General features: G+C 45.6%; 56 protein-coding genes, 1 tRNA gene and 1 pseudogene (2 of these 58 only partly in view). 38 read left to right on the forward strand and 20 right to left on the reverse strand.

Annotation, left to right across the window (positions count from 1 at the left end):
- Positions 1-401, forward strand: partial view of an FAD-binding oxidoreductase gene (locus H7T88_RS00925; RefSeq protein ID WP_221786492.1) — the final stretch only. The gene continues 955 nt to the left of window position 1, outside the view; 401 of the gene's 1356 nt are visible here — the last part of the coding sequence; the start codon falls outside the window, past its left edge; it ends in the stop codon at positions 399-401.
- A gap of 66 nt (positions 402-467) precedes the next feature.
- Here H7T88_RS00925 and H7T88_RS00930 read toward each other — a convergent pair whose 3' ends face one another.
- From H7T88_RS00930 to H7T88_RS00945, 4 genes are all read right to left on the reverse strand, one after another.
- Positions 468-1868, reverse strand: a complete 1401-nt coding sequence (locus H7T88_RS00930) for a prolyl oligopeptidase family serine peptidase (protein ID WP_221786493.1) — start codon at positions 1866-1868, stop codon at positions 468-470.
- Between the two features lie 159 nt (positions 1869-2027).
- Positions 2028-2324, reverse strand: a complete 297-nt coding sequence (locus H7T88_RS00935; protein WP_090920375.1) for a putative quinol monooxygenase — start codon at positions 2322-2324, stop codon at positions 2028-2030.
- Between the two features lie 122 nt (positions 2325-2446).
- Positions 2447-3097 (reverse strand): nitroreductase family protein, encoded by a 651-nt coding sequence (locus tag H7T88_RS00940; RefSeq protein WP_090920378.1) that lies wholly within the window; start codon positions 3095-3097, stop codon positions 2447-2449.
- Positions 3098-3121: 24 nt separating this feature from the next.
- Entirely contained in the window at positions 3122-3541 is a 420-nt protein-coding gene (locus H7T88_RS00945) for a MarR family winged helix-turn-helix transcriptional regulator (RefSeq protein WP_090920382.1), read from the reverse strand.
- 428 nt (positions 3542-3969) lie between these two features.
- Between H7T88_RS00945 and H7T88_RS00950 the strand changes: the two genes are divergently transcribed.
- The 5 genes from H7T88_RS00950 (at position 3970) to H7T88_RS00970 (ending at position 9951) form a co-directional block, all read left to right on the forward strand.
- The gene (locus H7T88_RS00950) at positions 3970-5571 is read left to right on the forward strand and encodes an AraC family transcriptional regulator (protein ID WP_221786494.1); all 1602 of its coding nucleotides are present in this window, start codon (positions 3970-3972) and stop codon (positions 5569-5571) included.
- Positions 5572-5680: 109 nt separating this feature from the next.
- A complete protein-coding gene (locus H7T88_RS00955) occupies positions 5681-6664 on the forward strand; it encodes an ABC transporter substrate-binding protein (RefSeq protein ID WP_221786495.1) in 984 nt (327 codons plus the stop codon).
- Positions 6665-7516: a (2Fe-2S)-binding protein gene (locus tag H7T88_RS00960; RefSeq protein ID WP_221786496.1), complete on the forward strand. Its 852-nt coding sequence runs from the start codon at positions 6665-6667 to the stop codon at positions 7514-7516.
- Between the two features lie 367 nt (positions 7517-7883).
- Positions 7884-9311: an NAD(P)-binding domain-containing protein gene (locus H7T88_RS00965; protein ID WP_221786497.1), complete on the forward strand. Its 1428-nt coding sequence runs from the start codon at positions 7884-7886 to the stop codon at positions 9309-9311.
- A 133-nt stretch (positions 9312-9444) separates the two neighbouring features.
- Positions 9445-9951 carry a hypothetical protein gene (locus H7T88_RS00970; RefSeq protein ID WP_154983076.1) on the forward strand — a complete coding sequence of 169 codons (507 nt, stop codon included), beginning with the start codon at positions 9445-9447 and terminating at the stop codon, positions 9949-9951.
- A gap of 86 nt (positions 9952-10037) precedes the next feature.
- On the opposite strand, the gene H7T88_RS00975 is transcribed toward H7T88_RS00970, so the two are convergent.
- The gene (locus H7T88_RS00975) at positions 10038-10721 is read right to left on the reverse strand and encodes a G1 family glutamic endopeptidase (RefSeq protein ID WP_221786498.1); all 684 of its coding nucleotides are present in this window, start codon (positions 10719-10721) and stop codon (positions 10038-10040) included.
- 189 nt (positions 10722-10910) lie between these two features.
- Between H7T88_RS00975 and H7T88_RS00980 the strand changes: the two genes are divergently transcribed.
- The 4 genes from H7T88_RS00980 (at position 10911) to H7T88_RS00995 (ending at position 15654) form a co-directional block, all read left to right on the forward strand.
- Positions 10911-11657 (forward strand): DeoR/GlpR family DNA-binding transcription regulator, encoded by a 747-nt coding sequence (locus H7T88_RS00980; protein ID WP_090920406.1) that lies wholly within the window; start codon positions 10911-10913, stop codon positions 11655-11657.
- Positions 11658-11659: 2 nt separating this feature from the next.
- A complete protein-coding gene (pfkB, locus tag H7T88_RS00985; RefSeq protein ID WP_154886658.1) occupies positions 11660-12571 on the forward strand; it encodes a 1-phosphofructokinase in 912 nt (303 codons plus the stop codon).
- Positions 12572-12638: 67 nt separating this feature from the next.
- On the forward strand, positions 12639-14609 hold the full coding sequence (locus H7T88_RS00990) for a PTS fructose transporter subunit IIABC (protein WP_221786499.1): 1971 nt from the start codon (positions 12639-12641) through the stop codon (positions 14607-14609).
- 256 nt (positions 14610-14865) lie between these two features.
- Complete coding sequence (locus H7T88_RS00995) at positions 14866-15654, forward strand: class I SAM-dependent methyltransferase (protein WP_221786500.1); 789 nt, start codon at positions 14866-14868, stop codon at positions 15652-15654.
- Positions 15655-15834: 180 nt separating this feature from the next.
- Here the strand turns inward: H7T88_RS00995 and H7T88_RS01000 are convergent, their stop codons facing one another.
- The 3 genes from H7T88_RS01000 to H7T88_RS01010 form a co-directional block, all read right to left on the reverse strand.
- Positions 15835-16974, reverse strand: coding sequence for a zinc-dependent alcohol dehydrogenase (locus H7T88_RS01000; protein ID WP_221786501.1), 1140 nt, complete (start codon positions 16972-16974; stop codon positions 15835-15837).
- Positions 16975-17054: 80 nt separating this feature from the next.
- Positions 17055-18218, reverse strand: a complete 1164-nt coding sequence (locus H7T88_RS01005) for an oxalate decarboxylase family bicupin (RefSeq protein ID WP_221786502.1) — start codon at positions 18216-18218, stop codon at positions 17055-17057.
- Between the two features lie 178 nt (positions 18219-18396).
- Positions 18397-19245, reverse strand: coding sequence for an SDR family NAD(P)-dependent oxidoreductase (locus H7T88_RS01010; RefSeq protein WP_154958110.1), 849 nt, complete (start codon positions 19243-19245; stop codon positions 18397-18399).
- Positions 19246-19381: 136 nt separating this feature from the next.
- Here H7T88_RS01010 and H7T88_RS01015 point away from each other — a divergent pair, with 136 nt between their 5' ends.
- From H7T88_RS01015 to H7T88_RS01030, 4 genes are all read left to right on the forward strand, one after another.
- Positions 19382-19816 (forward strand): MerR family transcriptional regulator, encoded by a 435-nt coding sequence (locus H7T88_RS01015; protein WP_244159310.1) that lies wholly within the window; start codon positions 19382-19384, stop codon positions 19814-19816.
- Between the two features lie 45 nt (positions 19817-19861).
- Positions 19862-20770 (forward strand): LysR family transcriptional regulator, encoded by a 909-nt coding sequence (locus tag H7T88_RS01020; RefSeq protein WP_090920428.1) that lies wholly within the window; start codon positions 19862-19864, stop codon positions 20768-20770.
- A 64-nt stretch (positions 20771-20834) separates the two neighbouring features.
- The gene (locus H7T88_RS01025) at positions 20835-21569 is read left to right on the forward strand and encodes a spermidine synthase (protein ID WP_154958109.1); all 735 of its coding nucleotides are present in this window, start codon (positions 20835-20837) and stop codon (positions 21567-21569) included.
- 164 nt (positions 21570-21733) lie between these two features.
- A complete protein-coding gene (locus tag H7T88_RS01030; protein WP_154886642.1) occupies positions 21734-23356 on the forward strand; it encodes a sensor domain-containing diguanylate cyclase in 1623 nt (540 codons plus the stop codon).
- A gap of 72 nt (positions 23357-23428) precedes the next feature.
- Here H7T88_RS01030 and H7T88_RS01035 read toward each other — a convergent pair whose 3' ends face one another.
- On the reverse strand, positions 23429-24421 hold the full coding sequence (locus tag H7T88_RS01035; protein WP_154886640.1) for a Gfo/Idh/MocA family protein: 993 nt from the start codon (positions 24419-24421) through the stop codon (positions 23429-23431).
- A 222-nt stretch (positions 24422-24643) separates the two neighbouring features.
- Here H7T88_RS01035 and H7T88_RS01040 point away from each other — a divergent pair.
- A tRNA-Leu gene (locus H7T88_RS01040) sits at positions 24644-24728 on the forward strand.
- Positions 24729-24793: 65 nt separating this feature from the next.
- On the opposite strand, the gene H7T88_RS01045 is transcribed toward H7T88_RS01040, so the two are convergent.
- Positions 24794-24985, reverse strand: coding sequence for a hypothetical protein (locus H7T88_RS01045; protein ID WP_154886637.1), 192 nt, complete (start codon positions 24983-24985; stop codon positions 24794-24796).
- A gap of 189 nt (positions 24986-25174) precedes the next feature.
- Complete coding sequence (locus H7T88_RS01050; RefSeq protein ID WP_090920440.1) at positions 25175-25771, reverse strand: helix-turn-helix domain-containing protein; 597 nt, start codon at positions 25769-25771, stop codon at positions 25175-25177.
- Positions 25772-26218: 447 nt separating this feature from the next.
- On the opposite strand from H7T88_RS01050, the pseudogene H7T88_RS01055 reads away from it, so the two are divergent.
- The 9 genes and pseudogenes from H7T88_RS01055 to H7T88_RS01095 form a co-directional block, all read left to right on the forward strand.
- Positions 26219-26611, forward strand: a pseudogene (locus H7T88_RS01055) (phage holin family protein); the annotation flags it as partial.
- Positions 26612-26927: 316 nt separating this feature from the next.
- Entirely contained in the window at positions 26928-27215 is a 288-nt protein-coding gene (locus H7T88_RS01060) for a Dabb family protein (RefSeq protein ID WP_090920446.1), read from the forward strand.
- 174 nt (positions 27216-27389) lie between these two features.
- Complete coding sequence (locus tag H7T88_RS01065; protein ID WP_221786504.1) at positions 27390-27845, forward strand: DUF86 domain-containing protein; 456 nt, start codon at positions 27390-27392, stop codon at positions 27843-27845.
- Between the two features lie 17 nt (positions 27846-27862).
- Positions 27863-28765, forward strand: a complete 903-nt coding sequence (locus H7T88_RS01070) for a DUF4261 domain-containing protein (protein ID WP_221786505.1) — start codon at positions 27863-27865, stop codon at positions 28763-28765.
- Between the two features lie 185 nt (positions 28766-28950).
- Entirely contained in the window at positions 28951-29409 is a 459-nt protein-coding gene (locus tag H7T88_RS28995) for a YtxH domain-containing protein (RefSeq protein WP_221786506.1), read from the forward strand.
- Between the two features lie 223 nt (positions 29410-29632).
- Complete coding sequence (gene racE / locus H7T88_RS01080; RefSeq protein ID WP_312027569.1) at positions 29633-30442, forward strand: glutamate racemase; 810 nt, start codon at positions 29633-29635, stop codon at positions 30440-30442.
- 285 nt (positions 30443-30727) lie between these two features.
- Positions 30728-31960: a M14 family metallopeptidase gene (locus H7T88_RS01085; RefSeq protein WP_423246113.1), complete on the forward strand. Its 1233-nt coding sequence runs from the start codon at positions 30728-30730 to the stop codon at positions 31958-31960.
- Positions 31961-32274: 314 nt separating this feature from the next.
- Positions 32275-32577 carry a heme biosynthesis protein HemY gene (locus H7T88_RS01090; RefSeq protein WP_090920458.1) on the forward strand — a complete coding sequence of 101 codons (303 nt, stop codon included), beginning with the start codon at positions 32275-32277 and terminating at the stop codon, positions 32575-32577.
- 21 nt (positions 32578-32598) lie between these two features.
- Positions 32599-32820 (forward strand): YuzB family protein, encoded by a 222-nt coding sequence (locus tag H7T88_RS01095; protein ID WP_090920463.1) that lies wholly within the window; start codon positions 32599-32601, stop codon positions 32818-32820.
- 58 nt (positions 32821-32878) lie between these two features.
- Here H7T88_RS01095 and H7T88_RS01100 read toward each other — a convergent pair whose 3' ends face one another.
- Positions 32879-33325, reverse strand: coding sequence for a hypothetical protein (locus tag H7T88_RS01100; protein ID WP_221786507.1), 447 nt, complete (start codon positions 33323-33325; stop codon positions 32879-32881).
- Between the two features lie 158 nt (positions 33326-33483).
- Between H7T88_RS01100 and H7T88_RS01105 the strand changes: the two genes are divergently transcribed.
- The gene (locus tag H7T88_RS01105; protein WP_221786508.1) at positions 33484-33765 is read left to right on the forward strand and encodes a hypothetical protein; all 282 of its coding nucleotides are present in this window, start codon (positions 33484-33486) and stop codon (positions 33763-33765) included.
- A 129-nt stretch (positions 33766-33894) separates the two neighbouring features.
- Complete coding sequence (locus tag H7T88_RS01110) at positions 33895-34725, forward strand: aldo/keto reductase (protein WP_154958103.1); 831 nt, start codon at positions 33895-33897, stop codon at positions 34723-34725.
- 395 nt (positions 34726-35120) lie between these two features.
- On the opposite strand, the gene H7T88_RS01115 is transcribed toward H7T88_RS01110, so the two are convergent.
- The 4 genes from H7T88_RS01115 to H7T88_RS01130 all read right to left on the reverse strand — a co-directional run bounded on the left by H7T88_RS01115 (position 35121) and on the right by H7T88_RS01130 (position 39905).
- Entirely contained in the window at positions 35121-35855 is a 735-nt protein-coding gene (locus H7T88_RS01115; RefSeq protein ID WP_154958102.1) for a DsbA family oxidoreductase, read from the reverse strand.
- Positions 35856-35943: 88 nt separating this feature from the next.
- Positions 35944-36369 (reverse strand): cytidine deaminase, encoded by a 426-nt coding sequence (locus H7T88_RS01120; protein ID WP_221786509.1) that lies wholly within the window; start codon positions 36367-36369, stop codon positions 35944-35946.
- A 60-nt stretch (positions 36370-36429) separates the two neighbouring features.
- Positions 36430-38481, reverse strand: coding sequence for an LTA synthase family protein (locus H7T88_RS01125; RefSeq protein WP_221786510.1), 2052 nt, complete (start codon positions 38479-38481; stop codon positions 36430-36432).
- 272 nt (positions 38482-38753) lie between these two features.
- Positions 38754-39905, reverse strand: a complete 1152-nt coding sequence (locus H7T88_RS01130; protein WP_090920483.1) for a THUMP domain-containing class I SAM-dependent RNA methyltransferase — start codon at positions 39903-39905, stop codon at positions 38754-38756.
- A 291-nt stretch (positions 39906-40196) separates the two neighbouring features.
- Between H7T88_RS01130 and H7T88_RS01135 the strand changes: the two genes are divergently transcribed.
- Entirely contained in the window at positions 40197-40829 is a 633-nt protein-coding gene (locus H7T88_RS01135) for an O-methyltransferase (protein WP_221786551.1), read from the forward strand.
- A 52-nt stretch (positions 40830-40881) separates the two neighbouring features.
- Here the strand turns inward: H7T88_RS01135 and H7T88_RS01140 are convergent, their stop codons facing one another.
- Positions 40882-41454 carry an imm11 family protein gene (locus H7T88_RS01140; RefSeq protein ID WP_221786511.1) on the reverse strand — a complete coding sequence of 191 codons (573 nt, stop codon included), beginning with the start codon at positions 41452-41454 and terminating at the stop codon, positions 40882-40884.
- 132 nt (positions 41455-41586) lie between these two features.
- Positions 41587-42798: an asparaginase gene (locus tag H7T88_RS01145; RefSeq protein ID WP_221786512.1), complete on the reverse strand. Its 1212-nt coding sequence runs from the start codon at positions 42796-42798 to the stop codon at positions 41587-41589.
- 409 nt (positions 42799-43207) lie between these two features.
- On the opposite strand from H7T88_RS01145, the gene H7T88_RS01150 reads away from it, so the two are divergent.
- Positions 43208-44410 carry a cytochrome P450 gene (locus H7T88_RS01150; RefSeq protein WP_221786513.1) on the forward strand — a complete coding sequence of 401 codons (1203 nt, stop codon included), beginning with the start codon at positions 43208-43210 and terminating at the stop codon, positions 44408-44410.
- Positions 44411-44478: 68 nt separating this feature from the next.
- Here the strand turns inward: H7T88_RS01150 and H7T88_RS01155 are convergent, their stop codons facing one another.
- Entirely contained in the window at positions 44479-45699 is a 1221-nt protein-coding gene (locus H7T88_RS01155; RefSeq protein ID WP_154886605.1) for an MFS transporter, read from the reverse strand.
- 203 nt (positions 45700-45902) lie between these two features.
- Here H7T88_RS01155 and hemE point away from each other — a divergent pair, with 203 nt between their 5' ends.
- The 6 genes from hemE to H7T88_RS01185 all read left to right on the forward strand — a co-directional run bounded on the left by hemE (position 45903) and on the right by H7T88_RS01185 (position 52369).
- Positions 45903-46967 carry a uroporphyrinogen decarboxylase gene (gene hemE, locus H7T88_RS01160; RefSeq protein ID WP_090924707.1) on the forward strand — a complete coding sequence of 355 codons (1065 nt, stop codon included), beginning with the start codon at positions 45903-45905 and terminating at the stop codon, positions 46965-46967.
- On the forward strand, positions 46960-47910 hold the full coding sequence (gene hemH / locus H7T88_RS01165; RefSeq protein WP_221786514.1) for a ferrochelatase: 951 nt from the start codon (positions 46960-46962) through the stop codon (positions 47908-47910). The genes hemE and hemH overlap by 8 nt, the downstream gene beginning before the upstream one ends.
- Positions 47910-49337, forward strand: coding sequence for a protoporphyrinogen oxidase (gene hemY / locus H7T88_RS01170; protein WP_221786515.1), 1428 nt, complete (start codon positions 47910-47912; stop codon positions 49335-49337). Before hemH ends, hemY begins: the two co-directional genes overlap by 1 nt.
- Before the next feature lie 140 nt (positions 49338-49477).
- Positions 49478-50881: a CapA family protein gene (locus H7T88_RS01175; RefSeq protein WP_221786516.1), complete on the forward strand. Its 1404-nt coding sequence runs from the start codon at positions 49478-49480 to the stop codon at positions 50879-50881.
- Between the two features lie 27 nt (positions 50882-50908).
- Positions 50909-51661 carry a glycerophosphodiester phosphodiesterase gene (locus H7T88_RS01180; RefSeq protein WP_221786552.1) on the forward strand — a complete coding sequence of 251 codons (753 nt, stop codon included), beginning with the start codon at positions 50909-50911 and terminating at the stop codon, positions 51659-51661.
- Positions 51662-51736: 75 nt separating this feature from the next.
- Complete coding sequence (locus H7T88_RS01185; RefSeq protein ID WP_221786517.1) at positions 51737-52369, forward strand: fumarylacetoacetate hydrolase family protein; 633 nt, start codon at positions 51737-51739, stop codon at positions 52367-52369.
- A 148-nt stretch (positions 52370-52517) separates the two neighbouring features.
- On the opposite strand, the gene H7T88_RS01190 is transcribed toward H7T88_RS01185, so the two are convergent.
- On the reverse strand, positions 52518-52922 hold the full coding sequence (locus H7T88_RS01190) for a hypothetical protein (protein ID WP_221786518.1): 405 nt from the start codon (positions 52920-52922) through the stop codon (positions 52518-52520).
- A 241-nt stretch (positions 52923-53163) separates the two neighbouring features.
- On the opposite strand from H7T88_RS01190, the gene H7T88_RS01195 reads away from it, so the two are divergent.
- The 4 genes from H7T88_RS01195 to H7T88_RS01210 form a co-directional block, all read left to right on the forward strand.
- Positions 53164-53973, forward strand: a complete 810-nt coding sequence (locus H7T88_RS01195) for a DUF92 domain-containing protein (RefSeq protein WP_154984010.1) — start codon at positions 53164-53166, stop codon at positions 53971-53973.
- A gap of 14 nt (positions 53974-53987) precedes the next feature.
- Complete coding sequence (locus H7T88_RS01200; protein ID WP_221786519.1) at positions 53988-54566, forward strand: TetR/AcrR family transcriptional regulator; 579 nt, start codon at positions 53988-53990, stop codon at positions 54564-54566.
- A 69-nt stretch (positions 54567-54635) separates the two neighbouring features.
- Positions 54636-56573 carry an ABC-F family ATP-binding cassette domain-containing protein gene (locus H7T88_RS01205; protein ID WP_221786520.1) on the forward strand — a complete coding sequence of 646 codons (1938 nt, stop codon included), beginning with the start codon at positions 54636-54638 and terminating at the stop codon, positions 56571-56573.
- 196 nt (positions 56574-56769) lie between these two features.
- Positions 56770-57671 carry the 5' portion of a hypothetical protein gene (locus H7T88_RS01210; protein WP_221786521.1) on the forward strand. The gene runs 43 nt beyond the window's last position, so 902 of the gene's 945 nt are visible here — the first part of the coding sequence; it begins with the start codon at positions 56770-56772; its stop codon lies off the right edge, out of view.

Raw genomic sequence — 57671 nt, forward strand, 5'->3', positions numbered from 1 at the left:
TCCCGGATCGGGCAATCAAATCGATGCGAGCGTTTCTGGAAAATGTGGAAGGCGAATTCGCCGGTTTCTTTTTCCTCAACTGGGGCGGAGCTGTCAGTCGTAAATCACCTACATCTACAGCATTCTACTGGCGTAAAGCCAAGTTCTATGTGGAATGGAACAGCTCCTGGACGAAACCGTCCCAGGCGGCCAAAAATATTGCCATTGTGCGTAACACACGCCAAAAATTACAGCCCTACATCGTCGGTTCCTACATTAATGTACCGGATCAAGGCATCAAACGCTCAGGTCCGGTGTACTACGGGGCGAACTACGCGAGATTACGCAGAGTCAAAGCCAAATACGATCCCCAAAATGTGTTCAACAACCCGCAAAGCATTACTCCGGCACGTGGCCTGTAGTTAGATCAAAGGAATAGAAAAGGAGCCGCTTGGTGCGGCTCCTGCGATCTAGATATGCCTGGCCTGTTACTTTTTCTGGTTAGCCAGCCACTCCATAAGTGTTACGCTTTTACCTTTGATTTTCACAGGCTTACCATCGAAGTCTTTGGAAATGTCATTGTTTAAAACAGGAATCCAGGACCAGTGTCCATTATACTCGTATGGCGTGTTATCGCCATTTCCTTTGGTGTATACTCCACTCAAATCCAGCACCTTATCAAAATAGGAGTAATGAGCATTTTTGGCTCCCGCAGCAATCAGGCGTTTGTAGGTAGCTGTTGACGTTTTGGACGTATCCACCGTCTGATCCGCTCCTGCCGCCGTGAACCAGATCGGAATATTTTTAAGTTTGGCGATATCCTGTTTGCTCAACAAACGATCCTCGTACGCTTCTGCGGAAGGATAAGCAGCTGCAAAGTAATCCGGGTTCGCAAGTAGCATGTTCAAAGTCATAAATCCGCCATTGGAGCACCCGCCAATGTAGATTCGGTTTGTATCAATATCCGTAGCATGCTGTTTCACATATTGTTTGATCAACGCAGTTAACGATTTCGTATACATACTCTTTCCGTCTTTGGTATATTGCCCGGTTCCGTCATTCATCCAGAAGGTTGGAGTCTGGGGCACCAACACAGCGGCATCTCCAAAATACTTTTGGATCGATTCATCGGCTAAAGAGGTCACCTTATTACCCAGCAGGGCAATTCGCGGATCCGTACCTCCTTCACCGGCACCATGAAGCCAGATGATCAGTGGTTTTTTCTTGTTGGTTTCCGGCATATAGGAAGCGTAGGTTAGATTAATCTGACCGAACTTGGAGTCCTTGTAACTGAATTTGCCGGATGTATCAAACACGTCAACACCTTGTTCGATCATGGTATGCGGGGTGTCTGGTCTTGTGGTCAAATGCTCAACGGCATTGCCCATGGTATCTTGAAGGGATTTTTGCTGAACAATGGTATATTGAAGCTCAACATACTTATTGGTAAACGATTGCAGATCAAACATAAACGGACTTGCGGTCATTAGATCGGGATGGACTTTCATCTCAATCGTAATATATTGTCCTGCGGAGAGGGAGGTTTTATTGCCGTCTTTGTCCGAAAGATAAGCTCTCTCGATCGTTCTGCTACTGCTGTCTGAGCCATCATACTTTTGCTGCGTTTGAAAATTAATCATTGGATAATTACGTTCCGCAAGAACCTTGAACGTGTCTTTGGTCAGTGTATTTCCTTGAATGGCTACGCCTGTATCAAGAATAATCTTGTAAACACCGGGACCCCAGTTATAACCTTTGGTTACGAGGGAGTAGGAGAAAGGAGAGCGTGACTCGGTAGAATTGTTTGCGCTTACATTTGTGGATGCGAGGAGAGTGGAAGTTAAAGCCAGAGCCAGGAAACCTGAAAGCAGTCCTTTTTTCATCTTCATCAGCATATACCTCCGAATATATTATGTATGTCGACTTTATCATTGTACCATTTCAAGAGGAACATGGGAAATATTGCAACATTTCCTGCTGTTTAACTTGCAAAAGAACCGCTTGAAAATCACCTCTAGGTGAGATCCAAACGGTTCCTTTTAGTTGTATTATTGTTTAACAGCTTCGCCGGCAAACACTTCAACGTTCATTGGTGCAGCCATGAATGCCGCAGCTTGTTGAACAAAGGCCAGGAAGTGAGCACTAGAGTTGTGAGCAGCGGTTGCTGGCTCATCTTTCCACAGCTCGATCATCGTGTAGCTTTGCTCACGTTCTGTGCTTTTCACCAGATCATAGCTGATGTTGCCTTCCTCTTGACGTGTCGCAGCGATCAGTTCTTTGGCAGCAGCCAAGAAAGCTTGCTCTTGAGCGGCTTGTACTTGCAAATGTGCATGAATGATAATCATAGTTGTGACCTCCAGATAGTTGTATGTTTACAAATAGATTTAATCAATACAAGACAATAACGTTATGTGTTTCATCTTAAGAAGCAGATTGAGCAATTTATAATAAAAGCGGTTGTACTCGCTTAAGCCCAAGTTGTGATCGTATCTACAGGCAGACGATAAGATGGGTGACCTTCTTTGGCAGATTTACCAATCGAGATCAGCATAACCGGTTGATAACGGTCTTTATCCATGCCAAATGTCTCAGCGATTTGAGCTTTTTCGTATCCGCCAATTGGGTTTGTATCGTAACCGTGGGCACGTGCAGCCAGCATCAATTGCATGGAAGCCAGACCAGCATCGATCAGGTTAACGTCACGCAGATCGGAAGCAGGCATATTGTCGTAATAAGGTTTAACCACTTTAACTTGTTGTTCAGCGATTTCTTTTGGCATAAATCCATGCTCCACAGCTTTACCAAAAATCTCTTCCAAGTACTCACCGTTTTTCATATCAATAAACACACCGATAACAGCAGCAGAAGTCAGCACTTGATTTTGGTTGAATTTTGCAAGTGGTGCGAGCTTTTCTTTGCCTTCAGGTGTATCAACAACAAGGAAACGCCAAGGTTGCATGTTTACGGAAGATGGAGCGCGAGAAGCTTCTGCCAAAATTTCAGTCATTTCTTCACGGCTGATTTTCACTTCTGGATCATACAATTTGACGGAACGACGACCGTACGTAATTTCGTTAAAATCATTTGTTTTTTGGAATTTGCTTTGTGTTGTAGACATGGAAATCTCTCCTCTATATATGGTTTAAAAATTGTTTTGCATACGTTCCAAGAAATCGGCCAGTGCCTGAATCTCATCTTCACTGAAACCATCCAGAATCTGATGAATATAGTTGGTTTTCTCTGCTTTATATCCTTCAATCTGTTTGCGCCCATGATCCGTGAGACGAACAAAAGTCACCCGATTATCCTCAGGATTTTTGCGTCTTGTAACCATGAGGTCAGCTTCAAGTTGTTTCAAGTGACGAGTAATGGCAGCACTATCGATGTTAATGATTTTCTGGAGCATAGATTGGTTGATCTCATCTACCTGATCCAGCTCGTGCAGAATTTCAAAGCGAGAGGAACTGATCCCGGTACAGCGTTCGAACTTGGGACTGATTTTGTTCCCCAGTACATTCAGCAGATTAATGATCTGCTCTTCTTTGGAAACCATACGTGTCATGACTAGACCTCCCGGGTGAATCCAATCAACAACGGCGTATGTTAACAAATAATTAAAGTTGCCAGTATACAATGCCATTGCTTCATGATTCTGTAGCTCTCTCAATCGTTGACGGATCAATAGTTGATACGTCAATCATTGATGGCTCAATTAATATAACATGTCATAGATGAGAATGCAACAGGTTGAAAAAAAGAAAAAATAGATTTTTTCAGAACCTATCTTAACGTAGATATTCATAAAAAGGAGAGGTTAATAATATAGGTTGTCCCTAAAAGAATAATTTAACTCGGTATGAGTTTTATTGAGAATTATTATCATTCAAACTATAATGAAAATAAAAAAGTGTCGGATTTTGTTGATGAAGAGTAAATTAGATAATTAATTTGGTGAGAAGTAGCGGCTTACCATATGGAAAGGGAGTTATCATGGAGAGGAATGACTGGATTAAACGACTGGAGCAATTATATCTTTCATCTGTTCATATCTGCCAATATGTCGGTATTTCAGGAGAAGCCCAGCACAGGGTATGGAAAAGATTCGCCGTATGCAGAGTAATGGATGGCAAAGGGACTTTGACAATTGATAACGTAATGCATACGTTGTCCCGTGACGATTGGTTTGTGCTTAGTCCAGGCATGCACGTGGAGTTACAGACAGATATTGAAGCCCCTGTCCGAGTGCAACTAATCTTATTTTCCGGTGTTGAACTTGTCCGAACAAACAATGTTTGGCACACGAAGCCGCTTGATTTTCCTGTTACGGGTAAGCTTCAACTTCCAACCAATAGACGAGATATTCAAGAAATGATGGATCAATTCATCTATACAAACTTTGCTGCAGCCGAATCGGATAACATAGGCAAGAAATATCTTTTGCACCAGCTACTAATTCAGTTGATGACTAATGTTAAATCGTTTGTTCAACCTCATGTTGCAATGGACCTGGCCATAGATTATATGACACATCACTATACGAAGGACATTCGAATGCATGACATGGCCCGCCTTGCAGGGCTTAGTGTGAATCATTTTATAAGAACATTCAAACGTCAGTTTGGGATAACACCGATGGATTATATTCAGAAACAACGGATGACTCGGGCCAAACAGCTATTGTTTTCTACAGATAAAATCAAGATGATCGCGGAGCAGGTCGGATACAAGGACGAGCACTATTTCAGCCGGGTGTTTAAAAAAAATGAAGGTGTTGCTCCAACATTTTATATGAAAAATAAAGTTAACCGTATTGCAACATTATACTATGGACTGGATGATGTTGTTCTAACACTCGGGTTGAAACCTGTGTCTGCTTTATCTTATGTTCAGAGAGTGACTCATCCTACCCTTATGCCTGCACATCAAGCCGATTCTCCTCAAGGACTTATTCTGGACAGTTCCGGTCAGAATTATGATAAGTTGAAGGGATTGCGGCCAGATTTAATCATTACGAGTGACCGTATGGAACCGAATGAATCTCTGCATCATATTGCTCCTACGGCTATCCTTAAACACACGAATCAAGTAGGCAAAAGTTTGCTTTATATGGCAAATATCATGGGACGGAATGAATATGCTATTCGCTGGATTGAACAGCATGCGGATTTAAGCCATGTTCTTCAAAATCGTATTCACTCCGAATGGGGAAAGCAGTCGGCGATGTTTATTCGCGTTTCCTCCGAATTCTATCGGATGTATGGATTGCATAATCAGACCGGTTCCTTGCTGTATGATGATATGGGATTACATATGCCAGAGAATTACCCAAGCGAACAGTGGGCTGTGGAGATGAACATCAATGATGTACAGCTATACAACGCGGATCATCTATTTGTTATGGTGGATCCTACAGCAGAAGCGAGAACTCAATTTCAACGTTTGATGAAATCTGATGGATGGATAACATCCAAGGCTGTACAGGAAGGTCATGTTTATGATGCAGGGGATATGTTCTTCCAAACGCTGGGTCCAACCGGGCGTGTAAGAACTATGAAGTATGTGGCCAAGCAGCTTGGTGTTACCGTAGGGTGATATTTTACACGTAAAGAGAGTGGAATAATCCATGGAAAGCTTGTTTGCTTTTTTCTACCATAATGATAATGATTATTATTATTAAGTAGTGAAGGGGAATTAAAACAAAATGCTAAGACAGAGAACAGCCTATATGATCTTGTTGTCCCTGCTCATGCTCGTTCTAGTAGCATGTGGTAAGTCGACAACGGAAGCTACAGATGCAACATCTTCAAAACAGGCAACCACGCTGGAAGAGAAGAGCACACAAACAATTAAACACCTAAAGGGTACTTCGGTTGTACCCAAAAAAATAGAGCGTATGGTTGTGTTATCTGCTGCTTATATTGATCACATGCTTACCATTGGTGAGAAACCTGCTGGTGTTAATGTAGAAATACGCTACGGTGGAGATTACTTGCCTTATCTGGCAGATCAGCTTCAAGGGGTTCCAACGGTAGGTTCGGCAGATAGTCCCAACCTTGAGGCCATTGTTCAGATTGATCCGGATGTGATTGTAATTGAGAGTCGAACAGCTGAAAATTCATATGATCAGTTGGAGAAAATTGCTCCTACGATTGTATTAGGTGACGATTGGATGGATTACAACGGCGATACAGAGTATTGGACTCAAGATTTACTGACTATTGCTGGAATGTACAATAAGGTTGATTTGGCTAAAGAAAAAATCGCGGAAGTAGAGCAACAAGCCGATCAACTTAAAGCTAAAATAGAGCAATTGGATCAGAAAAAACTGGCTTACCTAAGAGTAAGGGAGAAGAACCTGCAGATTTATGCGGCAACAGGTCACCCAACCAACACGCTCTTGTATCATGATCTTGGGTTTGAACCTTCTGCAGTGACACCTGCAGAACAACGTGAGGATCTGTCTATGGAGAAGATAGCAGATATCGATGCCAATTATGTTGTGCTTGAAGCAGATCCCAATGCCCAGGATTATTTAAGTAAGATGAAAGAAAGCTCACTTTGGAAAAACGTCCCGGCTGTTGTAACTGGTCAGGTCTATCAAACCGATTCCTTCTGGTTGTTTAAAGGATGGGGAGCTATAGGACGAATCGAAATATTAAATGAAATTAAAGATATGATTCAATAGATGGTACTTTATTCAGGGAATGACCGTGAAGAGATGGTGGCTCTTTTGGAATCGTCTTTTGTGACGAGTATCCGTGGGGCCGATGATTCTTCCACCTATGCTTTTGCTGCCGGTGACTTGCTGCATGATGAGAAGAGAGACTTGATATTACACCAACAAGCCATACAACAAGGACTCGATCAAGGCGGCACAGGAAGTGTAGCGGTGGGTACCCTTTTTGCCAAACGATATTCGGTATGGGTTATGGCTGTAATCTCAGCTTGCAGTTTATACGATACTGTTCTAAATATCGAGGATGATGTTGTACGAATCGAATTGAATGGCACGGGCGGCATGCGCTATGAGACCCGGATGGAAAGAAGTCTAGATAATGGTTCAGGGCTGGGGATTGGGGAAAATGTAGCTCCAACTAATGAGGTTTTGGCTCAGCGCAGGACAGAAATTAGTATGCTACGGGATCGTTTACAGCTACACTTGGGACGTATTTTCCAATCAGTTGCTGCGGCAACAGGAGCAAGCACAAGGATTATGAATGAACTGGTGGCGCATAATGTACAACAATTATTTACACGAGCGATCGAAGATCACGCGATATGGAAGACGGATAAGCGTCTTGAGCTCATTAAGCATGATGCACATGTATGGCTAGAGGAGTCAACCGATAATACATTTTTCACTCGGTTACAACGTTTTGAACATCCGGAATGGCAGGGCCCTCAGCTTCTGATCCGCAGGTATTGCTGTCTGGCGTATCAAGTGGGTAGCGGCAGTTCTGCCCATGGCTATTGTAACACTTGTCCAAAACTAGATTCAGAATCGCGATGGCGCATGCTTTTGAAATCGGATGATTAAAGAACTTGGTTTATAAAAATACAGTTACAGTCGGTGTATTTTACTCTCCGAAGGTAGCTGTTTTTTTACGTTAGAGAGAGTTGTTTTTATGAGTGGTATACCCTGACAAGAAAGCAAGTGATCTTCATTAAATAAAGAGTATCTCAGCGCAAATTTTAAACATAGTAATTTTCTTTAGTATAGGGAAACAAGTATCCCCAGCTTTTTTAGGTTGAATGACAATTACGTTTCTGTTAGCTTCCCCTACTGGATTTCAACTCATATAATAACGCTAATTCTATTCGGATATTGCAATGTAACCTAGAGATAAGTATGTATGAATGCAACGGAGCCTGTTCCAGATAGATCATGAAAGGGTTGGTGAAGTATGGGCCTCGAAGTTTTGAATGAACGTGTGAAGCATGATTTAGCGTATTTATGTTTTGGAGGTACCAGCTGGGTTCGTACAAGAGAGCATGCAGAGGGGCATGTCTATGATGTTGTTATTGTAGGCGGTGGACAGAGTGGCCTTGGGGCTGCATTTGGACTTTTGCGCGAACGGATCTCGAATATTCTGATTATCGACGAAAATGTGGAAGGGCAAGAAGGGCCATGGGAAACTTATGCACGGATGGTAACGTTGCGGACGCCGAAACATCTAACTTCCATTGACCTGGGTATTCCCTCTCTGACGTTTCGTGCATGGTGGGAGGCTCAGGAGGGTGTTGAGGGATGGCAGAAGATCGATAAAATTCCTCGCAGTGACTGGATGAATTATTTGCGTTGGTATCGGGAAATCCTGGACCTTCCAGTACAGAACGAATTTAAGTTGAACCTCATTGAACCTGGGCAGGATGGAATTCATCGTCTACATGTAACCGAACAAGGAATTCGTGAAAAGCACATTTTGGCTCGGAAAGTTGTGCTTGCAACGGGTATTCAAGGAGGCGGCGAGTGGCATGTACCCTCACTGATCTCAGATCATCTGCCGCGAGAGTTGTATGCCCATACTTCAGAAATGATTGATTTTGAACGGTTAAAAGGAAAAAAGGTTGCAGTGCTCGGCGGTGGAGCCTCAGCTTTTGATAATGCAAACCACGCGCTATCCTCAGGTGTGGCTGAAGCTCATGTTTTTGTCAGACGTGAACAATTACCACGAGTCAATCCGATTCGCCAAATGGAACAATCCGGCATGATCGAGCGGTTTCACGCTTTACCTATAGCTGATAAGTATCAGGTGATATCTCACTTTTTCAAATATAATCAGCCACCTACCAATGATACGTTCAACCGGGCCGCATCTTGGCCTGGATTCGAGTTGCATCTGGACTCACCATGGTTAAGCGTGCAAGCTACGGATCAAGGAGCAAAGGTTGAAACGGCACATGGAATTTATACGTTTGATTTTCTTATTGTAAGCACAGGTCTGCTCAGCGATCCCGCTCTTCGTCCCGAACTGCAACTCGTGGAACAGCACATTGCTCGCTGGCAAGATTGTTACGAAGCCCCGCTGGAAGTTCGAAATGTGCTACTTGATGCACACCCCTTTTTAAGCCCTGGATTTGCAATGACCAGTAAAAGTGAACAGGGAAAAACGCTACTGCATGGCTTGTTTATATTCAATTATTCTGCACTGGCCAGTTGTGGATTGTCTGCTTCAGCGATATCGGGCACCAGAAGTGCCATCCCCAAACTGGTTGCAGGTATAGCTGATCAATTGTTCCTCGATGACCGGGAGGAGACACTTCGTGGGTTTTATGATTACAATGAGCTGGAATTTACGGAGACATGGGTGAAACGCCGGGTTCTTGGCTGAGGCGATCATATGATATATTTCGTGCAGCGATGGGATGCTGTACGTTTTTTTTGTTTTTTTACATTGTGACTTACACTCGGTGTCGATTTATTGTAAAATGTCGTTTGGATCATGTTAAAGGCAGGGATAAAAAATGGAACAAAAGAAACAAATAAAACAAATGAATTATGAGCAATTCAGGGCTCATGTGAAAAAGGCATCACGTATACGCAATGTACCTCTAATTAAAATTGTGGCATTTCAAGAGAAATTTATGAAAATTGAGGAAATACAGTTCTATGATGTGGAGCAAAATTATATGAGTGTACAAGCCTGTAATACGTTGTGGATGAACCTTGAGAACAAATCATTCCGTAATATGGTGTCCCAACCATTACAGGTCTATCGGCAGATGCCCAATCTTGGGCGGCTTTCTTTCGAAAATCTGATCCGTGAATTATATGATACTGCTGTCCCCATCTTGATGGATTATGACCCTGATGAATATTACACCCTAGAACAGTTAATTGAGATCCTGGCAACGGATGAGGAGAAGCTAATCGAGCAACTGGAGATGGGAAGATTCAAGGGTGCTTTTATTAATGAAGAAGGAAAATGGCTCAAACCCAAACCGGAAGTGGAAAGCGCGGAGTTATTGTAGAAATAAGCCGTATTATACAAAAACGTCAAAATCCTGCAGCACTGCCACCAGAAGGGCGATTGTTGCAGGATTTTTAATGACAAGTCTTAATGAGCACGACGAACTACAAATCCATCTCTGCAACAATTGGGAGATCCAGGTATCGATAAGATACGCTGGCCCTGAATCAGGATTCCTTTATCTCTAGTATAGAAGGCAGGAGGGCGGCAGTTCAGACGACAGTTTCTGAAAGCAACTGGACTAAGACGAGACATGGAGGCAATGGAACCACCTACGGAGGGAGCCTCAACGATCCATTCGGCAGAGCTTTGAGGGCCTGTATATCGTTGAATGGTTCGGAAAGTCCAGCCTTTAGTGAGGTTGATCAAGCTAATGCACCAGGAATGGCGAGTTAACTTCGTAATGATACCGCGCATGCAGTCACCTGGGCTTACTGGGTTGGGAATCATGGTTTCGGTTGCCGGAAGAATCTCCCACCAGGCATAATAGACGGGTTTGCCTTGTATCCAATCGTGGGCTGTTCCCGTCTGAATCAGATCTGTGTTTGCGAAGCCGTCAATGCCAATCCATGCAGAGGAATACGAATTGCGGGAGGAAGGAAGAACATATGGTACAGTCCAATCAGCAGAAATCCGCCGATAGGGATGAGTTGTTTTTCTTTTTGCGTAACCGCTCCAATTGAAGGAAATCCAGCCCGAACGCGGGCGTGAAGATTCTTTGGTTGGATGTAACACACAGGGTTTCCGTCGTTTGATTGTACGGTCTGACATTGAAGTCATCACCTCTCCGTTGTAGGGACTAGGTTATCAGATGCGTACTATGGACTATTGGATAGGGACACTTGGACAAGAAAATAAGTCGAACGGTGAAAGTTTTTGAAGGTTTTCGAATTATTTTGAATGAAAATGATTGTTTTTTACGGGATTTATGATACTATAGAAGCAGTTGGAGGAATGCATATGCTGACTGAAGAACGATATGCTGCAATTGTAGAGCGCTTACATTTACAGGGAATTGTGAAGTTGCAAGAGCTTGTTGATGTGTTGGGTGTTTCTGAATCCACGATTAGAAGAGATTTGATTGATCTGGAAAGCCGTCAGATGCTCAAACGTATTCATGGTGGTGCTTCACTGGTGAATGAAAAGTCATTAGAACCAGGCATGGAGGAGAAAACGTTCAAAAACATTCAACAGAAGACAGTGATTGCCCGCCTGGCAGCGCAGGAAATCCAGAACGGGGAGTGCATTTATCTAGATGCCGGCACAACAACACTCGCTATGATCCCTTTTATAGAAGCCAGGGATGTAACCGTGGTCACCAATGGACTATCCCATGTGGAGGCGCTGGTAAGCAAACGAATTCGCAGTTACTTGCTGGGTGGCATGATGAAAATTCATACCAAAGCGGTGATCGGCAGTATCGCGCTACAGAACATGGACAATTTCCGATTTGACAAGTGTTTTCTAGGAAGTAACGGAGTAGATCCGGAAATGGGGTATACAACTCCTGATCCAGAGGAAGCCTTGATTAAGAGGCGTGCACATCAATTGTCAGGGAAATCTTATGTGCTGGCTGATTCCAGCAAAATCGGGGATATTACTTTTGCCAAATTGTTTGATTTGGAGGAGGCAGATTTGATTACGGAGCGAATGCCTGAACATTGGCGTGCAGTAATCACCCAGAAAACTAAAATAATTGAGGGATAGCGATGATATATACGATAACACTCAACCCGTCCATTGATTACATCGTCGAAGTGCACGATTTGAAGCTCGGCGGACTTAACCGCATGAATCGGGATTTGAAATTACCTGGCGGGAAAGGCATTAACGTTTCCAGAATTCTGAATCAACTCGGTGCTGCGAACACAGCTATTGGATTTTTGGGTGGGTTCACGGGACGTTTCATCAATGACAAGTTGCAGGAGGATGCGATTCAAACGGATTTTGTCACCATTGCAGATGATACTCGCATCAACATTAAGCTGAAGCACGGGGATGAGACAGAAATTAACGGTCTTGGACCAGCGATTCGTACAGAAGAGGCAGAGCAATTACTGAATAAACTATCTTCCTTGCAAAAAGGAGATATCGTCATTCTCTCTGGTAGCGTTCCGCCATCACTTGGTTCAGATTTCTATGATCGGCTTATTCATGTATGCAAACAGACAGAAGCCGAGTTTGTTATTGATACAACAGGGCCTGCTCTGATGGAAGCACTCGTTCACCAGCCGCTGCTGGTGAAGCCGAACCATCATGAACTAGCTGAATTGTTTGGCGTAACCATCGAAACACGTGAGGAATTGGTTTCTTACGGACGTAAATTGCTCGAAGCAGGTGCCAAACATGTGTTGATCTCCATGGCTGGAGAAGGAGCATTGTTCATCACCGAGAAGAATGTCTATCACGCAACTGTACCTAAAGGGACTGTGAAAAATTCGGTTGGTGCTGGTGATTCGATGATTGGCGGATTTGTTGGTACCTATGTGTTGCAAGGAGACTTGCTTGAAGCATTCCGTACAGGGGTAGCTTCCGGCAGTGCGACAGCTTTCTCAGATGACCTCGCTACACGTGAGTTTATTGACGAATTGCGTAATCAGGTGACGATTACAACGCTTTAATTACCTTGAATAACTGATATAAGGCCTGCCATGTGCAGGCCGACCGAACTTAAGGGAGTGTTCCAAGATGAAAATCACTGACTTAATGATCCAGGAAACGATGATTATGGATCTGCAAGCAACAACCAAAGACGAGGCGATCGACGAACTGATTGCAAGTCTTAACCAGAGTGGACGTATTAATGATCCAGAATTGTTTAAAGAAATGATCTACAAAAGAGAAGCCGAGTCCAGCACTGGCATCGGCGGCGGTATTGCTATGCCACACGCAAAAACCAAAGCGGTCAATGAACCAACGGTCGTTTTTGCAAAAAGTAAACAGGGTTTGGACTTTGAAGCATTGGATGACGAGCCTGCTCATATCTTCTTCATGATTGCAGCACCAGAAGGCGCAGGCAATACACATCTCCGCACACTAGCGGCTCTTTCAAGGCTGTTGGTTGATAGCGATTTCATCGCTGAGCTGATGAACACGAATACGCCGCAAGAAGTTAGCGCTTTGTTTGATGCGAAACAAGCTGAAGCTGCGGAGAAGGAAGCTGCGAAAGAGAAGGCTAAAGCAGAGAGAGTAGCTCAAGCATCTTCGACTGAAAGTGGTGCTAACAACGTGAAAAAAAACTCCGGTGTCATTGTTGGAAACGCCAATACAGAAGAATTTGTTGTTGCTGTTACAGCATGTCCAACGGGGATTGCCCATACATTTATGGCTGAGGATGCTTTGAAGAAAAAAGCCCAAGAGATGGGCATCAACATTCGTGTTGAGACCAATGGTTCCGAAGGCGCACAAAACGTATTGACAGCTGATGAGATCGCTCGTGCCAAAGGGGTTATCATTGCAGCTGACAAAAACGTCGAGATGGCTCGTTTTGACGGTAAACCTGTGTTGCAAAGACCGGTAAGTGACGGTATTCGTAAATCCGAAGAACTGATCCGCAAGGCGGTTAACGGCGATGCACCAATCTATCGTAGCCAAGGTGGAAAAGCGAGCGATGAAGGTGCAGGCGATAGCAAGACAAGCGTGGGAAGCAAAATTTACAAAGATTTGATGAACGGGATTTCACACATGCTGCCATTCGTTGTCGGCGGTGGTATCCTGCTTGCGATCTCCTTCTTGTTTGAACAACTTGCAAGTCCTGACAATCCGATCGTGCAATTGCTGCAAACGATTGGTGGAGGAACAGGCGCGTTCCATTTCCTGATTCCTATACTTGCCGGATTTATTGCGATGAGTATTGGTGATCGTCCAGCCCTGATGCCTGGTATGGTCGGTGGTTTGATGGCTGTAAACTCCAATGCAGGTTTCCTTGGTGGTCTAGCTGCCGGTTTCCTTGCGGGTTATGTTGTTATTGGATTGCGTAAAGCGCTGAAAGGTCTTCCAAAAGCGATTGATGGCTTGAAACCGATCCTGCTCTATCCGGTACTTGGTCTGCTGATCGTTGGTACGATTGCTTATTACATCTTTGATCCGGTTTTCGGAGCTCTAAACACCTGGCTTGTAGATGCACTGGGTAACCTGGGAACAGGTAACAAAGTATTGCTTGGTTTGTTGCTCGGCGGTATGATGGCGATTGATATGGGTGGTCCGTTTAACAAAGCGGCTTATACCTTTGCGATTGGTGTATTTACATCCAGTGGAAACACAGACGGGGCATGGATGGCAGCGGTTATGGCAGGCGGTATGGCTCCTCCACTGGCGATTGCCCTTGCAACAACGTTCTTCAAATCCAAATTCACGGAGCAAGAGCGCAAATCCGGTCTAACAAACTATGTACTCGGTCTTTCCTTTATTACAGAAGGTGCAATTCCATTTGCAGCGGCTGACCCGCTTCGTGTACTGACCTCCTGTATTATTGGTTCTGCGGTAGCAGGTGGACTTACTCAGCTGTGGAGCATTAATGTTCCCGCTCCGCACGGTGGTGTCTTTGTAGCTCTCTTGGCTAACCACACCATTTTGTTCCTGCTCGCGGTTGTTATTGGTTCTGTCATCTCGGGTCTCATTCTGGGATTGTGGAAAAAATCACCTACACTTGTTAAATAATAAAATAGGTTAATGTAAGTTCAGGTGAACTTGCTGTACCAATGGTGAAACGATTATCAACTCTAGGCATCTCTCCAGTGAAATTTTCATTGAAGGGATGCTTTTTTGTGTTTTTTGTTTCGTTTGGAGAGGGGGTATGATATGATGATTCTAGATTAAATGAAACTTGGTTTCACTAGATGGAACAATAGAAGTGGCGAAAAGTAAAATCAATATTTATCTGAAGGAGATATGCAAAAGAAGAGGAGGAATCAAAATGGAGAAGGATCAGATCAAAAATCAGATGCGGAAGCAATTTTCTCAGAATGCCGAGTATTATGTCACAAGTGCAATTCATGCACAAGGTGAGGACCTCGCGCTACTCGTTGCATCATCTCAGGCGGCAGAACATATGAGTGTGCTGGATATTGCAACGGGAGGAGGACATGTGGCGAATGCGCTTGCTCCGCTGGTGAGTCGCGTGACAGCCCTCGATCTGACTGAAGGAATGTTAGAGGTGGCTGCACGTTTTATCCAGGGCAATGGTCATGAAAATGTGGATTTTGTAACGGGAGATGCTGAGCATATTCCTTTTCCAGACAATAGCTTTGATCTGGTGACCTGCCGAATTGCAGCACATCATTTTCCAGATGTATCCTCGTTTGTTTCCGAGGCTTATCGGGTGACCAAACCTGGTGGCCGATTATTGTTTATTGACAATGTGGCTCCCGAGCAGGATGAACTAGATCGTTTCTACAACGACATAGAGAAAAGGCGTGACCCAAGTCATGTTCGGGCATGGCGGAAAACAGAATGGATTGGACTTTTGGAACGTATAGGGTATCGGGTCGAAACGATGGTTTCTTTTGCAAAAAAATTTCATTTTGATGATTGGTGCACACGTGCATCCCTCTTTGGAGAAGAACGCCTGGAGCTTGAAGCGAGATTGCTGCATGCGACAGAGGAGATCCGACATTATTTTAATATCGTGGAGAAAGAGCAGGGTGAAATTCTCAGCTTTGAAGGAGAAAGTGTGTATATCCAGGCAATTAAGCGTGGAGTGTGAGAGGGGAAGAGGCACGGTTCATATCCTAAAGAATAAAGAAACTCCAAGAGCAAAAAGCAGACCTCTCTTGTAAGAGGAGCCTGCTTTATTTTTTATTTCTGGTCTTGACGCCTTCATTGTATTGCCAAAAGAATGAGCCTGTAATGTAGTATCCATTACCCCAAGCTTTCTTTCGTTCATTCAGGGTTTTAAAATGACCTTGGTGCATTCATCTTCGTGGTCATTAAATATCCGGTAAGCCTCGCTCGCGTTATCCAGTGATATACGGTGTGAGATAATCTCAGTTGGATCAAATTCACCGGCTGTAATTTTACGGAATAGTTCAGGCATATAATGAATAACAGGAGCTTGTCCCATTTTAATGTTGATGTTACGCTCAAACAGGTTTCCCAAAGGGAACATATTATAGGAGGAGCCATACACGCCTGTAAGCTGTAGTGTTCCAAACTTGCGCACGGCTTTCATGCCGATTTCGATGGCACTCAGCGCCCCGCCATGGAGTTTTAGCTTCTGACCGATCTCTTCCAGCATGGTCTTTTTGCCATCCATGCCAACACAGTCAATAACAACATCTGTTCCACCCTGAGTGATCTCGCGGATATGCTCACCCATATCATCATGCTCTTCAAAATTAAAAGCCTCTACGTCATTCATACGTTTAGCCTTATCTAGTCGATAAGGCAGACGGTCGACGGCAATAACCCGCTTGGCTCCTTTCATCCAGGCAAACTTTTGCGTCATTAGCCCAATAGGGCCACTGCCGAGTACGGTGACGGTATCCCCAGGCTTGACGCCAGCATTTTCAACACTCCAGTATGCTGTCGGCAACACGTCGGAAAGGAACAATAATGCCTCGTCTTCCAGCTCACAGGATTCGGGAATGACAAATGGAGTGAAGTTGCCGTAAGGCACTCGTAGCAGTTCAGCCTGACCGCCCGGATGACCACCATATCGCTCGGTGAACCCGAAATAACCCCCGGTATGAATATCAGGATTTCCATTCGATTTGTCACATTGACTCTCCATATCGTGGTTACAGTAGAAGCATTGACCGCAAGCGATGTTAAAAGGCAGGACGACTCGATCCCCTTTTTTGACTCGCGTAACCTCAGGTCCGACCTCTTCCACAATGCCCATCGGTTCATGACCGATCACATAGTCTTTTGCAGCAGGTAGCGCGCCTTGATAGATATGCAAATCCGATCCACAGATCGCCGTTGAAGTAATACGAACGATAATGTCATCCTGCAGTTGCAGTGCCGGATCTTCGACCTGTTTCACCTGAATGTCCTTGATGCCCTGAAACGTAACAGCTTTCATCTTCATATTCCTCCTTGGTCTATGTGGGGTTCTCTTCCTTTTACCCCATTTTCGTGCATATGATATAGGTTTATACTATTTTATACGACAGGCCACTTTGCTTTCCGTAATGCATCCAGCAGTTCTGGAGGAGCATTCAGATTGTCTCGAACCAGATCACGCGGTGTTAGAGCCATCCATTGATTGAGAGAAACATCTTCAAACCGGTCACTTCGGAATATTTCCAAAAACCATAATGTGTCTTTTCCGGTATTTTGTATATAGTGCCCCATGGCAACGGGAACATACCCTACATCTCCGGCCCGGTAATCAAAGGTGCGTGCGATCCCATTGCCACCAAAGACGGTCATTCTGCCTTCACCCGTCAAATAGTACTGCCATTCATCGGCATTGGGGTGCCAGTGTAGCTCACGCATCGCCCCAGGTTTGATCTCGACTAGCGCTGCAGCAACTGTAGTGGAGATAGGAAAGTTGGTGGAATCAACGATGCGCACACTTCCTCCAGGTGTGATCAAAGGTTCCTGTGCAAGCAAACGATAGGTAAACGGAAGAGGAACGGTTCCGTAGGGGGATTGAACGCGCTGGCTTTCGAGTGAACCAGGTACATCATCTTGAAAAATATAAACCTGTTCCTTGGGCATCGATTGGAAGGCTGATTCAGGAACGCCAAAATTCAAGGATAGTACCTCTGGTGGCGTATGGGCAAACCAGTCTGAGATGGACAATGTATTCAGATCAGAGAAGCTCCCATCATCGAATACCAATAAAAATTCACACCCGTTCTCCAACCCTTGAATTGAATGAGGCAGTCCTTTTGGGAAAAACCAAAGATCACCCGGACCGACATCAGCAATAAAGTTTCGCCCGTTCTGATCCACAGAAGTGACCCGGGCTGTACCCCAGATCATATACGCCCATTCCGATTGCTGATGCCAGTGCAGTTCGCGGACGCCGCCTGGAGTCAGGCTCATATTCACGCCGGCGAGCGTAGTGGCAACGGGCAGGTCACGTACCGTAATTTCACGTGACCAGCCGCCGTGATTGAGCTGCATATGGGTCTCGGAGAAGGACATCCTGAGGTTAGGTAACAAGCCATTATCTGTCTTAGGGGGGACAAGCATATCGGGATTTTGCTTGTCTCTCAACACATCTCTTGGTCCATAATCCGGGCCGCCTGCACCGTCGCTTCGAATAGGTTGGGGGATAATATACGGCTGAGCACTGGGTTGTTTTTCTTTACTCATTCTGATGTCTCCTTCCGATATCCGCTGCAATCCGCGTCATGTGGTTTACTCACCATGCTTACACCTATGAACGAAGGCTTGGAAAATATGAAGGACAAAGATAAAAAGACCTGACCTTATTCGGTCAAGTCTGGAATCAGACTTCTTCAGGGTCAGATCGGTAAATTTCAAGCATGAATTAGGTATTCAGATAATTTTGCTCATAGATCTCATGCACGCGTTGAAGTACAGCAGAGCCTTGCTCATGAAAACGAAGGCGTGTTGCCTTATTTTTAACCAGAAACGCACCAGAATCATGCTTCATGCTTCCGAGTACAGCGTCATGAAGCAGGGATGCCCCTCGACTTGGATGAGAGAAGAATAACTTCATAAGAGGTTTGATATAGAAGGGCAAACCGGATGTTTTGTTGCTTCTTAGCGTGTTGTTTCCACCCGGATCAACACTAAGAAGTCGAATATTATCCACCATAGCACGGGATGCAGCCTCGGCTGTCCATAATGAGAGGGCAAGCTTGGACGCAGCGTAAGGACCAAACAGCTTTTTGAACGAGGCTGGCCGCTCCAGTGTATCAAGGTCGAACGCCTTCATCATGCGAAAAGCAGTTGAGGAGGTGTTTACTACGGTTTTCATCCTCCCTTGGCGTAGCAACTCATACAGCTCCCGATAAATGATATAAGGAACCACCGTCTGAAGCTCAAAATGCAACTCACGCCCCTGGTCGGAGTATTGGAGGGTAGAGGTGCTTCCGCCTGCATTGTTGAACAGGACGTCAATGGAATCCGTCTGTGATCGAATCTGGTCCAGCGCTGAGCGAAGGCTGGCATAATTCGTGAACTTGGCTTGAATGGATCGTAATTGACCTGAGCTTAATGCGGACTGAATTACACGATCATCTGCCGGGAACGCGGAGCGGTTAAGAGCGATAATCTTCCACTGATCCTTTAGAAGCTGTCTTGTTAGTTCCAGGCCAATTCCTGAAGATGAGCCGGTTATTACGGCTGTGCGAAGCGGATTTACTGGGTTCATTAAAATGACCTCCTCATGTATTCGAGTCATTCTACAATTTGGAGCTGACTCCAAGTCAAGAGTAGATTTGAGGCTTGACTTGGAGCTAGCTCCAAGTTATATGATAGAGAGAAGTATGGGTATGGGAGGGCTAATGATGAGTGAGCAAAGTACGTTCTCCATTCATGAAACATCAGAGCGGTCGGGGTTATCCAAAGATACCATTCGTTATTATGAGAAGATTGGTCTACTCCCCCGTGCGGAGCGTAAAGCAAGTAGCCACAGGGTCTATTCGGAACAGGACATCCAGACGATGAGTCTAATTACTTGTCTGAAGAAAACAGGCATGTCGCTTGAGGATATGAAGCCATTTCTGCAGATGTCGCTGGAGTCGGATTTGAACGATTTTCCGGAGGAACGGGAGATGCTGGTCAATTATCAGAAAAAAGTAGAAGATCAGATCGCCTCGCTGCAACAGGTCGTTGATTTTATTCAGGATAAGCTGGAGCAACGTAGTATGTTTCCTGAACGTTGTTCGCTGGAAGCAGAGAATCTAGTGACAGGGATCGCCAAAAAGAAAACTTTCTCTTGATGGAATATAAGATATACGAGGGATATCGGAAAAAGGAGTCAAGTCATGACATTACAACAACTTAAATATGTAATCGAGGTTGCCACACACGGATCGATGAACGAAGCAGCCAAACGGTTGTTTATCTCCCAGCCGAGCTTATCAAACGCGATTCGCGATCTGGAACAGGAGCTTCGTATTACCATTTTCGAACGAACCAATAAAGGCATTACTCTCTCCAAAGAAGGAGTGGAGTTTCTAAGTTATGCTCGTCAGGTCGTCGAACAGGCCGAACTGCTGGAGAATCGTTATCTGAATGCGAAGCCGTCTCCGCAACACTTTTCGGTATCCACCCAGCACTATGCTTTTGCGGTGAATGCATTTGTAAAGCTTGTTCAGCAGCACGGTCATGATGAGTATGAACTTGCACTGCGCGAGACTAAAACATATGAGATCATTCAGGATGTAAAAAGTCTTCGGAGTGAGATTGGCATCCTCTACTTGAACGAATTCAACGCCAAAGTTATCAATAAATTGTTGAAAGATGCCGGACTTGTGTTTACAAGCCTGTTTACAGCAAAACCGCATATTTTCATCAGTGTGAACAATCCACTTGCGAAACAGGAGTCTGTGGCCATTGAACAGCTTCAGGATTATCCTTACCTGTCCTTTGACCAGGGGGAGTATAATTCTTTTCATTTTTCCGAAGAAATTCTGAGTACGTTATCTCATCCCAAAAGCATTCAGGTCAACGACCGGGCGACTTTATTTAATCTGCTTATCGGTCTGAACGGGTATACCATCTCGACTGGAGTGCTTAGCGCCGATCTGAACGGCAATGAAATCATTCCGGTTCCGCTTGAATGCGAAGAGTCCATTAATGTCGGGTGGATTTCTCATAAAAGCACGTCACTTTCCAATCTCGGCGTGGCTTATGTGCAGGCATTACACGAAGCGATTGGTTTGCAAGATTGAGTTCACGGTTTCTTTGTAATATGGATTTCATAGGTTCAAAGGTTCATCTGAAGGGAGCAGGAAGTTGAGAGTACTATACCGGAATAAAAGTGAGCAGCATGAATTGACGGTGTACGAGACGAAAAGGCTTTACGGGGAAAAAGGACATTTTCGTGTATTGCAGTTCTCTAATGATGCCGTGCAGGGTGCGATCGATGTAGAGCAACCTTCCAGAATTGTTCTGGAGTACCCGAGGGCTATGCTACATCTGATGGAGCGAAATAACCCGCATTACAATCGCGTATTCGTCGTGGGGCAGGGTATTGGCACAATCCCTTCTTATTTGTCCGATCGACAAGTTAAGGTAGCGGAGTTGGATGCGGAGGTTGTGGAAATCAGTCAGCACTTTTTTGGATACAAAGGGTCCCCTGTCCTGGTGGGGGATGGTCGGGAACTGCTGGAACGGGAACAGGCTGGGACGTACGATTATATCGTTATAGATGCATTTACGGCAACGGGCACACCAGAGCAGTTTACGAACCGTTCTTTTTTTTACATGGCAAAAGACAAACTGTATGCAGGTGGTGCTGTGCTGCTTAATGTGTTTGGACGTTGTGGTAACGATCAGCTTGTCAACGCAATCTACACAACGCTTGGAATAGAATTCCCTTATGTACGTGCCTTTGCACTTCCGGCCGAGCCTAATGACGTTCAGAATCGCATATTGATGGGAAGTCTTCGCCCAATTGATGTTCAGGTGCGGTATATGGCGGGCTTTGTGGAGCAAAACCTGGAAGAGGGTTATGTCATTGAAGGGTAAATAGATGAAGAGGATTCGCTTATTCCCCGGATGCGTTATTTTGTCATAAATTCGTCAATCCTATAAATTCAAAGTTAATATACGTCATTTCTTCATTGTTTCTTAACAACTTTATTATATGATGATATAGGTATGCTTTTTTATGAAAATCCGGGGGAAGCAAAATGATTGCAAATAAAAAAAAATCCAGATTACGCAGAAAAGTAAAGAAGTTCAAAAAAGTCAGTCTGACCGCATTACTTGGTGGATTCGTTACAATCTCCGTATTGATGACGCTAACCATTATGGTGATTACCTCGTATACCACGCAGAAACAGTCTCTTATTAACAATACTCTTTCTGTTAACTATGCGAGTGCTGTACAGATGAGTCAAACGTTAAACTCCTTATTTGAATCCATGAAAAAAAGCTTAAAGTATGGAGCCGCACATTTTAAAAATGTCGATTTCAATGATAAGGAGAAACTGAACACTACGCTGGATCTCATCCATAATAGCAGTGATTATTTTAACGCTGTAGTCTTGGCAGACCAGATGGGGCTTGTGCTGTCGAGGTCACCGTATTCTCAGGCCAGTATTGGTACACATGTGAGCTCCGAGGCGGCCAAAGCGGCGATCAAATCCAAAGCCTCATACATATCAGATGCTTACGTGACACCGCGAACGAATCGTAGAATTGTTTTTCTCAGTGAACCAATTGTTGATCCAATGGGAAAATACAAAGGCATGATTAGTGGGAGTATCTATTTGCAGGAAAATAATATACTCGATTTGTCGTTTGGGAGTCAACTTAAAACCGACAACGGAACATACTTTTTTATAGTTGACCATAAGGGAACGTTGCTTTTTCATCCCAACGTCAGCCGAATTGGCAGAGATATTAGAGCCAATACAGTGGTGCAGAAACTGATCAAAAATCAGACGGGACAAGAGCAATATACGAATTTGGATGGGGTTAATACGCTTGCCGGATATTACAAAGTTCCAGCAACCAACTGGGGAGTGGTTGTCGTATCGCCAACCCAAATCGTATATGATCAGTTAAACCGTCAGATCGGACTGTTGTTGCTATACATAGCGGTACCCTTTATATTGTTGACTCTAATTGTGTTAAGAGTTGCCCGGAAGCTGGTACATCCGTTTGTATTCTTGGCTGATCTTGTGCAACAAGTAGACAAAGGGCAGGTGGAGTTACCTGTCGTGAAGCCGCATTGGAACAGGGAAGCCGATCTGCTTACTCGAGCGGTGCTTGGAGCGATGACAAGTTTCAGAAACAAGACGGATCAGTTGGTGTATGATGCAAGAACGGACGTATTAACTGGTTTGAATAATCGCAGAACCTTTGAGGAAGTGATTCAGGCATGGACTCATGATGAGAATCCATTTGCAATCATTGTTCTCGATATAGACCGCTTTAAGTTAATTAATGATACCTATGGTCATTCGACCGGAGATGAGGTACTGAAACAGATCGCGAAGTTGATTCAGATGTCTGTAAGGCCTGAGGATGTTTGTTTTCGGTTTGGCGGTGAAGAGTTTGTTGTACTGTTAAGGGATTACGATTCCAAGAAGGCGTATGAGATAGCTGAGCGCATTCGGATTTCAGTTGAAGAAAGTATATTGGCTGTTGATCGTACCGTTACGATATCTGCAGGCATTGCTGAGTTTCCAATGCATTCCCGTTCGGAAACAGAATTGTTTCATCTGGCAGATAATGCGCTCTATCTGGCCAAAGAAGAGGGACGCAATAGAACCGTCATCATTCAGACGGTGGAAAAAGCAAAATAGTAGCACAGAAGAACAGAGAATACGGAAAAATACGAACAGACCCTTATGAACAGGGTCTGTTTCTGTTTGTTTCTATATGAAAGATGACAGGATTCGGTCACATAAAGCCATTGTGCTAACATTATCGCGAGCGCTTGAGAGTGGAACGGCCCCCGTCTGGCAACAGGACATAAAGTGTCTCATTTCACCTACAAAGCCACGCAGATAAAGATCCCTATAAGCTCCAGACATTGGGGTGCCGGAAGGAGTATATAACGAATCGTGTTCTTCAAGAGACTTCCATGGAAGAAGATCCCCTTTATGAGATTCATGTATTGTAAGTTTGGTGATCTCATCGGCTAGAGCGAATCCATGCTCAAAAGTAACCAGCACACTTTCGCTTTCACGTGACCATGCACTCATCCCTGTAAAATAGGCACTGCCCGTGACACCTTCATCAAAAATCAAGGAAATACTCTGGTTAATATGTTTTCCATCTCTTACAGTCGTTCCTGTTACTTGCATAGCTTCGCCAAACAAATAACGCATGAGATCCACCATATGTATGGCAGCAAGTTTCATAAACTGTTCTTCATTTTCACAAAAAGGCGTGCTATCTACGGCAAATTTCATCTGGAACGAGCGCACTTTACCGAGTGTTCTCTCATCAATGAGTGTCTTGAGTTTTTGATAGATCGGAGCATATCGTTTCATAAAACCGACCATGACCACAACAGCACCCTGATCTGCTGCTTGGGCCACCTTAGCGGCTTCTTCTGCAGTCCAGCCAAGTGGTTTGTCCACATAGACATGTTTACCTGCCTCAATGCATTCCAGCACAAGTTTGGTTTGATCCACTGGCTGAGCAACGACGACGACTCCGTCACAGGTTTCCTGCTTCAGCATCTGGCCGGCATGATCATAGGCTTGACCTGAACTGCCAAAGCGAAGCAGGGCCGCCCTAGATCGTTCAAGATTCCTTGTAGCCACAGCCTGAATGGTTGCACCCGCTTCGATCGCTGCAGGGTAAATATTCGTGGAGGCATGGAATCCGGCTCCGATAAAACATAGTTTTGAATTCAGCAAATGAAAGTCCCCTTCATTGGTATATGTGCTTTATGTCATTATAAAATTACTATTGATAAACATATGTGGTTTGAATTAGTGAGAAAAGGACATATGTCCCTCTAAGGGATTAAAAAAGTTGTTGCAATATAAAAATGTAACATGTATACTCTGAATTACGGTAAAACAAGGAATTGTTTCACCGGATATACTTTTCATCGATGATGAAGAGATACATAATATGCGGTCGTGGCGGAATTGGCAGACGCGCACGGTTCAGGTCCGTGTGGGCTAACCCCCCGTGGAGGTTCGAGTCCTCTCGACCGCATAACAAAAAGGTTTGTATGTTGCCCGAATGGGCAATGTACAAACCTTTTTTCGTTTGCTTTTTCCTTAATGCTCCTGAATCTGGTTATACCAAATTTTACTGGTCAGCAATCCTGAAAGGATACCAGCTAAACCGAATAGAGCAACACTGAGCATTAATTGAACGGGCGAGAAACGAAACAAAAACGCAATTCCACTACCAAAGGTGGTTCCAGCGAGAAAGCCCAAGGCGACCCCCAGATGTTTGAATGACTTCATTGTATTCACCTGCTTCTAAAATAGAGTATGGAGTGGTCCATTTTTGTAATGCAATAATCCGCTCGCTACACAGTTTCATTTTGTGGTCTTTTCAGGTAAATTATGCATCGTTCATCATCTTGGCGTATCCAACTAAAATAGGCTCTGGCCCCCGGGAGAGGGCGCAGAGCCTTTTGGCTGTTCGCTGTTTTATTGATTACGACGATCCTTAAGAATGACATCTGCGAACAGAATAGTTTTCGGGATGCGGAAAAATTGTTCCGCTTGTTCCTGAAACGCGGCAGAAGGCAGCGTTCCCTGATGCAGCCATTTGCGGAAAGTGCCGGGATGAACCCCGATCCAGTGGCTGACATCTGTCACCGACAAATCATGGACCATACACAGGCCTGTCAAAATACGGTTACTCACTGGAGAGCGGGTTACCGTCCGCTTCATAAAGCGGGAAGGCTCGGGTTGACAGATGACAGGACTGTTGCGCACGACCTCTTCATTAAAAAGAATATGTCGCGGGTAGCCAAGCAACTGACAAGTTTTGTCCAGATTGGTACTGCCGGGTATTCGCCCTTCATACACCCACGCGCTTACACTGCGTGAGGAGATCGAGAGGTCTTCAGCGAGCTGAGACAATTTAATATCGTTGGCCATCAGCACGGCAAGAAGAACACGATTGCGGATTTGACAGCGTGTCGGTTTGCGGAACCGTTTAACACGGACACCTTTTCCCAAATATTTACGGTTGATCAGAGACCACGCCTGGATGGAATGTTGTTCTGGTTGATTAGGCATATTTCCTCCGATTTTTTTAACCAAATACTACAATAAATAAAGGGGTACTTTCAAGTGCCGCAATTACTGGTTTGAAAACCGCTTGTGCGTCATTCTACATGAAAGAGGGAACTACGAACTAGACCTCTTGCGAAACACATCCTAGTATATTCCTAGATTACAATGATTCACTAAAAAAGATGGAATGAATTGTACGAGATTACAAATTAATTAGTTCTATTTACCCACTAATAGGTCTTTAGAACTTTTGTGTTATTTTTGTTGATTTCATGCTGTTTTTCCCCTGAACTCCTACTACATTTGTAAATCTACTTTTGGTGTTCAAACCAAAAAAGTGCACAAATCTGAAATGATAAATCCGCATGTTCAGCAAGACAGATGAACGATCACAATCTCTCATTCTCACATATATTGTAGGGTGTTCAAACAAGAAAGAACAAGGGAGAGGTGAGGAACGTGAGCCCAGCGGTGAGTTCGGTTACTGCTATTTCGGGAGCGGTTGTGACGTTCGCTTTTGGCGGGTGGGATCAGCTACTTAGTCTGCTTGCGATCGCTATGGCTATTGATTATGTTACAGGTCTGGCGGCAGCTGTGAGAACGGGAACGGGATTGAACAGTAATATTGGCTTCTGGGGACTTGCACGAAAAGGGCTAATGCTGACCGTTGTTCTGCTTGCTCACCGTATTGATCTGATTATGGGGACCGATATTATTAAGGGAGGAGCAATTTATTTTTACTTGGTCAATGAATTGATCTCAATCACAGAGAATTATGCCAAAATTGGATTGCCTTTACCTGCCAAGCTCAGACAGGCTATCGCGGTACTTAAGAAACAGGAGGAACAGAGCAGTCTGCCTGACCGGGAATGGAACATGCCTAAGCCAAATTCCGCTATCCCTTCTCCAGTAAAAGAAGAGGTTCAATCAAAAGAAGATGTTCAAACTGTTCAAGGTCAGGAGAAAAGGGTTGAGAATGGGGGAGTGTCTTCTGATCGGCAGTCGGATTCAACGAAGGATTAGCCTGGGGGAATATTATTGTTGTTCGGGAAACGCATACAAAGCATCCTTTCGTAATAGACGGTGATATGATATATTTTGGATACACGAAACATAGCTAATAGTTCTAGTTATTAATCCAAACGAGGTGTTTACCAAGATGATTAAGCATATTGTCCTGTTCAAAATGAAAGATCGCTCTGCAGAAAGCGTTGAGGCGGCTGCCCAGGTTCTGCGTAATCTGGAAGGCAAAATCGATGTTCTCATGTCCCTTGAGGTGGGTATCGATGTACTGCGTTCGGACAGATCATTCGACATTTCACTGACAGCGGAGTTTGCTTCGCTGGAAGATCTTCAGGCGTATCAGGTTCACCCACTCCATCAGGATGTCATCAAGTACATGAACGAAGTGAGAGAACAATCCATTGCTGTTGACTATGTGATCTAAGGTTTTACACATTCTATTCTGGATTTGAAGGGGAATCTGCATGAGCGATTTAAGAGACGTTATGGAATTTCTATATATTTTTGTTGTGTTTCTGATCGCTTGCCCTGTTATGATCTTCTGGCTTAAGCGCAGAGGGAAACGAAACCGATAACTCACTGAACGGGAAGTGAATGAATGTATTATGTGAATAGGGAGCAGATCGCTCGCCGGCTTGACGCGATACCGGAAGTTGCTGAAGGGCTTCGGCAGGTTGTACAGGCCTGGGATGGTGGTCTGGTATTGGGGATGGTGCAAGAACGATGTTTGCATCTTGCCGTTGAGATTGTGACTGATGTGGGCAGTTATCTCATTGATGGTTTCATTATGAGAGATGCAAGCAGTTACGATGATATTATTCAGATTAATTATGAAGAGAGCGTATTTGATGAATCAACATACGGGGTTTTGCGTCAACTCGTTACGTTGCGTAAACCGCTTGTGCAAGATTATTACAGCTGGCAGCGAACCGTGTTGAATCCACTTAGTGCAGCCTTGCCGGATGTGCTTGAACAGTTCTCCGGCCAGGTAAGCACTTATGTGGAAAAAGAACTTGGACCTTTTCAGGGAAATGAAGGCCAAGTGAGAGAGTAAGGAATGAGGGAAGCTGTATGGAGAAAGATTCGAAAGGGACAGATCAAGGGAAGCGGGAAAGCGATGAAATGTCATCAGGATTTCACCCCGTGTACATGGTGGAGTTCCTGTTTAATGAAAAGCCAGATGTGAATCGGCATGTGTTACAGGAGGCGCTCATCCATCGAACGGGACAAGGGAGACTGGATGTAAAACAGGAAGAGAAGGAACAGGGAACGCAGGAGATGATGGTGTTCTACCATATGGAACATAAGGTTTCCTTTCAGGAAGGTAGCATCCCCGCTCAGACTTGCTTGCTACCCGTACATGAAATTGTGGACCGTACACGTTTTGCGGGGGCTTTGCAGCAAGCATGGCACTGGCCTGAAGCAGGAGAAGCTATAGCTTCTGCCCGTTATTCCATTCGGATTCATGATATGTTTACTGCTGCCATGCCGCGTAAACAGCGTCTGGACTTGTTCCAGAAAACGGTGCTGGCTGTGCAGGACACACTGGATTGTGATGCGCTTTACTGGTACGGCAGTGACAAACTGGTTGAACCTGATGCTTACATTCAATCCCAGGAACGCGAGGAGCATCTCTATGCTGCGATGAATGTGCGGATGTATCAAGCGGGAGGTACGGAGCAACAGCGAGAACTGGTTATGGATACCGTAGGTTTATCTGCGCTTGGCGTACCTGATGTGCAATGTCACTTTACTGGACTTGACCCCGATACGGTGGCTCAGACACTTCTGGGTGCTGCGTATTACATATTTGATCAGGGAGATGTATTGCAGGATGGTCAGACCTTGGGCTCATCTGGTGGACAGCGCTGGCGCTGTGAGCATCAGTTTGCTTTAATTGCACCAGGGAGATACGTCGTAGATCTGAACCCGGGAGAAGAGCATGCTGTACCCGCGCCTCAGACAGTTCGGTAAAAAAGAATGAGGATGGGTATCTTAACCCAGAGATGCGTTTGTTCCGTTTTTTTTTCACTCCAGAGTGTCAGGTCAAGCCCATCCTGCTTATAATGCATGAACAGAGTAGGCATTGGCCCAGATGAACAGATCCTATCGTTGTTTCATAAACCGATGTCTAACCCATTGAAGAGGAGAGATGGATCATGAAAGATTCGAATAAAAGCTTGTTGTGGGGGGCTTTAATCGGCTCCGTCGTTGGTTCGGTCACTGCACTGCTGCTTGCACCAAAATCAGGACGTGAATTGCGTCAGGATATTTCCGAGGGTGCTCGTCAAGTTACGGATAAAGGTCAAGAACTGGCTGTAAAAGTGGGAGAGCAAAGCTCACAGATCGTATCCAAAGTGAAGGAAACGGCGGATGTAGTTATTAAGGATATCCAGTCCTGGCGTTGCTCTTCGGATGGTAAAGAAATCCGGATATCCGCTGCAATTGCAGATGCGGATAAAGCTGAAGGAGTACAGGGGCATGTCCAGCCTGAGATCCAGGTTCAAGATCAAGTAGAGGATTCAGGACAAACTCAAGGCTTGAAATTGGTACCAACAGAGCAGGGGAACGAAAATATTGTCAAGCTTACTACCGATGAGTCCAAAGACGAAAACTAAGCAATGCGGGTTTAGCAGGCTTTCCCCAATCCGGTGGAAAGCCTGCTTTGTTGTGTGCTCATGCTATGCATGACAACAGGATTCAATGACTTAAATTTGAACCCGGTGATGAAATCGGGTAAGATGTAGGTACCTTTTTGCCGGAAATATCATAGGGTAGGTAGAAAGCTTTTTTAGTATGGAAGATCAGAATGAATTTAATGAAGAAGGAAGCGGTGTGTTCGTGCAGCAAGCTATTGCTATATTAGACTCCGGTGTAGGGGGATTGACCGTTGCGAAGGAAGTGATGCGTCAACTCCCGCGGGAAAAGATCATTTATTTTGGGGACACTGCCCGGACACCGTACGGACCCCGTTCGTCCGAACAAGTGAAACAATTTACGGAGCAAATCGTTGAATTTTTGATTCAGTTTAATCCGAAAGTGATTGTGATCGCCTGCAATACGGCGACAGCCGCCGCACTGGAATATATCCGGACCAAGGTGGATGTTCCTGTCATTGGAGTGATCCATCCTGGTGCAAGGGCAGCCATTATGGCAACACGTACAGGCCGCATCGGTGTGATTGGGACTGTGGGTACGATCGGAAGTGGTGCGTATACGTCGGCACTCAAGCAGCTGTCTCCTTATGTCGATGTGGTCAGCCAGGCTTGTCCTGCACTGGTGCCGTTGGTGGAGAAAGGCGAATTTCGTTCCGAACACACAACGTATACGGTGGATCAAGCGCTCGGAGAAATTAAAAGAGAGCCTATTGACTGTCTGATTCTTGGTTGCACGCATTATCCGTTTCTGATGGATACCATTCAGGATGTCATGGGCCAGGATGTAAAGCTCATCAGCTCAGCCGATGAAACAGCGAGAGAAATCAGTACCATCTTATATGATAAACGCAAGCTGGCAAGCGGAGATGAAACGCCTGTGCATCAGTTTTTCTGTACTGGTGATCCGCGTATGTTCCAGAATATTACGAAACAATGGCTGGGAGAGCAGATTTCCAAGACACCTGTCGTCTGGCAGGTCACGCAGTTGTCGTAATCGCTGTCGGAATGTATTAGTAATCATCATTATATGGGATAAAAATAGGATTAAGCCTGCATTCATCTATGTAATTTTGCTTCGGTGCCCGGACCTGTTAAGGTTCGGGCTTTTATATATTTCTTAGGCACGCTCCAACTCTGCTCTGGTGGCTAGAATATCTAACATAACATAGAAGTCTGCGAACGATGTCACATGACGGACAACCGGGCTTGCATACGATAATACAGGTACGAATAAAGGAGAATCAATTGGGAGAATCCGACCTGTGGAAGGGAGAACAACATGGAACTGCAATGGATTATCGTGAAAACAGGTGACACGTTACCGCGAATTGCTTCGGCATATCGCATGACTAATGCATTGTTGTGTGCGCTGAACCCCGAAGCTACAGCGCAGCCTTATCTACTTGCCGGTCAGATGTTACGTGTGATGCCTGGAACCGGACGCAGATATGCGGTACCACCGGGAGAAACGGTGCAGGAAACGGCAGAACGTTTTGCATTATCGGAAGAACAGCTTCGTGAGAGTAATCCCGAAATCTCCAAGGTGAAGGATTGGGGTGGATGCTGTATAAATATTCCTCAGGCTGGTGGGAAAACCATCGTGAACATTGAGGGTGAATATGGATATCGTGAATTGATCAGAGATATACAGCGATTGGAAGCACGCTATTCCTGCGTGAAATCGGGAGAGATCGGTACAAGTGTGATGGGAAAAACATTACCTTATGTGCGAATCGGGCAAGGCCCCCGCCATATCCATGTGAATGCATCGGTTCACGCCAATGAATGGTTAACCACGCCAGTTCTAATGAGGTTTATTGAAGAATACGCTGAGGCGTATTCCTTGGACTCGCTGTGGCACTCCTATGATCCGCAGCGCTGGATGCAAGAGACGTCCTTATGGGCGGTGCCCATGGTGAACCCGGACGGAGTAGAGCTAGTTCAGGAAGGTGTAGTGAATCATCATAAGTATGCTTCTGAATTACTTGCGTGGAATGGAGGACGACCACACTTTACACATTGGAAAGCGAACATCAGAGGTGTGGATCTTAATGATCAGTTTCCGGCTCACTGGGACGAGGAGGTTGCGCGCAGAAGTGTTTTTTCGCCTGGTCCAAGGGATTATGCGGGCACGGCTCCGCTAACAGAACCTGAGGCTCAGGCGCTTGCACAGTGGACGCAGGAACATGCATTTGCTGCAGTGGTATCCCTGCATAGCCAAGGTCAAGAAATCTATTGGAATTATCGGGATCTGGAGCCGAGAGAGAGTGCACCATTGTCGCGTAAGCTAGCCAAAGCGTCCGGGTATAAAGCCGTAAAACTTGGTGGTAGTGATGCTGGTTATAAAGATTGGTTTATTCAAGCGTTCGGCAAGCCTGGCTTCACCGTAGAGGTGGGTCTGGGAGTGAACCCGCTACCAGTGGAGCAATTTGATGACATTTGTGTGGAAGTGGGCATGCTGCTGGCAGAATTGTTATCCCATGGAGAGCGTGAGGCAGGTGCCTCAGGTTAGCGGGCATGAAACGAAACGATCGTCCAGACATATAACCGGAACGGGCGCTGAAGCGGCGCTCGTTTTTTATCTTTGTAAATCCAACCTTAATAATCCTGATTCTGATGAATTGGTTTGTCAGCCGAGTTGAATGCAAATATCCAGTACTGGTGGACAAAACAACATCTCGAGGTCGTGTCGAAAATATGACTTCATGTCATTTTCGCATCAATGTTATTGCGATTAGCTGTAACTTTCTTTACAATAGATGCTGGAGTTTAAAATGAATGCTGAAATTGTTGAAACCAGCAATGATAATATAGGAGATGAATTGAATGAACTGCAAAATCACTCGTAACGCAGCGAAAGTGTTGAAGCTTGAACTGGACAAGCCGGAGAATGAAGGTAAACTATTGCGTGTTGTGATTACACATGCACACGGAGACCATGCGCATTACGGTCTTGACCTGGATACGCCAGGAGATAATGACACTGTAGTATCTACAGATAAGGGCATCGACGTTATTTTGGAAAATGGACAACCTATGCTGGATGGCGTGAAAATTGATTACCTCTACTTGCCACAAGAAGGATTTGTGATCACGAATCCATCCAAAGGCAACCACGGCGACCACTAAGGGAGCGAAGAAGGGGAACTCATGGCTAACGATATCCGCGTATGCGAAAAATGTAATCACATCCGATTGAAATCCATTGTGCCTAAGCTGGAGAAGATGGCTCCAGGCACAGAAATCAAGATCGGTTGTAAATCTTATTGCGGCCCATGTGCGAAGCGTGCTTTTGTTTTCATCAACGGCCGATACATCAGTGCTCCAACGGAAGAAGAAGTACTTACGAAGGTTTCCAAGTTCATCAAATAACCGAATAGCTACCTGAAAAGGAGGGGCAGAAGCCTCTCCTTTTGCGTTGCATTTTGTTTTAGCCCAAGTTTTGATGACGATCCCGATCCGAATGGAGCAAAAATATTTGGAAGGTGTCCTCCTGAATTTCAATGGCGATGCGAACGTCGTCTTTATTAAGAATATGCACATTGCCCATCTGCTCGTCCTTCAGTTCCGTCCAACCGACCTCATGTAACTTTTGAAAATAATCTTCAGGTGGATATAGTCCTTGTTCACCACCGATGTGTTTCAGTTCATACGTTTCGCTCCGAGATTGTGTGGGGTGATCGGAATAAGCCGCGGATTCAATGAGTTTGGCATTGGCAGGCACGGGGATATCCTTATGCAACGATGAAGAGACGTATCCTTTGATCTCATACGTGGAGTTTGTGAAGCGCTGCGTCCAAAAAATAAAAAATAAGAGTAACAGAACGGATAGCAATGAAACGGTTAGGAGGCCTATACGAATCCCTTTTGTGCTCAATCAGCATTCCTCCATTTTTTTGATCTTACAACCTTCTGCTCTTTTAACGTATCTTGGAGGCATAAAGTTTGAACAAATTTTCAAAAAAAGAATAAGTCTTCTCTATGCAATCCATGCTAACAAGGTGACAGGAATATGATTCCGAGGAGGAATAACTCATGCCCAAGCGTTATGATTCCAGTTTGCAAGCGGGTACAACGGTATCTCAGGCGCAAAATGCGGTGAACAAGCTTCATTATGCTGTATCCCAGGCCATGTCCCATCCGAATGCACAGACCATTGTGCAGGCAGAGCAGCGGCTGGCTCATACCGAGCAGGCGATGAAGCAAGCAGAGTTGTCACTGGGTGGACAGGGTTTCGAGTTAGCGCAGGAAATGTTCATTGAGGAGAAGCAGAGGTTACACTCACTCCAGAATCAGCACAGGCAAGGGAAGAAATAAACTGTTCCTGTTACACCGTAACCTGCAGGCCGTGATGGTCTGCAGGTTTTTGGTTTTTTCCAGCGCTTAAAATTCTGTCAGAAGGTTAATAGACCGAGAGCAGGCAAAAATCAATACGGGAGGTACAGGATGACTAAACATATTACAGATTGCACAATTCTGAACAACGGAGTGACAATGCCATGGCTTGGAATCGGGACTTATAAGGCAAAGGGTAAAGAAGTACAACAGGCGGTAGAGACCGCTCTGGAAGTAGGGTATCGCAGCATTGATACCGCGTCCGTTTATGGCAATGAGGAGGAAGTGGGACAAGCCATTGCGAGTAGTGGTGTAGCCCGTAACGAACTATTCGTAACGACGAAGCTCTGGAATGATGATCAAGGTTATGATTCGACGCTTAGAGCGTTCGAAGCCAGCCAGAAGAAACTTGGTTTAAATGTCATTGACCTATATTTGATTCACTGGCCAGGCCGGGATCAATATAAAGAGACGTGGAGAGCTTTTGAACGTCTGTATAGCGAAGGAAGTGTGCGTGCGATCGGTGTAAGTAATTTTCAGGTACATCATCTGCGCGATCTTATAGATGAAGGTGGTACGGTGCCTGCGGTCAATCAGGTGGAACTACATCCGGGACTGATTCAGCAGGAACTGCAGGACTTCTGCGGGGCCCAAGGCATTCAACTTGAGGCATGGAGTCCCATCATGAAAGGGAAGTTAAATCAGGAATCTACCTTGAAGGGATTGGCTCAGAAATACGGCAAAACACCGGCTCAGATTATTCTACGCTGGGATATCCAGAATCAGATTGTGACGATTCCTAAATCGGTGACACCTGAGCGGATTCGCGAGAACGCAGATATCTTTGATTTTGAACTGACACCAGATGAGTTGAGACAGATTGATGCGCTCGATTCGGACAAACGGACAGGACCACATCCGGATCAGCTATTCTGGGATTGAGGACGAAGCTCATTTTCCGGTTAAATAAGTATGAACGTTGGTGGGAGCTATGGGGGGCGTTGGTGGAAGCTCCGGTGACGAATCGTTTTTTTGATCGCTGTTGTTTTCGAATTTCCTCGATTGAAATTTTTTAAAGGTTGAAATTCGAAAACAAAGGCGAACGCTCCGCTTCTACAGAATCGATTTCGCCCCCTCCGCAGCAACGTTGGACAGGAGAGTCACTTGGAAAAGGAGCTTCGGAGTGCGAGGGCAGTGACAAAACGGAGGGCTTCGCTTCTCCGTTTTGTTCTGATTTTAACTTTTCTGATATGAAGAGGAAGACACCTGCAGTAAACATAAAAAAAGAAGCAGCAAGATCACGAGCTTAGCCATGATCTGCTGCTTCTTTTTTTATGTTAGTTAGAAGGTTTGTTCTGAGGAACCTCGCAACCTTCTTCTGTGCAAACACCGTTACGATCTGATGCGGCATCGTTCGATTCAACAATGGTGAACGGGGAACGTTCATCCCATGCTTTTTGGAGAGCATCTAGGAAGACATCGTCGGGCTGTGCTCCGGAAACGGCAAATTTACGATCGAGAACGAAGAATGGAACACCCCGGATGCCGAGCTGTGCGCCTTCTGCCTGATCAGCACGTACGTTCTCGGTATATTGGTCGCTAGACAGAACGGCAACCGCAGCTTCGCGATCCAAACCAACCTCCTGGGCGAGATCAGCGAGCACTTGAGGATCACCAACATGTTTGCCTTCAATAAAGATGGCGTGGAACAAACGCTCACTCAGATCAAGGGCTTTACCTTGAGTATCTGCCCAGTGAGTCAGACGATGAGCAGCGAAGGAGTTTGTTGGGATCATGGCATCAATATTATATTCGAGCCCTGCTGTGCGAGCATTGGCATTCATCTGTGCATTCATCCCGCGAGCTTGTTCCTCACTGATGTTGTACTTGGAAGTCAGATAATCTACATTCGTTTTTCCGCTGTTCACTTCTGCGTTAGGATCGAGCTCAAAGCTTTTAAATTGCAACTTTACTTCATCCCGATGCGGGAATTTTTCCAGCACGTTTTCCAGACGGCGTTTGCCGATATAACAGAAAGGGCACATGAAATCAGACCATACTTCAATATTCATTGGTTTAAAACCTCCATTATGTTCCTAATTGAAACTAATATAGTTACAATTATAAAGTGACTTTCAAATTTTCGCAAGTTATTCGAATTTAATCGTTCGAGTAAGCTTTTGTCCAATGGTTTGGTTGAAGCTCATTTAATGTTTTGAAAATAAGTTGTCCGGACGGATCGTATACAGCTGCTTTGACGTCCCCTCCCCAATAAAAAAGGCGTTCCTGGCAGATTCCGCAAGGTGTAAGCACTTTGAATCCGGTATTTTCGTCATCGCGCGCTACGCAGAGAGAGTGGGTTACCCGCTCATTTAATTTATGAGCTTCCAGATAAGCGCCTGTTTCCATGCAAAGATGCACCGCATCGTTGATGACCTCTGGAGCTACGCTGATGAGCAGAGAACCGGCGTCGGTATATACAGCGCCCGCCCCACCCCAACCTTGGGGGTACCGCTCTTTAACAAAATCGGTAGCAGCATCAAAGAGTTTTTGTTCAATTTCGTGTGTTTGGATGTTAGATGTCATAAGATGAGGCTCCTTTATAATAGAGTATGTCTAATATTAATTTCGTTTTTCTGTACCTGATTATTTTACCGAAGAACTCTCGGTTTCGTTTGCCGGACGTTCCTTCTCCTCACGGAATTGACGTATCAGATCGTAGGTAATGATCGTATCAGACACATGCAGACGTTTTGAGGCTGTTTCAAAACCAACCTTGCAGGCGTTAATATCCGTCTTTTCGTGAGTGGATTGGTCGTAACAGGCTCCGTTGGCATAAAGATAATCATCCGAGGGAATATAGAATACTTTACCGTCTGTAAACGAACCGTTGCGTAGCACTACCGTGCGTTCCGTGTCGTTGTACACATTGTTTCCCATGTGATAATAGGATTCATCCGATATCCCGAGCAAATGTAGCACCGATGGTGTAATATCCAGCTGCCCTGACGGTTTATCAAAGGTACCGGCTTCAGCTCCGTCAGGTAAATGTACCAGCAGTGGAACTTCGTTCATGATCTGTGCCATATCAAGGTCGTTTAGCCCACGGCCTAGAAACTTCTCATATTGAGCTTTGTCGTTAATCGAGTTGTCATGGTCACCGTAGAACATGAAGATAGTCTTGTCCCATAGTCCACGATTCTTCAGATCCTCCACCATACCACCGAGTGCGGCATCCACATAGTGAACAGACTGCAGATAATTTCCGAACATGGTGCCCTGGAATTCACCCACATCCAGCTGTTGTTTCTCTTTAGGCAGAGAGGCGTAGGGATGATGGCTGCTAAGTGTGATGAGGAATGAATAAAAGGGTTCCTTCACCTCATTACTCATTTTCTCCACGGACTGCCGGAAAAAAGATACATCCGACAAAGACCAGCCAAGCGGGTCATCTTCTATGAAATCATTTTTGCTGTAAAACTTGTCGTATTTCATATTCTGATACATCGTATATCGGTTCCAGAACCCGCTCTCGTAGGCGTGGAATACGTTGGTGCTATAGCCATGCTCCTTCAAAATGGAAGGTAACGAATCGTACATATGATCTGCGTATCGCACAAATGCTGAACCTACAGGAAGAGGGTGCAGAGAGATGTTGGCGCCGAAGTCGGCATCTGACGTTCTGCCCTGTCCAGTCTGGTGATAAAAGTGGCTGTAATACTGGCTTTCTTTCATCAGTTCATTGAAGTGGGGGGTGATTTCCTGCCCGCCAATGCTTTGTCCAATCATAAAATTCATAAAAGCTTCACCTTGCACGATAATGACGTTGCTATCTTTATATTTTCCGTATAAGGGCTGGCTGGTCTGTCCTGCATTCGACTTTTGTCGATCATCAAAATAAGCTTTAACTTGCTGGATATCGGCCGGATCAGCTTCGGGGCCGGAACCCATATTATTTTTGACATAAGAGTACGTATCATAGCCGTGAAAAGCGAGCAATCCGGTTACGTTGTACATGGATACATTCCACCAATTGTTATCAAACAGCCCCTTGGCCCAGGTTTTGCTGTAATAATATATAGGGCCGGCGCCAAGACCCAATCCCAGAATGAGCGCTGTGACACCTGCCAATAGACGGCGACGGAGACGCTTTTTATGAGATATGGAAGAAGTGAAGGAGTAACCGCTATAACTACCGTTAGAACTGCTTGTGTACATCCCTGACGGTTGACCTGAGCGATAACGTCTGCTGAACAGCATTAAGGCTGCACACGGAATAACAATGAACAAATCGGCAAAAAACCATATATCGCGGGTATAGATTAAAGTGGCAATGCTATCGCCAAGTGCGTCTACCTGTCGTGCCTGTAAGAGCACAGGAATGGTAAGGAAATCCTGAAAGTAGCGATAATAGACCATATCCGCATAGATGAGTGCAGTAAGAAACAAGTGAAGGATCGTAAGTGCAGCAATCATGCCCCTGCGAGGCAGCCACCAGACCCAGAAGGACAGAAGCAACAATGATCCAACTGCAATCACTTTGTCAAGCAGTCCCATGGTAATGTTATACGCGTTCAGATTGTGATGCAGGAACATCAGCTTAAGCAGGATCAGTATCGTGAAAATAACATATAGCGTCAATGGGTGACGCAGAAGCATGGGCGTTCTGGAACTTCGCATAGGCTGAGTGAAAACCATAATGTTTCCCCCTTTTTTTATGTAGTTGTTCATGATTCGAGAAGCTATGGATTAAATATGTCGTTTATTTTGTTAACGGAATGTAAAAACAGGGCTTCATATATTATAGCGTGACCGCTTCGCATTTCAACTATGCTCATCTTCATACTCGCATGTCATACAGGCCCTTCTTATAAGGTATGAAGTCCTGCTTTTGTTGGCTGGTCGGTGATCAAACAAAAGAAAAACGCTCCAACCGTAAAGGTCAGAGCGTTTCTTAACCATAAGTGTCTTTAAGCTTGCGGTGTTTTGTTGCGTGGCGGCAATGGCCCCAAATATTGATAGTACTGAGTTTCAATCCGTCCGTTGAACAGTTTGCGACGCTTGTCCGCTTTGTGTCCGAAATACTCTTCAAATGCTTTGGTGGAGGTTATGGCAAAAAACGACCACGTTGGCATATCCAGATAAGAGCGACCGAGGGAACGAAGTAGCTTCTGCACTTCTTTTTCTTCACTCAGACGTTCGCCATATGGAGGGTTGGTAATAATAACTCCATATTCTCCTTGAGGTCTGGCCCGGTGTGCTGGCAGCACGCTGACTTCGATATCTTTGGCAAAGCCCGCACTTTTGATCGCCGCTTGCGCAACCTCAATCGCTTCTGGGTCGATGTCGCTACCTGAAATCTGCAGAGGCACATCATCACGCACGGCATCAAATGCCTCCTCACGTGCCTGTTCCCACAGTTCAGCAGGAATCACGTCCCAGTTCTCGGAGTTAAAAGTACGACGAAGTCCTGGTGCGATATTCCATCCAATCATGGCTGCTTCAATCAGCATGGTGCCAGAACCGCAGCATGGATCGTAGAACGGGCGGGAAACATTCCAGCGACTAAGCTGAATCAGAGCAGCTGCCAGTGTTTCTTTCAGTGGCGCTTCTGTAACTAGTTTACGGTATCCGCGTTTATGAAGTCCTGGGCCTGTTGTGTCCAGTGTAATCAGAGCGCGGTCATTCAAGAGAATGACTTCGACCACATAACGTGCTCCATCTTCGGGGAACCATTCGGTGTGATGCGTCAGCTTCAGTTTTTCAACAATTGCCTTTTTGACAATACCTTGTGAAGCTGGTACGCTACTTAGTTGTGATTTCTGTGATCGTCCTTCAACCGGGAATTCACCATCTGCCGGAATCCATTCTTCCCAAGGCAGTGCTTTGGTACCCTCAAACAATTCGTCAAATGTAGTTGCGGGGAATTCCCCCATGTTGACCAGCACGCGGTCCGAACTTCTCAGCCACAGGTTACAGCGACAAATATCAATGTAATCTCCTGTGAAAAATACGCGGCCATTATCGACCTTGGCATCCTCATACCCCAACTGTTTCAGTTCCCGGGCTACAACAGCCTCAAGTCCCATCGCGGAGGTTGCAATCAATTGCAATCGAGCCATATGAATTCATTCAACTCCATTTCGAGCCGCAGCAGGCTTAAGCCTCTCGCGGCCAATATAGTAACGGTGCGGCCTTGCCGCTTCCCGTGAAAAAACTTACAATGAGTAATGCGGCTTAACCGCAAAAACTTCAATGCAGGTAATGCAGCGTTCAATAATCTGTGTTGGATAACAAACATTCATTATAAAACATTGGCATCCATATGAAAAGCTATCCAGGGTATTTTAGAGAAAGCCACCTGGGGGCATTGATATGGAAAGTAGTCCAAATGTGCAAGGAGGAACTTCGTGGTGAATCTGACCCCGGACGAATATGTAAATCAATTATTTCAAGAGGATGAGCTCTTGATAAAAGTAAAAGAGGCCATTCGGGCAAATGGCATGCCGGAGGTTTCGGTGGCTGCGGCGTATGGACGCTTGCTCACCTTTCTGGCCAAAACCTCTAAAGCTGAAGCTGTGCTCGAAATCGGTGTGCTCGGCGGTTACAGCGGCATCTGCCTTGCTCGTGGGCTGAGCGAAGGGGGGAGTCTGACTTCCCTTGAGCTGAAAGAAGAATACGCGGATATGGCTCGCGGACATTTGGAGGAAGGTGGTTTCGGCAGTCAAGTCGAGTACCGGATCGGGCCTGCGGCAGATAGCCTGGAGCAACTGGCGCAGGAAGGACGTACCTTTGATTTCTTCTTTATTGACGCAGATAAGGAAAACTATCCGGTTTATCTGGATTATGCAATTCGCCTTGCGCGTCCGGGTGCAGTCATTGTAGGTGACAACTGTTTCCTGCGCGGTCGCACGCTTAATCCGGACAAGCAAGGCCCGGCCGTGCTTGCTGTGCGTCGTTTCAACGAGCAGATGGCAAATGACCCACGTCTGGTTACAACCATGCTTCCGGACTATGACGGTTTGGCACTGGCTTGGGTGAAATAGGTCATTCGAAACTCCGTTGAAAGCTCGCTTGAAAGCTAAGTTAAATGTCAAACTATACCGTAGTGACATGTAGTTTTAATTTATGCTTTTTGCATGTGTCGTACAATTCACTTGAGATGATCGGTTTCAGTAGTTGTACATGTGCCAGCATGAAGAAGTGGTGCCCGCCGATTTTGCCCGGATCAAGAACAAGTTTGGAAATCACTTTGACAAGTTTACGTGGTGTCTGGTGCACCGAAGCGGCAATGACCGCTTTTCGTCCGTATTCCGACCTTTCATAATCGAAGCAATCCACTTGTTTCAGGAGATGTGCGATCCAGTATGTCTTTTCAACTGGGCGGTCATTATGATAACGGACAACGGCGGGAATAAACTGCACGTTCGTTCCGGTTTCTTCCAATAGCGTTTTGAAAGCGTTCGATACAACACGGGTACCTGTAACGGTTTCGAAATAGTCTACCTTCAAGCTACGTACCGATGAAAAAAGTTCGACCTCGGCCTTTGTATCATCAGGCAACGGATAATCTATAGCCGAATAATTGGTATCCATTTCGGGAGTGAAGGTTGTGCCGCCACTGATGAATCCGGTGCGGGGATACTGAGATTCGAGAAAATAGTAATCCATAAGTGTTATGTTCCTTTCCGAATGTAAGCTATTATTCATTATAAAGGCTAGTAGGACGGGAAAAAAGGCCAAAGCAGAAAGAACCTCTGCTTTGGCCTTTTCAATTACATCTGGTAATTATTTTTCACTGACTTATACTTCAGGGGTGCCGTATGTTTCAAACCATTTTTTAATCGTATCAAAATCATCGCTGAAAGACAGTCCGAGCATTAAAAGAATCCGTGCTTGCTGTGGACTGAGGTTATCCCCTGCGATAATACCTTTGCCACCTCCATACACGCTGCCTGAACCAGTTCGGGTTGTCGTGACGAAAATAACGCCTTCCTCAATAGCCTTTGTACGGGCTTGACCCATTGCCCTGGAGATTCCGCCTGCCCCTGTACCTGAGGTGACAATGCCTTTCACTCCACTCTTCACAAATCCTTCAATCGCTCCACCGCCCGCTTCTTGATACGAGATGGCGATCTCAACTTTGGCAAGATCGGCTTTGGTAATTTTGCTAAGATCAAATGCAGGTTTCGCTGTGCCTTCCGGTTTCATCGCGCGAGCAGGAGCCCGGTAGATCCGGATATTCTCTTCATCAATATAACCCACAGCTCCAAGCATTGGTGTTTCAAAGGTATCTGTGCGGTAGTCATTGGTCTTGGTTACCCCGCGTGCAAGCTGGATGGTATCATTCAGCATCAGGACGGTGCCGAAAGATTTCGTGCGACCGCTGCCAGCCAGCTTAATGGCATTGTACAGATTCGCTTGGGCATCAGAGCCGATTACTGTCCATGGTCGCATCGATCCCGTGATAATAACGGGTTTATCGCTTTGTACGGTCATATCAAGGAAATAAGCGATTTCCTCCATCGTATCTGTACCTGTTGTTACCACGACGCTGTCATACTGAGCTAACGCCTTATCTACCGTTTGAGACAAGTCGTACAAATCAGACATCGTATAGGAGCCTGAACCGGAATTGCCGAATTGAAGTGTGCTCACATCCGCAATTTTCTGTTTGTCCGGCAAATCTTTGACCATATCAGCAATAAGAAGTGTACCAGCCTTATAGTTCTGGAAGCTGGTTGCGTCTTCCGATTGTCCTGCAATCGTTCCGCCTGTTCCGATCACAAGCACATTAGGAAGTGGGGATTGTTTGGAAGCTTCAGGAACTGCGGGGATGGTGGTATTGCGTGTAGGCGTGGCTGGGGTGCTCTGAACCGTGCCGACCGTGCCTTTAACCTCTACTGTAGCTGCCTGAGCGGCATAAGTTCCGATCGGGGACAGGGATAGAGTTAATGCGGTAAATGCCGCGGTACTCCATACGGCCCAAGGGCGAAGGTTAGATGGTTTTTTCATGCTGACACACTCCTTCAAGTGGTTTTTGTGTGAGGTATTCTCTTTTTTTTATGTAAGTAGATTGAGATAATATTATTTAATGTTAGGTAATATAACAAATGTTGTATTGTGCAGGAATAACGTTTACAATCGATGTTTTTGATAGATAAATAGATGTTTAATAGAAAAAATGGCTGAATTTAAATTTTTAGTTGAAAGGGAGGTATGAGAAGATTGGAGGGATAACATTATTTCAATGTTATTTTAATTAACATAACTATCTTTCGACACTACAAGGGTAGTTGGTAGCATACGTTGGGACGAGAGGCTTATTTATGCTGAAATAGTTGGAATCACTATCCAGTTGTGGTTATAATGGATATGAACCTTATATGTAAATAAATATATATTATTGATTGGAGGAAACACGATGAAACAAGCACCCCGAAAATATGCCAACTACATTCCTATTCGGGAATTGCACAACAAGGAGCGACAACTATCTCCCTTCCAGGTGTATGCAGAACTTCGTGAGAACACTCCAGTCCGATATGATGAGCATCGTGAATGCTGGGATGTGTTTCGGTACGAAGATGTGCAGTATGTGTTAAAAAATCCGAAGCTGTTCTCTTCTGAACGTAACCGTGCCGGCACCAGCATGTTAACGACAGATCCACCGAAGCATAAGCAACTTCGCGATTTGGTCAATCAGGCGTTTACGCCCAAGGCGATAGAAGCTCTTGCACCACGGATTCAGGAAATTACGGATGAGCTGCTGGCTCCACATTTGTCGGGTGGAAGGATGAACCTGATTGATGATCTTGCAACGCCACTCCCCGTCATCGTTATTGCAGAACTGATTGGTGTTCCGGCTACAGATCGGCGTGAATTCAAAGAGTGGTCTGATGTGCTAGTGAAGGGTGCGCGTGATGATAGTGAAGAAGCTTTTCAAGAGTTGGAGAAGGAAAAGTTGAAGAATATCCAGGAGTTATATGCCTATTTCACAGACATTATGGAACAGCGTCGTTTAAAGCCTCAGGACGATCTTATCTCTTTGCTACTAGATGCTGAGATTGAGGGTGAGAAGTTAACGGAGGAAGAAGTGGTCAATTTTTGCATTCTCCTGCTGGCTGCAGGGAATGAGACAACAACCAATTTGATTGCAAATGCAGTGCGCGTTCTCTCTGAACAACCCGAACTGCAAGAAGAGTTGCGTGAGCATCCGGACAAGGTGGCCAGTGCCGTAGAAGAGACATTACGTTATTATCCGCCGATTGTAGCCATTGGACGTGTTGCGAGGGAAGATATAGAACTAGGAGGCAAGGCGATCAAGGCAGGTCAACAGGTTATATCCTGGGTGGGGGCTGCCAATCGTGACGGTGCCCAGTTTGAACAGGCAGATCAATTCGTATCCGATCGTAAGCCGAACCGACATATGGGATTTGGGTTCGGAATTCATTTCTGCTTGGGTGCGCCGCTGGCACGTTTGGAAGCGAGAGTTGTTCTTCACACGCTTCTCCAGCGTATGGAGCAGATACAGCTAGTTCCTCAAACGGCCTTGGAGCCGATTCAAAGCGCTTTTGTATTTGGTGTGAAGGAGTATCCGATTCAATTCAACGAACGACGAGTGTAATAGAAAAGCCGCTCTCAGGCCAGTCATGGCACTGAAGCGGCTTTTGCTGTTTATTTCCGTTGGGAAATTTAAGTTGTCTTCGATTCTTTAATGCGGACAGGTGTTTTGTAAAGTTTGAATCGAACCCATACCATATTGAGTAATAGTAGGCCGCCGGATACGATAAACAGGCCCTCAATACCGATGAAACCAGCGAGGAATCCGCCAATGACTGCGCCCAGCATATTACCGAGAGCAAGTGTGCTTGTGTTAAAGCTGAATGCCCGGCTGATCATGCTATCTGGCGAATACCCCCTAATTAGCGCATTTACACTTGGAAGCAAGCCGCCCATAAATATCCCCATCATAAAGCGAACAAGAATGAGTTGCCACACCGTTTGCACAAAAGCTTGCGGAATAAGCATGAGTCCGGTTCCGATCAGTGAAAAAGTGAGGACGCGGTGTGACCCGATCCGGTCACTGAGTTTTCCGAGTACCGGAGACATCGCCATATTGGATATCCCTGTAACTGCACCAACCATACCTGCCCAGAAGGCCACGTCAACTGCAGTTCCATGCAGTTTTTGTACATATATAGGCAAGAGCGACATCGGACTGATCATCGCAAATTGCAACAGGAACGTCACAGCGAAGAGTGCAGGTAGCTGAGGTGATTTGCTAAGCTCCTTCAATCCGGATAATACCGATTGATCTGGCAATTTTGCAGCTTTTTCACGGTCGAACGTCTCTCTTACGAGGAACATTGCAAGCATGGAAGCTGCAAAGATGAGCCCGCCTGTAATGTAGAAAATAGGACGGAACCCCACCGCATCTGCAAGCAATCCGCCAATAAGTGGACCCAAAATCGTACCTGCCACCTGACCGGACTGGCTGATCCCCATCGCAAATCCCATACGATCCTTCGGCGTTGTGCCTGAGATCAGAGCAACAGCTGCAGGGTTGAAGCCGGAGATGGTTCCGTTCAGCAACCGTAATAAGAGAAGTTGCCAAGGGTTTTGCGCGAGACCCATCAATGCGATAACAACAGCCATACCGAAACCGGAGCGAAGCAACATAATTTTACGTCCGTATTTATCCGACAACTTGCCCCAGAGCGGCTGAAACAAAAAAGAGGTGAGGAAATTGGCTGCAAAAATAAATCCGGCCCATATTCCAATTTCGTGCTCACCTACAACGCCCAGATCTCTGGCAAGGAACAGCGATAGAAAAGGCGTAATCATGGTCATGCCTGCATTGACCAGAAATTGTCCAAACCAAAGCACAATGAGGTTGACTTTCCACGTTTTCAAAGTGCTTTCACTTCCTTTCAAAGATTTTTCTGTAACTCTCAAAAAAAGCGATTCTTTTAGTATATCACAAATGGCATATCCATGAGGGGTGTAACGAATGTCATAGTATTGTCACTTGGAACACATCCCCATATGGTTGTTACGGCTGTTTAAAAAGGGCATAATGGTAGTTATGAGTCCAAAAACTATTGGAGGCTTCTTACATGAGCTATAATGATCGACTGATTCGGGCAAGTTTCAAACAGCAGGTTGACCGTGTGCCGGTATGGTATATGCGTCAGGCTGGACGTTACGATCCTGAATATCGCAAAATTAAAGAAAAGTACTCCTTGCTTGAAATATGTCAGCAACCTGAGCTGGCGGCTGAAGTTACACTCATGCCTGTACGTAAACTGGGTGTGGATGCGGCTATTTTGTATTCCGATATTATGAATCCGGTTGCTTCACTTGGCATTGATTTTGACATTGTGAAAAATATAGGTCCGGTGATTGATAACCCCATTCGTTCGGCTGCCGATGTAGATCGTCTGCGTCCCATTGACGTGGAAGGGGACTTGTCTCACATTCTGGAAACCATTCGCATTCTGGACAAGGAACTTGACGTTCCGCTAATTACATTTGCAGGGGCTCCGTTTACGATTGCAAGTTATCTGATCGAAGGTCAACCTTCCAAAGGATATATTCGAACCAAAACGATGATGTACAGTGAGCCGGAAGTGTGGCACAAACTGATGCAGAAGCTTGGCGATATGGTCATTACATATATTCGTGCTCATATCGCGAATGGCGGTAAGGCATTTCAGTTGTTTGACAGCTGGGTAGGGGCACTCTCTCCCAAAGATTTCAAAACGTATGTGCTGCCAACGATTACTCGTATCTTTACCGAATTATCCGATTTGAATGTACCGAAAATCTATTTCCCTGGAGTGGCCTCAGGTGAGTTGCTACCAACCTTGCAGGATTTGCAGGCGAATGTCATCGGACTGGACTGGAGAGTTTCCATATCCGAAGGACGTAGGCGCTTGGGCGGTAAATTTGCGGTGCAGGGTAATCTGGATCCGTACATTCTGACTGCGCCAATGGAGTTAATTAAAGAACAGGCGAAAGTCATCATAGATGAAGGGATCAAGGACCCGGGTTATATTTTCAATCTGGGACATGGTTTGTTCCCTGAAGCTTCTCTTGATAAATTAAAAGAACTGACAGCATATATTCATGAATATTCAACAGAAGCTTTGAAGACGGGAGTGACGGTAAGTAATGACTAATACTGTAGGCGTACTGGTGATGTCATATGGCACACCTGAAAATATGGAAAGTGTTGAGGCGTATTACACGCATATCCGCAGAGGGCGTCCGCCTGAGCCGGAACAACTGAAAGAGCTGACAGATCGCTATGAAGCAATTGTTGGCGGTGTTTTCCCGCTACGTGAGAACACGGATAACCAGGTGAAAAACCTTCAGGAGACGTTGCAAAAGGATGAGCGTCGCGGCGAGGTTGAATTCCGCTGTTATCAAGGATTGAAACACGCTTATCCTTTTATTGAGGATGGGGTGGAACAGATGGCGAAAGATGGAATTCATAAGGCCATTGGCATTGTGCTTGCACCTCATTTCTCCACGATGAGTGTGGGCAGTTACATCAAACGTGCACGAGAAAAAGCCGAAGAACTTGGTATCCAGATGTCCTTCATCGAAAGTTATCATTTGCATCCGAAGCTCATTCAGGCTCTTTCCGCGCGAGTAAGTGCCAAGCTTGATGCATTTGAGGAAGCGGGTGCGAAGCGTGGAGATGTGAAAGTGCTATTCAGTGCTCACAGTCTGCCTGCCCGCATTGTTGACATGGGAGATCCTTATCCGAATCAATTGCTGGAAACTTCCGAGGCCATCGCTTCTCGAGTGGGGATTGCGAACTGGCAGTTCACTTGGCAAAGCGCTGGACGAACTGCTGAGCCTTGGCTCGGCCCAGACATCCTGGACACACTCCAGGAGCTTTCGCGCGAACAAGTGGAAGATGTACTTGTGGCTCCAATTGGCTTTGTTTCAGATCATCTGGAAGTGTTGTATGATCTCGACATTGAAGCCAAAGCGATTGCTAAAGAAATGGACATGCGATTGATGCGCATCGATTCGCTTAATAGTGACCCGTTGTATATGGAGACATTGAGCGACTCTATTATTAGCCAATGGCAGCAAAGGTCTGATAACTAATGGAAGACAAGAAAAGACGTATTGTTATTGTCGGCGGGGGCCTGACGGGCCTCAGCGCGGCATTTTATATCCGCAAGCATTACAGGGAAGCTGGTTTTGAACCTGCGATTACCTTGCTTGAGAAGAGTTCGTCTATGGGCGGCATGATCGAAACGTTGCATCGGGACGGATTTGTAATCGAGAAAGGTCCTGACTCTTTCCTGGCTCGCAAAACAGCGATGATTGATCTGGCAAAGGAACTGGAGATGGATCATGAACTCGTCAGCCAAAACCCGGAGTCGAAGAAAACATATATTATGCAGCGTGGTAAGCTTCATCCCATGCCAGCCGGTCTGGTGTTAGGCATCCCGACAGAACTGAAACCTTTTCTGAGAAGTGGGCTGGTCTCTCCGGCAGGCAAGTTGCGAGCACTGATGGATTTTATAATTCCGCCTAAACGTACAACAGAGGATGAATCTCTCGGTTATATGATTGAGCGCAGGCTTGGCCCGGAAGTGCTGGAAAACCTGACTGAGCCGCTTCTGGCGGGCATATATGCAGGAGATATGCGAAAGCTCAGCCTACAAGCAACCTTCCCGCAGTTCGGAGAGGTGGAGCGGGATTATGGCAGCTTAATCCGAGGCATGATGACAGGACGCAAGCCGACCGAGACACATACAGGCACCAAACGGAGTGCGTTTCTGAACTTCCGTCAGGGGTTGCAAAGTCTTGTGCATGCGCTTGTCCATGAGCTTCATGATGTGGATCAGCGTTTGAATACAGCCGCCCAATCCTTGGAGCGTGTGGATGCACAGAACGCCAGATATCGGGTTGAACTCGATAACGGACAATTTCTGGAAGCCGATGACGTTGTAATCACCGTGCCGACCTATGTGGCTTCTGGGCTTCTAAAACCGCATGTGGACACATCGGCGCTGGATGCAATCAATTATGTATCTGTTGCTAACGTCGTTCTGGCTTTTGAGAAAAAAGAAGTGGAACATGTCTTCGACGGTTCAGGGTTCCTGGTGCCACGAAAAGAAGGACGTAATATTACGGCCTGCACGTGGACATCTACCAAGTGGCTTCATACCAGCCCGGACGACAAAGTCTTGCTTCGTTGTTATGTTGGCCGCTCTGGAGACGAACAGAATGTGGAGCTTCCCGATGAGGCACTTACGGAGCTAGTCATGAAAGATCTGAGAGAAACGATGGGTATTGAAGCAACTCCGATCTTCTCCGAGATTACTAGATTGCGTAAATCGATGCCACAGTATCCTGTCGGCCATCTTCAGCATCTCACTAACCTTCGTAAAGAGCTTGGAGAAAAAATTCCGGGTGTTTATATTGCAGGGGCTGGTTATGAGGGTGTGGGGTTACCGGACTGTATCAGACAAGCGAAAGAAATGTCCATACAGGCCTCGGCACAGCTGACTTCAACGAACTAAAAGTATGAATTATAGATCCGCCGTCTCCAATGTAGCAACATCTACAGAAGGGACGGCCTTTTTTTTATAGGATGTACATCCAGAATATGCTTGATATAATGGTATGCATATGGATTTATTGTTAAGAAGAGGAGTTGCTTATGTATCCCCCAAGATCACAGCGAAGCTCAGAAAAGAAAAAAGTAAGACGTACCCGTAATACAAAAATCAGGATTGTAAATGTAATATTAATTGTAGCCATTGGTCTTATCGCCTTATATTACCTCTTAAACACACGTGAACAACAACCATCCCAGCCTGCTAATTCAGAGGTCGTGCAACAGGAGCGACCTTCAGGAGCGGACGATAAGGGTGGGGATGCATTGAACCAGCCCGAGTCTGATGCTGATTCAGTTGAAGTACCGGATAAAGATGCAGCTTCGGTAGAGGGGAAGCCAAATGCAGAGCCAGATGATGCTGTAGATAACTCGGGATCTGGTATCAATGAAACTTCAGGGGCAGGCGGTGATAAGCCGACAACGGGAACAAAACCTGCCACTACTGGAAAAGGAGCCTCGGATAAGGCAGATAGCAATAAGGGAACCTCAACATCTGATTCATCTAAGGATGTCACCATTCATTTTGTCGGCGATATTCAATTTTCCGGAAAAGTTGCAGAATTGCTGGAAAAGAACGGATATGATTACCCCTTTGCCAAGCTTGGCTCTATGTTTCAGAATGACGATCTAACGATTGGTAATTTGGAGACCCCGGTGACCCATGGTGGTACGGGCGCTGCGGATAAAACCTATGTTTACAAATCCTCCCCTAAAGCGTTGCAGGCGATGTCTGCAGCGGGGTTTGACGCCGTTAATCTGGCAAACAATCACATTCTGGATCAAGGTGTGGAAGGGCTGGTCGATACGTTAACGTATCTTAATGATTACGGTATCGCACATGCTGGCGCGGGTATGAATGGTACCGAGGCTTATGAACCTGCCTATTTTGAGCGCAAAGGCATGAAAATTGCCTTGCTTGGGTTCAGTCGGGTTGTTCCTGTGGCTAGCTGGAAGGCAGACGGGAATCGGGCAGGCGTAGCGGAAGCGTATGACTCCACAAGAGCGATCGCAGCCATTCAGTCGGCCCGTAAGAAGGCTGATCTGGTTATCGTCGTTGCGCATTGGGGGGAAGAGCGTGTAAGTACCCCGAATGCCGATCAAACGAGGCTTGCGCACGAATTTGTGGATGCGGGAGCCGATCTGATTATTGGCGGTCATCCTCATGTTTTACAGGGGCTTGAGTACTATAAAGGCAAATGGATTGCATATAGTACGGGGAATTTTATTTTTACGAAATCGACGAATGAAGAAACGTGGAAAACAGCTGTCTTTCAGGCGCGTTGCAGTCGCGAAGCGGTGTGTAGTATGAAGGTGATTCCATATGAGGCTGCTCTTGGGCAGGCTGTTCCAATGCTTGATGAGGCTAACCGACTTCTACTGGAGCAGATGGCTAAGATGTCATCAGGCATTCGAGTGAACGCAGATGGAACTGTAGTGCCCAACTAAGTAGCGTTTTGCTGAGGAGAGATGATGATGAACAATCTGTGTGTAGCCCATCGTGGATTTTCTTCCATTGCACCAGAGAACACGATGGCCGCATTTAATATGGCGATGGAAAGACCGGAAGTCCAGTGGATGGAACTGGATGTGCAACTATCCCGGGACGGCGTGCCTGTGGTGATCCATGATTTTACATTGGAGCGAACGACGAATGGTAAGGGTCGAGTGAAGGATACCGATTGGTCTGTATTGAAACAACTGGATGCAGGATCATGGAAAGGTAAGAACTACACGGGGGAGCGTATACCTTCCTTGAGCGAACTCTTGGATCGTTCCTGTGGCAAAGTTCGATTAAACATCGAATTGAAAACACAAGGAGACATGTATCCGGGTCTGCCTGCAGCGGTGATTCACGAAATTAGAAAAAGGCATATGCAGCATGATGTTGTCATCACATCGTTTGAGCCGGCCGCACTGGTAGAAGTAAAAAAGCTTGCGCCTGAATTAGAAACGGGTCTCATCATTGATGCCAAACCCGGCGATCTGCTTGTAGCATTGAAACAAATGCATTGCACGTTCCTCTCCATCGGATACACCAATGTAGACAAAGCGTTAATGAACGAGATGAATGCTGCCGGCATTCGAGTGATGGCGTGGACAGTGGATGACAAGGCAAGTATGAAAAAGCTGGCTACCATCGACCCGGATGTGATGATATGTACGAATCGTCCTGATGTTTGGGAAGATGCATTTAAGGAGACGAGTAGCCGCTTTTTCAGATCTTAATTGTAAGGCTGTAATCGAACTAATACACGAAGCAATGAACGAAGTAATTAATCCAGTAAAGGTGGTTGCAACTCTATGTTGACGAATATTCGCAATGTGTATTGTGTAGGACGAAATTATAAGCTTCATGCGGAGGAACTGGGTAATGCCGTTCCAGATGAACCGATGATTTTTATGAAGCCTTCTCATGCGGTTGTGCCATTGAATGGAGAAAGTTTAGAATTGCCAGCTTCTAAAGGCGAAGTTCATTATGAGGCTGAATTGGTCATTCGCATTGGTCAGGATTACAAGCCGGGAGTGCGTGTCGATGAACTGGTCGATGCCTATGCTTTTGGTATTGATTTTACGTTGCGTGATGTGCAGACCGTGATTAAGAAAAAAGGACACCCGTGGACGGCCGCCAAAGGGTTTAAAAACTCCGCACCCATCACACCCTTTCAGACATTTCCTGGAGCAGTAGCACTACTCGAAAAAGATTTCACCTTGACGAAGAACGGCATTCAGGTTCAGCGCGGCAATATCGTCAACATGATCTTCAGTTTACAAGATATTGTAGATTATGTAGGTCATCATTATGGCCTGGGGCCGGGAGATATTATTTTTACAGGTACACCTGAAGGAGTAGGTGCTGCGCAGCCTGGAGATGTGCTTGAGCTGGCGTGGGCGGATGAATCATTAGGAGCATGTACGATCAAGGCAGCGGAGTAATTGAATCAACGCTATAATCCATAAGGTTTATGCCACCGAGCGCAAACAGAATCAAAATAGATCCGTGTTAACAGGAGGAGTGTGATTATGCGCTCCTTTTTTGCGTTGCGCTGCCTTGAAGTTTTTATAGATTGAAATGAAACGGGAACTAGATATATGTTTTGTTAGCACTCTCTGTGAGCAATTCTGCAATTTCCAGGGACTGAAGAGCGTGCTGCTCAGAACTGATATTTCCGCTAGCAAGGCGCTCATCCAGCTGTGACTGAAGCTGTTTAATCTGAATGGCAATGGCCTTAGCAAAATCGCCTCCGCTACCCTCTGCAATTGTTCGTAGTGAATGTCCCTGATACAGTTTCTCCGCCAGCTCCTCTTCTGAAGCCTGGTTCAGTGCACTAAGCAAATCATCATCTTCATTCTCATTGCTGTTCTCCAGATCGACAATAGACCATTTGGGTTCGGGAATGGGGGAGATGGTAGATTTACTCCATGCAGAACCAGCGAAAGACATTGTAACAATCATTGTGCCTAGAATAAAAACTCTTTTCATATTCATCGTTATTATGCTCCTTGTTTTGTGTTGTTGTGTATGAACTGAATCGAAGTAGTTCAGTTAATTTTGTTGTTTGAGCTAGATCAATTGTAACTCGGAAACCTGAAGTAAAACTTAAAAATAAATAAGGTTTTATCTAGCCGCATGTTCAGTTTCTGCTTTGGCGTAAAACCGTGGTATAATTAACTTTCAAAAATATATAAACGTCATGTGCAAGGTATTGATGTCACATGCAGGAGAGCTTATGGATTGGATTATTGGCGCTGTGTGCGCTTCTCTGGTAGCGGGGGCCGCTTATGCAAAGAAATCGCTAACCCTGTCTGGATGCCTTGCTGCAATTCTGATGGGTACAATATATTACGGGGCAGGCAATCTGTTCTGGTTTGGCACACTGCTTTTATTTTTTATCACGTCAACACTGCTTTCCAGGTTTCGCAAAGATCGCAAGCAGGAGATGGAGAAGTCTTATGCCAAGACAGGTAATCGGGATGCCGGGCAAGTGATGGCCAATGGCGGTATAGGTATGCTGTTATGTCTGGCAAACTGGATCATGCCGCATCCAGCGTGGTTGTATGCTTTTATCGGAGTTATGGCAACGGTCACCTCGGATACATGGGCAACCGAAATCGGAAGTCTCAGTCGCAAGCCCCCTCGCTCTATACTCACATGGAAGGTGTTAACCCCCGGAGCCTCGGGAGGCGTTTCTATGTTAGGGAGTTCAGCGGCTGCGCTCGGCGGTATTGTAATTGGTACAGGGGCATTTGCTTTTGCGTCGATTAGCGGATTGGAGCAAACAGGCTGGTTTGGCTGGACTCTGGTTGGACTGATCGGTGGGCTAGCGGGAGCGTTCGCTGATTCCTATCTCGGTGCAACCGTGCAAAAGATGTATCGTTGCACAGTATGTGGCCGAGAGGTTGAAGTTCATGAACATTGTGGTCAGCCAACAATACAGGCTCGGGGCTGGACCTGGATGAGTAATGATCTGGTCAATGTGCTCAGTTCTGTGATTGGTGCATGTATAGCTATAGGATTAGGTAGCCTTTTGGCGTTGTAGGGAGGGGATACAGATTGAATACGGTGCAGGGAGACAAATCGGAGGCGATTTTGGATGCGGCCTACGGCATATTTGGATCAAAAGGATTCTATGAGACTAAAATGTCCGATATTGCCGATGAAGCTGGCATTGCCAAAGGCACGATTTATTTATATTTTAAAAGCAAGGAACAACTGTTTGTCGCTGTATCCAAGCGGGATTGTAACAGTTTTATCAGCCGCCTGGAATATGCATTACAAGCGCACGAGAACACGGGTGACAAGCTTGGCGCGATCGCCAAGACACATCTGACGTATTATTATGAACGGCGCAATCATACGAAGTTATTTTTTATGGCACCGAATAATGATCCGGATTTGATGAAGTTTATGAAAGCTTTTATGAACGAGTATATGAGCATGGTATGCAAAGTTCTGGAAAGTGCGGGTGTACCTGAGCCTGTGTTACTGGCTGAAGCGTATATCGGCATTCTGGATCGGCTGAAGATGGATATTATGTTGAATCCAGAGTTTAATGAACAAGACCTGAACAAACGAATTGCTTTTGCAGCGGCGCTGTTTTTGGACGGATGCCGTTCATTTCTGCGAGTATAAGCTGGTATGCAAGATCGTGTAGTTGAGGATAGAGCATTTTAAATTATAGAGAAGTGTGGGTAACGTGCAATGAATATAATGACCGTAGAGCAGATTGCAAAAAGTTATGGCGAGAAAATCCTGTTTAAGGATGCTTCATTCGGTATGGCGGATCAGGATAAAATCGGTGTTGTTGGTGTAAACGGGACAGGTAAATCGACATTTTTGCGCGTTATTGCAGGTATGGAGCCTGCGGATGAGGGACAGATTTCCATCGGCAATGATGTACGCGTGCAGTTTCTGGCGCAGAATCCGGACTTTAATTCGAACAACACCGTATTGCAACAAGTGTTTGAAGGTGACAGTGCCGAGATGAGAACCGTGCGCGAGTACACGGAAACGATGGAACTACTCGAATTAAACCCATCAGATACGGCTTTGAATGAACGTCTGATGCGCCTGAACCAACAAATGGAGCAACTTCAGCTTTGGCAGATGGAGAGTGAAGCGAAGAGCATTTTATCCAAGCTGGGTATACAGCAGTTCGATGCACTTATGGGGACATTGTCAGGTGGACAACGAAAAAGGGTTGCGCTTGCTTCCGCGTTAATCCATCCTTGTGAATTGCTCATTCTCGATGAGCCTACGAACCATATCGATAATGATTCTGTCGTATGGCTGGAGCAGTATTTGCAGAAACGCCGTGGCGCATTACTTATGATCACGCATGATCGTTACTTCCTGGATCGAGTGGCCAATGTTATGCTGGAGCTTGATCACGGGCGTTTGTTCCGATATGAGGCGAATTATACGCGGTTTCTGGAGCTGAAGGCTGAACGGGAAGAACGGGAGTCGGCCTCAGAACAAAAGCGCAAGAATCTGTTACGAACCGAACTTGCGTGGATTCGCCGCGGAGCTAAAGCACGGACTACAAAACAAAAAGCGAGAATTGATCGCTTCGAACAACTGAAAGATCAGCAGGGTGTCCAACGCTCGGGCTCTCTGGAAGTGTCTGTTGGTTCTACGCGTCTGGGGAAAAAGATACTGGAGATTGAACATCTCTCCAAATCTGTTGATAACCGCAAGCTGATCAACGATCTCAGCTATATTGCTGTTCCTGGCGACCGCGTAGGCATTGTAGGTCCGAATGGTAGCGGTAAGTCTACTTTACTACAGATGATTTCAGGTCGATTGCAACCGGACGCTGGAGAAGTTGTTCTGGGGCCAACCGTGAATCTGGGTTATTTTACTCAAGAACATCAGGAGATGGATGAAACGTTGCGCGTGATCGAATACATCAAGGAAGTGGCTGAAAATATAAAAACAGCAGATGGTTCATTGATCACCGCTTCACAGATGCTTGAACGCTTTTTATTCAACCCAACCTCCCAATGGACACCGATTGCCAGGTTGTCGGGCGGAGAGAAACGTCGTTTGTATCTGCTTCGCATTTTGATGGCTGCTCCGAATGTACTGCTACTGGATGAGCCGACTAATGACTTGGATATTCAGACACTTGCTGTGCTTGAAGATTATCTGGATGATTTTCCGGGCGTTGTGTTCGTTGTATCGCATGATCGTTACTTCCTTGATCGTACAGTAGACAAAGTGCTGGCGTTTGAGGGGAACGGCGCTGTACGTGTGCACGTAGGTGATTATAGTGAATATGCGGAATGGATGCTCAAAAATGCCGCTGGTAATCAAGAGAGCGGTGCGAGTGCAGCCAAGAAACAGGTCACTGAGAAAAGCGTTGAAGCTTCGACTCCAGTTACAACACAGGCAAAACCTAAATTAAAATTCAGCTTCAAGGAACAGCGTGAATACGATCAAATCGACGAAAATATCGAAAAGGCTGAAGGAAACCTTGCCCGGATTAACAAGGAGATGGAAGAATCCTTTAGCGACTCAGCACGTCTGCAAGAGTTAATGGCAGAACAGGCTGAGGCAGAGCGTCATTTGGACGAATTGATGGAGCGTTGGACTGTGCTTAACGAGCTAGCAGAGCAGATTGAGCAAAACAAATCTTAATTTGGTTGACGTCAAGCAAACAAAACATACTTTACCATACCAATGCCTTTCTTCATCAGGCGGCTTTGTGCCGCTTTGGAGGAGGCATTTTTGCTTTAAATAACATAGATGAATCCAGACATTGAACATAAAAGATGAAACGTTACCCTTGTTTATTACGTTTTATTAGTAATGAATTCCATAGAAGGGAGAGAGCGTGAAATTGATCAATAATGAAATCAATGAACAACTCGCCATGCTTAAGGAAAAAGGAAGAATCTACGAAAAATGGACGAAAAGACTTCATAAGCTCCAAGAGGAGGAGAAGCAGTGGGAAGCAAAAGTGGAACATTGCACCGTAGCTCTTCAGAAGGAACAGGAGGACGTGGATCGGCTGAACGGCATGAGCTTGGCCTCATTTTTCTATGATCTGATCGGCAAGAAGACGGAACGTTTGGAGAAAGAAGAGCTTGAACTGCTGGAGAGCAAGTCAGCTTATGATACAGCTTGCCGAATGTTACAGGATGTTCAAGAGCAACGGAATCAAGTTGAGCAAGAGCTTCAAAGACAATCGCAATATCGGTACTGGGAGAGTGACTATCAGGTATTATGGGGGAAAAAAGAACAACGCTTGCTTAAGCAGGATGAAGAACTGCAACGATTGGCTGAAGTACGGGAGCATCTGGCAAGTGAGCTACAAGAGCTTAACGAGGCTCTCAGAGAAGGAGATTACTTGGCATATGCGCTTGAACGTGCAGAGAAGGCTTTAGAATCAGCAGGAAATTGGGGGATCTATGACATGATGGGTGGAGGTGCAATCTCCACGCATATCAAGCGCAGTCGTATGGATGATGCACAAGTGGCTATTATGGATGCGGGTAAGCGTCTGCGTCGTTTTCAGAAGGAATTAGAAGATGTAGAAATGGCGGTAAACGCCGATTTGAATTTGGGCGGTCTGCTGTCCTTTGCGGACTATTTCTTTGATAACTTCTTTGTGGATTGGATGATTCAGGATAAAATTCGTAGTGCCGAGAAACAGGTGAAACATGGACTTAGCATGGTACGACAGACAATACAGGTTTTACATGGAGAGATTAAGGATCACGAAGCCCGGCTTCA

Source organism: Paenibacillus cucumis (ex Kampfer et al. 2016), assembly GCF_019748695.1.
Lineage (GTDB): Bacteria > Bacillota > Bacilli > Paenibacillales > Paenibacillaceae > Paenibacillus > Paenibacillus polysaccharolyticus.

Excerpts from the sequence above, each read along its gene's own strand:
- hemE (WP_090924707.1), top strand. The coding sequence starts at position 45,903 with ATGAGCTATAATGATCGACTGATTCGGGCAAGTTTCAAACAGCAGGTT.
- H7T88_RS01150 (WP_221786513.1), top strand. The coding sequence starts at position 43,208 with ATGAAACAAGCACCCCGAAAATATGCCAACTACATTCCTATTCGGGAA.
- H7T88_RS00965 (WP_221786497.1), top strand. The coding sequence starts at position 7,884 with ATGGGCCTCGAAGTTTTGAATGAACGTGTGAAGCATGATTTAGCGTAT.
- H7T88_RS01125 (WP_221786510.1), bottom strand. The coding sequence starts at position 38,481 with ATGGTTTTCACTCAGCCTATGCGAAGTTCCAGAACGCCCATGCTTCTG.
- H7T88_RS00955 (WP_221786495.1), top strand. The coding sequence starts at position 5,681 with ATGCTAAGACAGAGAACAGCCTATATGATCTTGTTGTCCCTGCTCATG.
- H7T88_RS00970 (WP_154983076.1), top strand. The coding sequence starts at position 9,445 with ATGGAACAAAAGAAACAAATAAAACAAATGAATTATGAGCAATTCAGG.
- H7T88_RS01095 (WP_090920463.1), top strand. The coding sequence starts at position 32,599 with ATGGCTAACGATATCCGCGTATGCGAAAAATGTAATCACATCCGATTG.
- H7T88_RS01120 (WP_221786509.1), bottom strand. The coding sequence starts at position 36,369 with ATGACATCTAACATCCAAACACACGAAATTGAACAAAAACTCTTTGAT.
- H7T88_RS01020 (WP_090920428.1), top strand. The coding sequence starts at position 19,862 with ATGACATTACAACAACTTAAATATGTAATCGAGGTTGCCACACACGGA.
- H7T88_RS01045 (WP_154886637.1), bottom strand. The coding sequence starts at position 24,985 with ATGAAGTCATTCAAACATCTGGGGGTCGCCTTGGGCTTTCTCGCTGGA.
- hemH (WP_221786514.1), top strand. The coding sequence starts at position 46,960 with ATGACTAATACTGTAGGCGTACTGGTGATGTCATATGGCACACCTGAA.
- H7T88_RS01050 (WP_090920440.1), bottom strand. The coding sequence starts at position 25,771 with ATGCCTAATCAACCAGAACAACATTCCATCCAGGCGTGGTCTCTGATC.
- H7T88_RS01130 (WP_090920483.1), bottom strand. The coding sequence starts at position 39,905 with ATGGCTCGATTGCAATTGATTGCAACCTCCGCGATGGGACTTGAGGCT.
- H7T88_RS00935 (WP_090920375.1), bottom strand. The coding sequence starts at position 2,324 with ATGATTATCATTCATGCACATTTGCAAGTACAAGCCGCTCAAGAGCAA.
- H7T88_RS01060 (WP_090920446.1), top strand. The coding sequence starts at position 26,928 with ATGATTAAGCATATTGTCCTGTTCAAAATGAAAGATCGCTCTGCAGAA.
- H7T88_RS01030 (WP_154886642.1), top strand. The coding sequence starts at position 21,734 with ATGATTGCAAATAAAAAAAAATCCAGATTACGCAGAAAAGTAAAGAAG.
- H7T88_RS01005 (WP_221786502.1), bottom strand. The coding sequence starts at position 18,218 with ATGAGTAAAGAAAAACAACCCAGTGCTCAGCCGTATATTATCCCCCAA.
- H7T88_RS01090 (WP_090920458.1), top strand. The coding sequence starts at position 32,275 with ATGAACTGCAAAATCACTCGTAACGCAGCGAAAGTGTTGAAGCTTGAA.
- H7T88_RS28995 (WP_221786506.1), top strand. The coding sequence starts at position 28,951 with ATGAAAGATTCGAATAAAAGCTTGTTGTGGGGGGCTTTAATCGGCTCC.
- H7T88_RS00990 (WP_221786499.1), top strand. The coding sequence starts at position 12,639 with ATGAAAATCACTGACTTAATGATCCAGGAAACGATGATTATGGATCTG.
- H7T88_RS00940 (WP_090920378.1), bottom strand. The coding sequence starts at position 3,097 with ATGTCTACAACACAAAGCAAATTCCAAAAAACAAATGATTTTAACGAA.
- H7T88_RS01205 (WP_221786520.1), top strand. The coding sequence starts at position 54,636 with ATGAATATAATGACCGTAGAGCAGATTGCAAAAAGTTATGGCGAGAAA.
- H7T88_RS00950 (WP_221786494.1), top strand. The coding sequence starts at position 3,970 with ATGGAGAGGAATGACTGGATTAAACGACTGGAGCAATTATATCTTTCA.
- H7T88_RS01015 (WP_244159310.1), top strand. The coding sequence starts at position 19,382 with ATGAGTGAGCAAAGTACGTTCTCCATTCATGAAACATCAGAGCGGTCG.
- H7T88_RS00980 (WP_090920406.1), top strand. The coding sequence starts at position 10,911 with ATGCTGACTGAAGAACGATATGCTGCAATTGTAGAGCGCTTACATTTA.
- H7T88_RS01070 (WP_221786505.1), top strand. The coding sequence starts at position 27,863 with ATGGAGAAAGATTCGAAAGGGACAGATCAAGGGAAGCGGGAAAGCGAT.
- H7T88_RS01000 (WP_221786501.1), bottom strand. The coding sequence starts at position 16,974 with ATGAAAGCTGTTACGTTTCAGGGCATCAAGGACATTCAGGTGAAACAG.
- H7T88_RS01195 (WP_154984010.1), top strand. The coding sequence starts at position 53,164 with ATGGATTGGATTATTGGCGCTGTGTGCGCTTCTCTGGTAGCGGGGGCC.
- H7T88_RS00930 (WP_221786493.1), bottom strand. The coding sequence starts at position 1,868 with ATGAAGATGAAAAAAGGACTGCTTTCAGGTTTCCTGGCTCTGGCTTTA.
- H7T88_RS01105 (WP_221786508.1), top strand. The coding sequence starts at position 33,484 with ATGCCCAAGCGTTATGATTCCAGTTTGCAAGCGGGTACAACGGTATCT.
- pfkB (WP_154886658.1), top strand. The coding sequence starts at position 11,660 with ATGATATATACGATAACACTCAACCCGTCCATTGATTACATCGTCGAA.
- H7T88_RS01110 (WP_154958103.1), top strand. The coding sequence starts at position 33,895 with ATGACTAAACATATTACAGATTGCACAATTCTGAACAACGGAGTGACA.
- H7T88_RS00995 (WP_221786500.1), top strand. The coding sequence starts at position 14,866 with ATGGAGAAGGATCAGATCAAAAATCAGATGCGGAAGCAATTTTCTCAG.
- H7T88_RS00960 (WP_221786496.1), top strand. The coding sequence starts at position 6,665 with ATGGTACTTTATTCAGGGAATGACCGTGAAGAGATGGTGGCTCTTTTG.
- H7T88_RS01010 (WP_154958110.1), bottom strand. The coding sequence starts at position 19,245 with ATGAACCCAGTAAATCCGCTTCGCACAGCCGTAATAACCGGCTCATCT.
- H7T88_RS01175 (WP_221786516.1), top strand. The coding sequence starts at position 49,478 with ATGTATCCCCCAAGATCACAGCGAAGCTCAGAAAAGAAAAAAGTAAGA.
- H7T88_RS01085 (WP_423246113.1), top strand. The coding sequence starts at position 30,728 with ATGGAACTGCAATGGATTATCGTGAAAACAGGTGACACGTTACCGCGA.
- hemY (WP_221786515.1), top strand. The coding sequence starts at position 47,910 with ATGGAAGACAAGAAAAGACGTATTGTTATTGTCGGCGGGGGCCTGACG.
- H7T88_RS00945 (WP_090920382.1), bottom strand. The coding sequence starts at position 3,541 with ATGACACGTATGGTTTCCAAAGAAGAGCAGATCATTAATCTGCTGAAT.
- H7T88_RS00975 (WP_221786498.1), bottom strand. The coding sequence starts at position 10,721 with ATGTCAGACCGTACAATCAAACGACGGAAACCCTGTGTGTTACATCCA.
- H7T88_RS01185 (WP_221786517.1), top strand. The coding sequence starts at position 51,737 with ATGTTGACGAATATTCGCAATGTGTATTGTGTAGGACGAAATTATAAG.
- H7T88_RS01115 (WP_154958102.1), bottom strand. The coding sequence starts at position 35,855 with ATGAATATTGAAGTATGGTCTGATTTCATGTGCCCTTTCTGTTATATC.
- H7T88_RS01190 (WP_221786518.1), bottom strand. The coding sequence starts at position 52,922 with ATGAATATGAAAAGAGTTTTTATTCTAGGCACAATGATTGTTACAATG.
- H7T88_RS01140 (WP_221786511.1), bottom strand. The coding sequence starts at position 41,454 with ATGGATTACTATTTTCTCGAATCTCAGTATCCCCGCACCGGATTCATC.
- H7T88_RS01065 (WP_221786504.1), top strand. The coding sequence starts at position 27,390 with ATGTATTATGTGAATAGGGAGCAGATCGCTCGCCGGCTTGACGCGATA.
- H7T88_RS01145 (WP_221786512.1), bottom strand. The coding sequence starts at position 42,798 with ATGAAAAAACCATCTAACCTTCGCCCTTGGGCCGTATGGAGTACCGCG.
- H7T88_RS01180 (WP_221786552.1), top strand. The coding sequence starts at position 50,909 with ATGAACAATCTGTGTGTAGCCCATCGTGGATTTTCTTCCATTGCACCA.